Origin of the sequence: Tumebacillus algifaecis, from assembly GCF_002243515.1 — a bacterium.
In the GTDB taxonomy this organism is placed as follows: domain Bacteria; phylum Bacillota; class Bacilli; order Tumebacillales; family Tumebacillaceae; genus Tumebacillus_A; species Tumebacillus_A algifaecis.
In genome coordinates, this window is record NZ_CP022657.1 from 3,515,172 (window position 1) to 3,570,765 (window position 55,594).

At 53.2% G+C, this 55,594-nt stretch carries 65 protein-coding genes and 1 riboswitch (2 of these 66 only partly in view); of the genes, 27 read left to right on the forward strand and 38 right to left on the reverse strand.

The annotated features are described in order from the left end of the window. From CIG75_RS15345 to CIG75_RS15365, 5 genes are all read left to right on the forward strand, one after another. Positions 1-254: the 3' portion of a hypothetical protein gene (locus tag CIG75_RS15345; RefSeq protein WP_094237411.1), read on the forward strand. Its footprint begins 169 nt before the window's first position; 254 of the gene's 423 nt are visible here — the last part of the coding sequence; its start codon lies beyond the left edge, outside the window; the stop codon is at positions 252-254. A 15-nt stretch (positions 255-269) separates the two neighbouring features. After that, a complete protein-coding gene (gene bcp / locus CIG75_RS15350) occupies positions 270-740 on the forward strand; it encodes a thioredoxin-dependent thiol peroxidase (protein ID WP_094237412.1) in 471 nt (156 codons plus the stop codon). A 127-nt stretch (positions 741-867) separates the two neighbouring features. Continuing rightward, on the forward strand, positions 868-1,962 hold the full coding sequence (gene ytvI, locus CIG75_RS15355) for a sporulation integral membrane protein YtvI (RefSeq protein ID WP_094237413.1): 1,095 nt from the start codon (positions 868-870) through the stop codon (positions 1,960-1,962). A 43-nt stretch (positions 1,963-2,005) separates the two neighbouring features. Beyond that, positions 2,006-3,040, forward strand: a complete 1,035-nt coding sequence (gene ytvI / locus CIG75_RS15360) for a sporulation integral membrane protein YtvI (protein WP_094237414.1) — start codon at positions 2,006-2,008, stop codon at positions 3,038-3,040. A gap of 79 nt (positions 3,041-3,119) precedes the next feature. Beyond that, the gene (locus CIG75_RS15365; RefSeq protein WP_094237415.1) at positions 3,120-3,656 is read left to right on the forward strand and encodes a hypothetical protein; all 537 of its coding nucleotides are present in this window, start codon (positions 3,120-3,122) and stop codon (positions 3,654-3,656) included. Between the two features lie 52 nt (positions 3,657-3,708). Here the strand turns inward: CIG75_RS15365 and CIG75_RS15370 are convergent, their stop codons facing one another. Next, a complete protein-coding gene (locus tag CIG75_RS15370; protein ID WP_227874249.1) occupies positions 3,709-4,914 on the reverse strand; it encodes an MDR family MFS transporter in 1,206 nt (401 codons plus the stop codon). A 118-nt stretch (positions 4,915-5,032) separates the two neighbouring features. Between CIG75_RS15370 and CIG75_RS15375 the strand changes: the two genes are divergently transcribed. The 3 genes from CIG75_RS15375 to CIG75_RS15385 all read left to right on the forward strand — a co-directional run bounded on the left by CIG75_RS15375 (position 5,033) and on the right by CIG75_RS15385 (position 7,459). Then, on the forward strand, positions 5,033-5,905 hold the full coding sequence (locus CIG75_RS15375) for a LysR family transcriptional regulator (protein ID WP_094237417.1): 873 nt from the start codon (positions 5,033-5,035) through the stop codon (positions 5,903-5,905). Between the two features lie 210 nt (positions 5,906-6,115). After that, positions 6,116-6,697 (forward strand): cysteine peptidase family C39 domain-containing protein, encoded by a 582-nt coding sequence (locus CIG75_RS15380; protein WP_094237418.1) that lies wholly within the window; start codon positions 6,116-6,118, stop codon positions 6,695-6,697. Between the two features lie 183 nt (positions 6,698-6,880). Further along, on the forward strand, positions 6,881-7,459 hold the full coding sequence (locus tag CIG75_RS15385) for a C39 family peptidase (protein WP_157729582.1): 579 nt from the start codon (positions 6,881-6,883) through the stop codon (positions 7,457-7,459). Between the two features lie 63 nt (positions 7,460-7,522). Here the strand turns inward: CIG75_RS15385 and CIG75_RS15390 are convergent, their stop codons facing one another. The 7 genes from CIG75_RS15390 to CIG75_RS15420 all read right to left on the reverse strand — a co-directional run bounded on the left by CIG75_RS15390 (position 7,523) and on the right by CIG75_RS15420 (position 16,854). Then, on the reverse strand, positions 7,523-8,383 hold the full coding sequence (locus CIG75_RS15390) for a 2-oxoacid:ferredoxin oxidoreductase subunit beta (RefSeq protein ID WP_094237420.1): 861 nt from the start codon (positions 8,381-8,383) through the stop codon (positions 7,523-7,525). 7 nt (positions 8,384-8,390) lie between these two features. Beyond that, on the reverse strand, positions 8,391-10,121 hold the full coding sequence (locus CIG75_RS15395) for a 2-oxoacid:acceptor oxidoreductase subunit alpha (RefSeq protein WP_094238462.1): 1,731 nt from the start codon (positions 10,119-10,121) through the stop codon (positions 8,391-8,393). 5 nt (positions 10,122-10,126) lie between these two features. Then, positions 10,127-12,301, reverse strand: coding sequence for a hypothetical protein (locus CIG75_RS15400; RefSeq protein WP_094237421.1), 2,175 nt, complete (start codon positions 12,299-12,301; stop codon positions 10,127-10,129). Beyond that, a complete protein-coding gene (locus CIG75_RS15405; protein ID WP_094237422.1) occupies positions 12,298-13,434 on the reverse strand; it encodes a glycosyltransferase family 4 protein in 1,137 nt (378 codons plus the stop codon). The genes CIG75_RS15400 and CIG75_RS15405 overlap by 4 nt, the downstream gene beginning before the upstream one ends. Positions 13,435-13,542: 108 nt before the next feature. Then, positions 13,543-14,427, reverse strand: coding sequence for a LysM peptidoglycan-binding domain-containing protein (locus CIG75_RS21550; protein WP_094237423.1), 885 nt, complete (start codon positions 14,425-14,427; stop codon positions 13,543-13,545). 7 nt (positions 14,428-14,434) lie between these two features. Continuing rightward, positions 14,435-14,568: riboswitch (cyclic di-AMP (ydaO/yuaA leader) on the reverse strand. 192 nt (positions 14,569-14,760) lie between these two features. Further along, positions 14,761-16,215: an aminotransferase class I/II-fold pyridoxal phosphate-dependent enzyme gene (locus tag CIG75_RS15415; protein WP_094237424.1), complete on the reverse strand. Its 1,455-nt coding sequence runs from the start codon at positions 16,213-16,215 to the stop codon at positions 14,761-14,763. A gap of 177 nt (positions 16,216-16,392) precedes the next feature. Further along, positions 16,393-16,854, reverse strand: a complete 462-nt coding sequence (locus CIG75_RS15420; protein WP_094237425.1) for a YwhD family protein — start codon at positions 16,852-16,854, stop codon at positions 16,393-16,395. Between the two features lie 324 nt (positions 16,855-17,178). Between CIG75_RS15420 and CIG75_RS15425 the strand changes: the two genes are divergently transcribed. Beyond that, positions 17,179-17,430, forward strand: coding sequence for a hypothetical protein (locus CIG75_RS15425; RefSeq protein ID WP_094237426.1), 252 nt, complete (start codon positions 17,179-17,181; stop codon positions 17,428-17,430). Between the two features lie 68 nt (positions 17,431-17,498). Then, positions 17,499-17,927 carry a hypothetical protein gene (locus CIG75_RS15430; RefSeq protein ID WP_094237427.1) on the forward strand — a complete coding sequence of 143 codons (429 nt, stop codon included), beginning with the start codon at positions 17,499-17,501 and terminating at the stop codon, positions 17,925-17,927. A 211-nt stretch (positions 17,928-18,138) separates the two neighbouring features. On the opposite strand, the gene CIG75_RS15435 is transcribed toward CIG75_RS15430, so the two are convergent. From CIG75_RS15435 to CIG75_RS15450, 4 genes are all read right to left on the reverse strand, one after another. Beyond that, a complete protein-coding gene (locus tag CIG75_RS15435; protein WP_227874250.1) occupies positions 18,139-19,344 on the reverse strand; it encodes an MFS transporter in 1,206 nt (401 codons plus the stop codon). Positions 19,345-19,913: 569 nt separating this feature from the next. Continuing rightward, positions 19,914-20,636: an amino acid ABC transporter ATP-binding protein gene (locus CIG75_RS15440; protein ID WP_094237428.1), complete on the reverse strand. Its 723-nt coding sequence runs from the start codon at positions 20,634-20,636 to the stop codon at positions 19,914-19,916. Beyond that, positions 20,629-21,288, reverse strand: coding sequence for an amino acid ABC transporter permease (locus CIG75_RS15445; protein ID WP_094237429.1), 660 nt, complete (start codon positions 21,286-21,288; stop codon positions 20,629-20,631). The genes CIG75_RS15440 and CIG75_RS15445 overlap by 8 nt, the downstream gene beginning before the upstream one ends. 20 nt (positions 21,289-21,308) lie before the next feature. Next, positions 21,309-22,088 carry a transporter substrate-binding domain-containing protein gene (locus CIG75_RS15450; protein ID WP_094237430.1) on the reverse strand — a complete coding sequence of 260 codons (780 nt, stop codon included), beginning with the start codon at positions 22,086-22,088 and terminating at the stop codon, positions 21,309-21,311. 188 nt (positions 22,089-22,276) lie between these two features. Here CIG75_RS15450 and CIG75_RS15455 point away from each other — a divergent pair, with 188 nt between their 5' ends. Continuing rightward, a complete protein-coding gene (locus CIG75_RS15455; RefSeq protein WP_094237431.1) occupies positions 22,277-23,407 on the forward strand; it encodes a M20 family metallopeptidase in 1,131 nt (376 codons plus the stop codon). A gap of 58 nt (positions 23,408-23,465) precedes the next feature. Here CIG75_RS15455 and CIG75_RS15460 read toward each other — a convergent pair whose 3' ends face one another. The 4 genes from CIG75_RS15460 to CIG75_RS15475 all read right to left on the reverse strand — a co-directional run bounded on the left by CIG75_RS15460 (position 23,466) and on the right by CIG75_RS15475 (position 28,015). Then, the gene (locus CIG75_RS15460; protein WP_157729583.1) at positions 23,466-25,280 is read right to left on the reverse strand and encodes an LTA synthase family protein; all 1,815 of its coding nucleotides are present in this window, start codon (positions 25,278-25,280) and stop codon (positions 23,466-23,468) included. Positions 25,281-25,317: 37 nt separating this feature from the next. Then, positions 25,318-26,256, reverse strand: coding sequence for a DMT family transporter (locus CIG75_RS15465; protein ID WP_172844466.1), 939 nt, complete (start codon positions 26,254-26,256; stop codon positions 25,318-25,320). A 163-nt stretch (positions 26,257-26,419) separates the two neighbouring features. Next, a complete protein-coding gene (locus tag CIG75_RS15470; RefSeq protein WP_094237434.1) occupies positions 26,420-27,646 on the reverse strand; it encodes a M16 family metallopeptidase in 1,227 nt (408 codons plus the stop codon). 9 nt (positions 27,647-27,655) lie between these two features. After that, positions 27,656-28,015: an arsenate reductase family protein gene (locus tag CIG75_RS15475; RefSeq protein WP_094237435.1), complete on the reverse strand. Its 360-nt coding sequence runs from the start codon at positions 28,013-28,015 to the stop codon at positions 27,656-27,658. Between the two features lie 158 nt (positions 28,016-28,173). Here CIG75_RS15475 and CIG75_RS15480 point away from each other — a divergent pair, with 158 nt between their 5' ends. From CIG75_RS15480 to CIG75_RS15490, 3 genes are all read left to right on the forward strand, one after another. Continuing rightward, on the forward strand, positions 28,174-28,596 hold the full coding sequence (locus CIG75_RS15480) for a CoA-binding protein (RefSeq protein ID WP_094237436.1): 423 nt from the start codon (positions 28,174-28,176) through the stop codon (positions 28,594-28,596). Next, positions 28,596-29,174 (forward strand): DsbA family oxidoreductase, encoded by a 579-nt coding sequence (locus CIG75_RS15485; protein WP_157729584.1) that lies wholly within the window; start codon positions 28,596-28,598, stop codon positions 29,172-29,174. The genes CIG75_RS15480 and CIG75_RS15485 overlap by 1 nt, the downstream gene beginning before the upstream one ends. A 185-nt stretch (positions 29,175-29,359) precedes the next feature. Beyond that, positions 29,360-30,091, forward strand: coding sequence for a S1 domain-containing protein (locus CIG75_RS15490; protein WP_094237438.1), 732 nt, complete (start codon positions 29,360-29,362; stop codon positions 30,089-30,091). A gap of 97 nt (positions 30,092-30,188) precedes the next feature. Here CIG75_RS15490 and CIG75_RS15495 read toward each other — a convergent pair whose 3' ends face one another. Next, positions 30,189-31,034, reverse strand: coding sequence for a GTP pyrophosphokinase (locus tag CIG75_RS15495; RefSeq protein WP_227874251.1), 846 nt, complete (start codon positions 31,032-31,034; stop codon positions 30,189-30,191). A gap of 161 nt (positions 31,035-31,195) precedes the next feature. Here CIG75_RS15495 and CIG75_RS15500 point away from each other — a divergent pair, with 161 nt between their 5' ends. After that, positions 31,196-31,981, forward strand: coding sequence for an alpha/beta fold hydrolase (locus CIG75_RS15500; protein ID WP_094237439.1), 786 nt, complete (start codon positions 31,196-31,198; stop codon positions 31,979-31,981). Positions 31,982-32,052: 71 nt separating this feature from the next. On the opposite strand, the gene CIG75_RS15505 is transcribed toward CIG75_RS15500, so the two are convergent. Next, the gene (locus CIG75_RS15505) at positions 32,053-33,153 is read right to left on the reverse strand and encodes a M24 family metallopeptidase (protein WP_094237440.1); all 1,101 of its coding nucleotides are present in this window, start codon (positions 33,151-33,153) and stop codon (positions 32,053-32,055) included. A gap of 107 nt (positions 33,154-33,260) precedes the next feature. On the opposite strand from CIG75_RS15505, the gene CIG75_RS15510 reads away from it, so the two are divergent. Beyond that, positions 33,261-34,253 carry a metallophosphoesterase family protein gene (locus CIG75_RS15510; RefSeq protein ID WP_094237441.1) on the forward strand — a complete coding sequence of 331 codons (993 nt, stop codon included), beginning with the start codon at positions 33,261-33,263 and terminating at the stop codon, positions 34,251-34,253. A 93-nt stretch (positions 34,254-34,346) separates the two neighbouring features. On the opposite strand, the gene CIG75_RS15515 is transcribed toward CIG75_RS15510, so the two are convergent. From CIG75_RS15515 to CIG75_RS20810, 3 genes are all read right to left on the reverse strand, one after another. After that, positions 34,347-35,303 (reverse strand): MBL fold metallo-hydrolase, encoded by a 957-nt coding sequence (locus CIG75_RS15515; RefSeq protein WP_094237442.1) that lies wholly within the window; start codon positions 35,301-35,303, stop codon positions 34,347-34,349. 104 nt (positions 35,304-35,407) lie between these two features. Continuing rightward, positions 35,408-35,749: a DUF4064 domain-containing protein gene (locus tag CIG75_RS15520; RefSeq protein WP_094237443.1), complete on the reverse strand. Its 342-nt coding sequence runs from the start codon at positions 35,747-35,749 to the stop codon at positions 35,408-35,410. An 83-nt stretch (positions 35,750-35,832) separates the two neighbouring features. Then, entirely contained in the window at positions 35,833-35,985 is a 153-nt protein-coding gene (locus CIG75_RS20810; protein ID WP_157729585.1) for a hypothetical protein, read from the reverse strand. A gap of 124 nt (positions 35,986-36,109) precedes the next feature. Between CIG75_RS20810 and CIG75_RS15525 the strand changes: the two genes are divergently transcribed. Together CIG75_RS15525 and CIG75_RS15530 are read left to right on the forward strand one after the other, a co-directional pair. After that, complete coding sequence (locus tag CIG75_RS15525; RefSeq protein WP_094237444.1) at positions 36,110-36,475, forward strand: group I truncated hemoglobin; 366 nt, start codon at positions 36,110-36,112, stop codon at positions 36,473-36,475. Positions 36,476-36,551: 76 nt separating this feature from the next. Then, positions 36,552-36,734 (forward strand): hypothetical protein, encoded by a 183-nt coding sequence (locus CIG75_RS15530; RefSeq protein ID WP_094237445.1) that lies wholly within the window; start codon positions 36,552-36,554, stop codon positions 36,732-36,734. A gap of 63 nt (positions 36,735-36,797) precedes the next feature. Here CIG75_RS15530 and CIG75_RS15535 read toward each other — a convergent pair whose 3' ends face one another. Further along, the gene (locus CIG75_RS15535; protein ID WP_094237446.1) at positions 36,798-37,001 is read right to left on the reverse strand and encodes a hypothetical protein; all 204 of its coding nucleotides are present in this window, start codon (positions 36,999-37,001) and stop codon (positions 36,798-36,800) included. A 104-nt stretch (positions 37,002-37,105) separates the two neighbouring features. On the opposite strand from CIG75_RS15535, the gene CIG75_RS15540 reads away from it, so the two are divergent. Both CIG75_RS15540 and CIG75_RS15545 read left to right on the forward strand, forming a co-directional pair. Beyond that, positions 37,106-38,893, forward strand: coding sequence for an AMP-dependent synthetase/ligase (locus tag CIG75_RS15540; protein WP_094237447.1), 1,788 nt, complete (start codon positions 37,106-37,108; stop codon positions 38,891-38,893). 56 nt (positions 38,894-38,949) lie between these two features. After that, positions 38,950-40,170 carry an MFS transporter gene (locus CIG75_RS15545; protein ID WP_094237448.1) on the forward strand — a complete coding sequence of 407 codons (1,221 nt, stop codon included), beginning with the start codon at positions 38,950-38,952 and terminating at the stop codon, positions 40,168-40,170. Positions 40,171-40,268: 98 nt separating this feature from the next. On the opposite strand, the gene pepF is transcribed toward CIG75_RS15545, so the two are convergent. From pepF to greA, 8 genes are all read right to left on the reverse strand, one after another. Further along, entirely contained in the window at positions 40,269-42,077 is a 1,809-nt protein-coding gene (gene pepF, locus CIG75_RS15550; RefSeq protein ID WP_227874252.1) for an oligoendopeptidase F, read from the reverse strand. 26 nt (positions 42,078-42,103) lie between these two features. Beyond that, a complete protein-coding gene (locus CIG75_RS15555; RefSeq protein ID WP_094237449.1) occupies positions 42,104-42,262 on the reverse strand; it encodes a DUF3906 family protein in 159 nt (52 codons plus the stop codon). Between the two features lie 122 nt (positions 42,263-42,384). Beyond that, positions 42,385-42,552, reverse strand: a complete 168-nt coding sequence (locus CIG75_RS20815) for a hypothetical protein (protein WP_157729586.1) — start codon at positions 42,550-42,552, stop codon at positions 42,385-42,387. Positions 42,553-42,558: 6 nt separating this feature from the next. After that, positions 42,559-42,993 (reverse strand): DUF6232 family protein, encoded by a 435-nt coding sequence (locus CIG75_RS15560; RefSeq protein ID WP_094237450.1) that lies wholly within the window; start codon positions 42,991-42,993, stop codon positions 42,559-42,561. 86 nt (positions 42,994-43,079) lie between these two features. Beyond that, complete coding sequence (gene plsY, locus CIG75_RS15565) at positions 43,080-43,661, reverse strand: glycerol-3-phosphate 1-O-acyltransferase PlsY (RefSeq protein WP_456119755.1); 582 nt, start codon at positions 43,659-43,661, stop codon at positions 43,080-43,082. 116 nt (positions 43,662-43,777) lie between these two features. Continuing rightward, a complete protein-coding gene (locus CIG75_RS15570) occupies positions 43,778-44,668 on the reverse strand; it encodes a C40 family peptidase (RefSeq protein WP_094237452.1) in 891 nt (296 codons plus the stop codon). A 143-nt stretch (positions 44,669-44,811) separates the two neighbouring features. Continuing rightward, the gene (locus CIG75_RS15575) at positions 44,812-45,261 is read right to left on the reverse strand and encodes a GNAT family N-acetyltransferase (RefSeq protein WP_094237453.1); all 450 of its coding nucleotides are present in this window, start codon (positions 45,259-45,261) and stop codon (positions 44,812-44,814) included. Between the two features lie 12 nt (positions 45,262-45,273). Continuing rightward, positions 45,274-45,747, reverse strand: coding sequence for a transcription elongation factor GreA (gene greA / locus CIG75_RS15580; RefSeq protein ID WP_094237454.1), 474 nt, complete (start codon positions 45,745-45,747; stop codon positions 45,274-45,276). Between the two features lie 362 nt (positions 45,748-46,109). On the opposite strand from greA, the gene CIG75_RS15585 reads away from it, so the two are divergent. The 5 genes from CIG75_RS15585 to CIG75_RS15605 all read left to right on the forward strand — a co-directional run bounded on the left by CIG75_RS15585 (position 46,110) and on the right by CIG75_RS15605 (position 48,145). Next, positions 46,110-46,448, forward strand: a complete 339-nt coding sequence (locus CIG75_RS15585) for a DUF4064 domain-containing protein (protein WP_227874253.1) — start codon at positions 46,110-46,112, stop codon at positions 46,446-46,448. 245 nt (positions 46,449-46,693) lie between these two features. Continuing rightward, positions 46,694-46,954, forward strand: coding sequence for a hypothetical protein (locus CIG75_RS15590; RefSeq protein ID WP_094237455.1), 261 nt, complete (start codon positions 46,694-46,696; stop codon positions 46,952-46,954). A gap of 118 nt (positions 46,955-47,072) precedes the next feature. Further along, the gene (locus CIG75_RS15595) at positions 47,073-47,300 is read left to right on the forward strand and encodes a spore coat associated protein CotJA (RefSeq protein WP_094237456.1); all 228 of its coding nucleotides are present in this window, start codon (positions 47,073-47,075) and stop codon (positions 47,298-47,300) included. Further along, positions 47,297-47,560, forward strand: coding sequence for a spore coat protein CotJB (locus tag CIG75_RS15600; protein ID WP_094237457.1), 264 nt, complete (start codon positions 47,297-47,299; stop codon positions 47,558-47,560). The genes CIG75_RS15595 and CIG75_RS15600 overlap by 4 nt, the downstream gene beginning before the upstream one ends. Before the next feature lie 15 nt (positions 47,561-47,575). Continuing rightward, a complete protein-coding gene (locus CIG75_RS15605; protein ID WP_094237458.1) occupies positions 47,576-48,145 on the forward strand; it encodes a manganese catalase family protein in 570 nt (189 codons plus the stop codon). Between the two features lie 23 nt (positions 48,146-48,168). Here the strand turns inward: CIG75_RS15605 and CIG75_RS15610 are convergent, their stop codons facing one another. Then, the gene (locus tag CIG75_RS15610) at positions 48,169-48,639 is read right to left on the reverse strand and encodes a MauE/DoxX family redox-associated membrane protein (protein WP_157729587.1); all 471 of its coding nucleotides are present in this window, start codon (positions 48,637-48,639) and stop codon (positions 48,169-48,171) included. Then, positions 48,590-49,078 carry a thioredoxin family protein gene (locus CIG75_RS15615; protein WP_157729588.1) on the reverse strand — a complete coding sequence of 163 codons (489 nt, stop codon included), beginning with the start codon at positions 49,076-49,078 and terminating at the stop codon, positions 48,590-48,592. The genes CIG75_RS15610 and CIG75_RS15615 overlap by 50 nt, the downstream gene beginning before the upstream one ends. Before the next feature lie 388 nt (positions 49,079-49,466). Between CIG75_RS15615 and CIG75_RS15620 the strand changes: the two genes are divergently transcribed. Further along, positions 49,467-50,345, forward strand: a complete 879-nt coding sequence (locus CIG75_RS15620; RefSeq protein ID WP_094237461.1) for a bifunctional 5,10-methylenetetrahydrofolate dehydrogenase/5,10-methenyltetrahydrofolate cyclohydrolase — start codon at positions 49,467-49,469, stop codon at positions 50,343-50,345. Further along, positions 50,332-50,958, forward strand: coding sequence for a cyclodeaminase/cyclohydrolase family protein (locus tag CIG75_RS15625; protein ID WP_094237462.1), 627 nt, complete (start codon positions 50,332-50,334; stop codon positions 50,956-50,958). The genes CIG75_RS15620 and CIG75_RS15625 overlap by 14 nt, the downstream gene beginning before the upstream one ends. Before the next feature lie 72 nt (positions 50,959-51,030). Here CIG75_RS15625 and CIG75_RS15630 read toward each other — a convergent pair whose 3' ends face one another. From CIG75_RS15630 to CIG75_RS15655, 6 genes are all read right to left on the reverse strand, one after another. Further along, on the reverse strand, positions 51,031-51,834 hold the full coding sequence (locus CIG75_RS15630; protein ID WP_094237463.1) for a hypothetical protein: 804 nt from the start codon (positions 51,832-51,834) through the stop codon (positions 51,031-51,033). Positions 51,835-51,958: 124 nt separating this feature from the next. Continuing rightward, entirely contained in the window at positions 51,959-52,123 is a 165-nt protein-coding gene (locus tag CIG75_RS15635; RefSeq protein WP_227874254.1) for a hypothetical protein, read from the reverse strand. A gap of 179 nt (positions 52,124-52,302) precedes the next feature. Then, positions 52,303-52,515 (reverse strand): hypothetical protein, encoded by a 213-nt coding sequence (locus CIG75_RS15640; protein ID WP_094237464.1) that lies wholly within the window; start codon positions 52,513-52,515, stop codon positions 52,303-52,305. 44 nt (positions 52,516-52,559) lie between these two features. Then, a complete protein-coding gene (locus CIG75_RS15645; RefSeq protein ID WP_227874255.1) occupies positions 52,560-52,877 on the reverse strand; it encodes a DUF4870 domain-containing protein in 318 nt (105 codons plus the stop codon). Between the two features lie 70 nt (positions 52,878-52,947). Then, a complete protein-coding gene (locus tag CIG75_RS15650; protein WP_094237466.1) occupies positions 52,948-54,345 on the reverse strand; it encodes a tryptophanase in 1,398 nt (465 codons plus the stop codon). Positions 54,346-54,457: 112 nt separating this feature from the next. Next, positions 54,458-55,594: the 3' portion of a sigma-54 interaction domain-containing protein gene (locus CIG75_RS15655; protein WP_172844467.1), read on the reverse strand. 240 nt of this gene lie beyond the right edge of the window; the window shows 1,137 of its 1,377 coding nt (coding positions 241-1,377); its start codon lies beyond the right edge, outside the window — the gene reads right to left on this strand; the stop codon is at positions 54,458-54,460.

Below are 55,594 nucleotides of genomic sequence, written 5' to 3' on the forward strand. Positions count from 1 at the left end.
TGTGCCTAAACGCTTTAAAAAGAGTGGTATCCACACACTTCTTGCCGCGTCTTGAACTCGGCTACGTCGCGTTCCATCCGCACCTCGACTCTGTCTCCAACGCCAAGACGCGCCAAGCGGCAGAAAAAATGTATACGCTCGAAGCCGCCTACGAACTGAAGCGCATCATGGAGGACGAGCCCGACTCAGACCTGTTGCAAGGTGAAGTGGCCGACATGCTTCACTCCCTGCTCCATCAAGAAAGAGAACTGTAGACTGGAGGAATCCTCATGGCAGAGATCACAGCAGGCAATCAAGCACCCGACTTCACGCTCCCGGCGAGCAATGGCGAAGCGGTCGCCTTGAGCGACCTGCGCGGTAAAAATGTTGTGCTTTACTTCTATCCAAAAGACATGACTCCAGGGTGTACAACTCAAGCGTGTGACTTCCGTGATGCGCACGCCGCGTTTGAAGCGGCCGACACGGTGATCGTCGGCATTTCGCCCGACCCGGTCAAACGCCACCTGAAATTCGTTGAAAAAGAAGGCCTGCCCTTCCTCCTGCTCGCCGACGAAACACACGAAATCAGCGAACTGTACGGCGTATGGAAAGAAAAAAGCATGTACGGCAAAAAATTCTGGGGCATCGAACGCACCACTTTCCTGATCGACAAGGATGGCAACATTGCCAAAATCTATCCAAAAGTGAAAGTAAAAGGACATATCGAAGCAGTGCTTGCCGATGTACAAGCCCTCACCTAAAAAGAGGCCCCCGCGTGGGGTCTCTTTTGTTGATCAACCCGCCGAAAAGCCTGTAACGCCATAGCAGGAGACTACATTTTTTGGTATCCTTTACCTAGTGAGATTTTTCAAGAAAAGGAGCAGGTGTATGCTTTCCTTTGTGCTGAAACACCGTTATTCCCTGATCAACCTCGGGCTTTGGGTACTGTTTGGTTGGCTGGTCTGGGCTGCGCTGCGCTTTGCGTTGCCATTTTTCCTGCCACTGCTGTTCGGTCTGCTCATCGCCGTGCTGATCGAACCTGTTGTCAAACTGCTGCTAAAAACCAAAATGCCGCGTTGGGTCTCCTCCTTCGCCAGCTTACTCCTGCTGTTCGGTGGCGGCGCCGCAGTGCTCATCCTGCTCGCAGCCAAGCTGACAATCGAGCTGGCTCAGTTCTCAGAGCGCGTGCCCAGCATGGCGTCCGGCTTGGTCAGCAAAGGCTCGGACCTGCTGCATTCAGCGGTCGCCTTCTACACCACGCTATCACCTGAGATGAGCGAGAAAGTGCGCGAGAATCTGAGCCAGCTCGGATCTGTGCTCGCCAACATCGGCAAAGGAGCGTCAGAAAACGTCCTACACTGGCTTGGCCAAGTGCCGAGCGCCGTCACCATCTTCCTGCTCTCGCTTCTGATCGCCTACTTCCTTTCCAAAGACTTTCCGCTCTGGCAGCGCCGTCTGTTTCGCTTGATCCACCCGAGCATCCGCGAAAAAGGGGACCAGGTGCTCGAAGACCTAGGCAAAGCAACTTTTGGTTATGTGCGAGCCCAAGCGATCTTGATCGGTATCACCTTCTGCCAAGTGTTGATCGGCTTGCTGATCCTCGGCGTCGATTACGCTTTCTCCCTTTCGCTGTTGGCAGCATTTCTCGACATCCTGCCGCTCCTTGGGACAGGTGCCCTGTTCGTACCGTGGGCGATCTATATGTTTATGACCGGAAACGTACAGCTTGGCATCGGCCTGCTCATCGTCTATGGGCTGATCGTCGCAGTCCGCCAACTGCTAGAGCCGAGAATTCTTGCGCAGTCGATCGGGCTCGATCCGCTGGTTACGCTCGTCATGATGTACGCGGGCTACCAAGCGCTCGGCTTTGTCGGCGTGCTGCTCGCTCCGTTTTTGATCATCACCTTCACTTCCCTGTTAAAAGTGCGAGCATTCGACTTCCTCATCGAAGACAAAATATCGGACAAGAACCAGAACGAATAAGCATATCCTAAGAGATCTATGCATCTAAGAAAAGGAGACCGCGATGAATCCTTACTTGAAAGCTCTCTGGATCGTGCTTGTGATCGTTGCAGGTTTTTTCATCTTGCCGCACAGTTTCCCGATTTTGCTGGCCTTGGTCAGCGCCATCGTGCTGGAGCCGATCGTCAAACTGCTCCAACGCAGTCTGAAATTCCATCGCATCTACGCGGTGATCATCGCGTTTACCAGCTTTTTGCTGGTGTTTGGCGGTCTGTTGTTCTTCATCACGACGCGGATCGTCATCGAAGTGGTCGAGCTGTCGCAGTGGCTACCCCGTTTTGTGCTGGACATGGCCGACCCGGTGCGCGAATGGGTCGCCGAGATCCAAGACTATTTTGCCACCCTGCCTCCAGGGTCAGCGCAAAACTTGCAAGCGGCACTGAACAAAACGTTCGCTTCGCTGAACGATTTGACGATCACCTTGCTCAATGGATTGGTCGGTCTGATCTCTGCGCTGCCCAACCTGATGGTGGTCAGCGTTGTTTACATCGTCGCCTTGTTCCTTTTTTCGCTGGACCTGCCCGCGCTGGTCAAAAAGTTTCTCGCACTGTTTGATGAAACCACACAACCTAAAGTGCTAGTGGTGCTAAAAAATCTCAATCGCGCGATCATCGGCTTCTTGCAGGCGCAGATCTTGATCTCGTTTTTGACCTACGACCTCGTGCTGATCGGGCTGTGGATTCTCGGTGTCAAATACGCGCTCGCCGTCGCCCTGATCATCGTGATCGTCGATGTGTTGCCCGTGCTTGGCACCGGTGCGGTCATCGTGCCGTGGGCCGCCTATGTCTTTGTGACTGGCAACAATTCGCTGGCGGTCGGACTGATGATCCTCTATATGGCGATCGTCATCTTCCGGCGGATCATCGAGCCGAAAATCCTTGGCAATTCGCTTGGCATCTCGGCACTGGCAACGCTTGTCTCGATGTACCTCGGCTTTATGGTGTTCGGTGTTATCGGACTGATCGCAGGCCCTGCGCTGATCATCCTCTACCAAGCGTTGCGAGATGCTGGATTTTTCCACATCCGCATCAAACTGTAAGCCTTCTCTAATCGTGCGTTCGCTTGCTCTTCCCATGCAAATTATGATAACTTGGACAAGGGAAGGAGCAGATGAAAACATGAAAAAAACACTCTCTACACTTCTGGTCACCGCACTTTGCATCAGTGCCCTCACTGGCTGTGGTGACAAGCCTGACGATACAAACAATGAAACGAAAGATAAACCGAAAGTGGAAACGCCAAACTTGAACAACGGAGGTCAATCTGGCACCGGGCAACCGAACAACGGCACGAACACGCCGAGCGAAGAAATGCCAGAATCGACCGAAGCCTCGCACCTCGAGATCAAAGAAGCGTTCGGACTCCAAGGCTACCGCGTCATCTCGCCTTTGCACCTGAGCGCGATCGCGCTTGGCAAATTTGAATTGCCGATCGATGAGCCGCAGCGCATAGCGCTTGCTTCTTCGATCTCCACAGGCATCTCAGCTATCGATTGGCAAAATGGCGATCTGCCGCCGGGCATTTTCCTGGGCGGCGATGCATCCGAATTTGCCATCGGTGCCAAACGCAAAAATGGTGAGCTCGTCCTCGACCGCTACAAGATGGCTGGAGATACCTATAAGAAGGTCGGTACTGAGACGAAACAAGGCAAATAAGCGTTCCACACAAAACACCCCCTCAAGCACAGGGGGTGTTTTCTTGTTTTGATCAATTTTTGAGCAATGATCCGGCTTGCCGCTGTCCCAGCCAGTAGAACAGTGTGCCGATCTGGGCTACCACTGCGACGATCAAAAACAGCGTGCTCGCGCCCGCCCCGACCAGGACCAGACCACCCAGCCACGGACCGATCGATGTGCCAAAATATTTGAAGTTCTGCGTGCCAAAATAGGTCCCGCGCATCTCTGCTGGTGCAAGGCGATCCAACAGGATGCTCCCCGCTGGAAAACACAGCACTTCCCCCAGCGTAAAAATCACCATCGCGGCGATCATCATCCCGACACCTTGTGCAAAAGCAAATCCGATATTGCCCGCCGCATAGAGCAGATTCCCGATCCAGATCGTCTCGAGCGGCGTGCGTTTTTCCGCCCAAGCGGAGAGCGGCAGTTGCACGAGTACGACGACAACCGCATTGACGGTCAAGAGCATCGCAAACAGGGTCACACCTTCTGCAAACTGCATGTTGACATGGTGGGCCAAATTGGTTGTGATCTGTGAGTAGCACAGCGTCCCCATGATGCTCCCCATAATGAAAAGCAAGAGCGCCCGATCGCTCAACACCGTCTGCGCCGCTTTGCGAAACGTGACCACTTCTTTGCGCTCGCCTTGCAGGTTGGTGATGTCAAAGCGTTTGAAGAGCCGTTGCATCACAAGCGCATAGCCGAGGTACACCATGCCTGTGACCAAAAAGGCCATCGCTCCAGCCGACATGCCGAGCACCGCTCCGATCACCGGCCCGATCGCCCACCCTAGGTTGTTGTAGGTGTAGCGCAACGTAAACACGCGATACCGCTGCTCCGGTGTGGTCATGTCGCTCAACACAGCCTGCCCAACCGGTTCATAAAACGAGCGACACAAGCCCTGCAAAGCAGTCAGCAGCAGGAACATCCAAGTTGCGGTGGCAAATGCATAGCAGGAGAAGACCAGCGCCCACAGATACAAGGCGGTCATCATGATCTTTTGGCGTCCGAAACGGTCGGACAGCGTGCCCCCGATGAAGCCTCCGATCATCTCGCAAAACATGCCAATCCCGATCGTAATCCCGATCATCGCCGGGCTCATCGCAAATTCCCGTGCCAGATACAGCGCCAAAAAGGGCATGCTCATGCCCGATGCAACCCGCGCCATCATCGTGCCAAACAAAATCGAATGCACGATCGGATGATACGCTTGAAAATAAGTTCGAATCCGCCACATCACGATTCCCTCCCCACTTGCCCTATGTATCGAATCGTACTCCACTTTTTAAGTTTTGTGTTATAGAATACTGATAACAAGCAATGCAAAATTTCGATAAGCATAAGGTGAACCCACGATGAATCTTGATAATCTGGAAATGTTTTTGATGATCGCCCGCTTCAGTTCGATCAACAAGACGGCAGAGACGCTGTTCCTAGCGCAATCGACCGTAACCCACCGCTTAAAACAGGTGGAAAAACAGCTCGGCGTCACTCTGTTCATCCGCACGGCCAGTGGGGTTTCGCTCACGCCGGAGGGCAGAAGTTTTGTTCCCGTCGCCACCGGAATCGTCGAACAGATCCGCGCCTTTACCCAAGACACCGGGACACGCAAACTGCTGACCATCGCGGCTGGCAAAGCGTTTGCTTCCTATGAACTTCCTCGTCTGCTCGGCAAATACCGCAACAAACACCCTGACCTGCGCTGCTATGTTAAATCGACACTCTTCGAGGAATCGATCACCGCCCTGCTAACCGGAACGGCCGATCTAGCCTTGCTCGGAAGTGAAGTCTATCATCCGCAACTACTGCAGCTCGATCTGCCCAGCGACCGCATCGTGTTGATCGTAGCACCAGAACATCGTTGGGCACGAGGTTTTGGCGGTTTTGCCGATTGGGGCGCACAGGAGATGATCATGTTCGGTGACGCTTCCGCCCCATTTCGCCAGCGGGTAGACCGCTTTTTGCTAGAGCGCGGTGTTTTTCCCAATGTGATTATGGAGCTGGATTCCTTTAGTGCCGTCAAGCAGATGGTGATCCAAAATCTCGGAGTAGCCCTCTTGCCGGAGCGGGTGATCCGCGAAGAACTGGCAACCGGACAGTTGATCGCCCACGACATCGCAGAAGGCACACTGATACGCCCCACTTTGATCGCCTATCCCAAGCACAAAGCAAAAGACCGTGACTTCCAGCAATTCCTGAATTGGATTGTTGAGAATTATGAAACCTGAGACCCACTCCTAGACGGAGTCGGTTTCAGGTTTTATTTTTGTGAAACTAAAATTATTTCAAAATTACGGAAAATTCAGGTGAATAAAATCCAAAAATGTAAAACTATAATAAATTTCAAGGAAATTCATTGACATCAAAACATTTTTTATGATATTCTCGGGTTAAGATATGAATCTATTATCTTACTAATTTATTGGGGGGTTAAAAAAATGTTCAAAAAGATGATCACCACGATCGCTCTGTCTGCTGCTGTTATGACTGCTGCTGTTGTTACTCCGGCTCTGGTTGCTCCGCAAACTGCTGAAGCTGCTTTCAATGCTCCGCTGTTCAAGCAATCCAACTCTACTTGGGGCAGTGACCTGATGGGCGGCGGCGACACCCTGTCGAAATCGGGTTGCACCGTTTCTTCCGTAGCAATGGCTCTGAAACACAAAGGCATCACCGTTAGCGGCTCCGCTGCTGACCCGGGTAAACTCAACACCTGGTTGAAAGCGAACAGCGGTTACTCCGGCAACCTGCTCGTTTGGGGCTCCGTTGCGAACCTGAACTCCTCTAAAATTTCCTTCACAGGTCGCTACACTTCGGGCAGCTCCCTGTCCGCAGCTACCCTGCGCAGCTACCTCGACGCAGGTAACAAAGCGATCATCGCAAACGTACGCTCCGGCGCTCACTGGGTACTGTTGACCGACCACAACGGTGGCACCGTGTTCAACGTAAATGACCCGGGCTACACCACCACCACTCACAACTACTCCGACTTCGTTGGCTACGGCGTTTACACCATCAACTAATACCAGCTGTTGCCACGTTAAATGCAGGCTTCTTCGGAAGCCTGCATTTTTAATTATACGACAGAATAATAATTTCAAATTTACATATTTCACAATAATATTATTGACCTTACTAGTCAGATCATGCTAATCTATCAACGGAACGTTCCGAATTTGATATTTTTTTTAGGAGGATACTATCTAATGTTTAAAAAAATGCTCACTTCGATCGCTTTGTCCGCAGCAGTGATGACCGCTGCTGTAGTTACACCGGCTCTGGTTGCTCCGCAAACTGCTGAAGCTGCATTCAACGCTCCGCTGTTCAGACAATATGACGCTGCATGGGGCAGCAACCTGATGGGCGGTGGCGATACTCTGACTCAATCCGGCTGCACCGTGACTTCTGTCGCGATGGCTCTGAAACATAAAGGCATCACCGTTAGCGGCTCCGCTGCTGACCCGGGCAAACTCAACACTTGGCTGAAAGCGAACGGCGGTTACTCCGGCAACCTGCTCGTTTGGGGCGCGGTTCCGAAGCTCTCTTCCAAAATCTCCTTCCAAGGCCGTTACACCGGCGGTACTTCCGTAACTGCGGCGAACCTGCGCAGCTACTTGGATGCAGGCAACAAAGCGGTTATCGCACAAGTTCGCTCCGGCTCGCACTGGGTACTGCTGACTGGCCACAACGGCGGCACCACGTTCTACGCGAACGACCCGGGCTACAGCACGACTTCTTACACTTACTCCACGATGACCGGCTACGGCATCTACACGATCAACTAGTTTTTGATCGAAACAGGAAAAAGACCGCCCTTTTGGGACGGTCTTTTTCTTGTTTCACGCTTCTTAGCGTCTGAATTGATCGAGCAGGGCGGACATTTGCTCGTGACTCAGTTCCAAATTTTCCTTGACGGTGCCATGCGGGGTAGCGCCGAGCACCACTTCGTGAAAGGCCGGACGATCTTCTTGATAAATAATTCCTGTGCAAACACCTTCCGCTTCGTGCACACGACGCATCGCTTCGTATTTATCGGAACGGTCATACTCCATCTCGTCAAAATTGACAATATGTTCTTTGAACCACTCATAGGTGTTGACACGGTTGAACGTGACACATGGAGAAAAGATGTTGACCAGCGAAAAGCCTTTGTGTTGGATCGCTGCGGTGAGGATGTTCGTCATCTGCTTCAAATCGCCGGAGAACGCTTGTGCAACAAATGAAGCGCCTGCCGTCATCGCCAGTTCCAGCGGCTTGACAGGCTCTTCGGCGACACCAGCCGGCGTCGTTTTCGTCTTGAACCCTTTTTTCGAGGTTGGTGACGACTGCCCGGTGGTCAGGCCGTAGATATGGTTGTCCATCACGACATAGGTGATGTCCACATTGCGACGGCAAGCATGAATAAAATGACCCATGCCGATGCCGTAGCCGTCCCCATCACCGCCGGCTGCGATGACGGTCAGTTCTTGGTTGCCCATCTTGATCCCTTGCGCGGTCGGAAGCGAGCGACCATGCAGAGAATGGAAGCCATAGGAACCGAAATGCTGCGAAATTTTCCCTGAACAGCCGATGCCAGATACGCAACAGACCCCTTCCGGCTCCAACCCCATTTTCACGCAAGCCTGTTGCAGGGATGCGAGCACCGTGAAGTCACCGCAGCCTGGGCACCAAGTCGCCTTTTCATACCTGAAATCTGCTAAAGTTGCCATGGTTCGCTCACCCCTTCACAAACGATAGAATATCGCCGACAGTAAACGGATTGCCGTCATACTTAGTCAACGTCTCCGTTTTGTCATGGTAGCCGATCTCACGGTGAATCAGTCCTGTCAACTGCCCAGTAAAGTTGTTGTCCAGCACGATCACACGCTTTGCTGCATCGATGCGCCGTTTCACCGCATCGGACGGGAATGGCATCATCGCGCGAAGCTGTAGATGGCCGACCACCATGCCGTCCAGATTTTTGACCGCTTCGGCAATCTGCGCCTTCGTCGATCCATAGCCGATCAAAAGCAGTTCAGGCGACTCCGCACCTTGATAGTCCACGCCCCACTCATTGACTTCTCGCGCCAAGGTCTCCATTTTCCGAAAGCGCTTGTTCATCTGTGCCTTGCGCATCGGAACATCTTCAATCTCCAGACCGGTCTCTTCATGCTCGTTGGTCAGCGCACAGAAACGACCATTTTTCATACCGGGAATCGAGCGCGGAGAGATGCCCGATTCGGTCAGTGCAAAGCGTTTAAAAGCGCCCTTTTCCAGCGCATCTAACTGCTCTTGCGTAACCATTTCACCGCGATCGATCGAATAGCGATTCAAGTCGATCGTATCCAGCGTCATCTTGTTCATGCCGATCAGCAGGTCGCTGAGCACGATGACGACACATTGATATCTCTCGGCGAGGTTGAATGCGTGAAAGGTCTGGTAGTAGCAGTCTTCAATTGAGGTCGGCGCCAATACGACCCGCGGGATTTCCCCGTGCGAACCGTACAGAGCACCGTTCAGATCGGACTGCTCCGTTTTCGTCGGCAATCCCGTGGATGGACCGCCGCGTTGCACGTCGATGATGACAAGCGGCGTCTCGGAGATCCCCGCCATGCCGATCGCCTCCATCATCAGCGAGAGGCCCGGGCCTGAGGTCGAGGTCATCGCGCGCACACCCGAATAGTTGGCGCCGATCGCCATGATGCACGCGGCGATCTCATCTTCTGCCTGCAACACTTTGCCGCCGACGTCTTTCATGTTCCCAAGCAACCAGTACATAATTTCTGTCGCCGGGGTGATCGGGTAAGCGGCCAGGATGCGACAACCTGCCATCAAAGCGCCGACACCGATACTCTCGTTGCCCGTCATCAGCAGACGCGGCGTGGCCGGCTTGGTCGCAGCAGGCACGGGACGCTGAACGTCGGCGTAGTTTTCTTTCACATAATCATAGCCCTTGTTGAAAGCGGTCTTGTTCAACTCGACCAGCTCGGCCCCTTTCTTGCCAAACTGCGCTTCGATCTGCTCATAGAAATTGTTCGGGTCGATGCCGAGCACATAGGAAGAAGCGCCCGCGGCGACCATGTTTTTGATGATCACGTTGCCGAGATCTTTGGCCATCTGCGACATCGGAACCGAGCAGATTTTCAAACTGTCGCGCTTGGAGGTGCCTGCAAATTTCGCATCGTGCAGGATTACGCCGTCTGTGATCAATTCGTCTTCATTCTCGTCGATCGTCGTCTGGTCAAACGCGATCAGGATATCGAGCGTGTCGCCATGATAATCGACCTGCTCCTCATTGTTCGCTCTGATTTTGTAGTTGGTGTGACCGCCTTTGACCAGCGACATGAAGTGGCGGTAGGCGAATATGTAATACCCCATACGGGTGAGGACCGTCGCCAGAATCTCGCCTGTCGAGTCGATCCCTTCGCCTTGAGCTCCGCCCACTTTCCAGGTGAATTCGTTCGTCATGTATGTCACCTCGTAGTCCATTCTTGTGGAGCCTGCTGTTCTGTCGGTAGTATGTCCAGATTTTGTTCCCTAATGCTAAGCAACGGCACCACAGCAAAAAGCAGGATGATCGCAGCTGCCACCACTCCCGAGTCGTTCACCAGAAAGGCCGCCCCTGCCGTGACGATCTGTGTCTTAAAGTTGTGTAGCAAAAAAGGAGTCTTCGCACCGCGCATGCGCCAAACGAGCAAGATGGCGGAGAACAGAATCAGCAGTTTTCCCCACGCCGAGACGCGGAGCAGATGCAGATTGAGTTCCATTTTCCGCACGGCGATCTGCAACACTTCGCCGTAGTGACCGCCGATGAGCAGTTCTGCCGCCCGACCGATGTGCGTCTGCTCACCGCCCAGATTCAACGCGAACAGAAGCCCGACACCGGAAAGTGCACCACAAGCGAGCCACAGCCAACGGCGCAACGTCATCTTGACGGGGCTCAATTGTAAAAAGGTGTACACACCGCCGACCGCTGCAGCGATCGCGCCCCCGGCGTTGGTGCCAAAAGAGGGGGCGGCAAACAGCCACACGATCGCGAAAAAAAGCAACAACGTGTACAGCTTCATGTGTCGAGGGCGCACAGCGAGCAAAACATTCAACAACAACAACGCCGCACCGAGCAACAAGCCCATATATTCATTGCCGATGCCATAGTAACGGGCGCCGACGACCGGATCGTAGGAAAACACCGACTCTTTCATCAGCGGTGCTCCGAGCAACATATCACCAAGCAGCGTGAGGACGACCAAGCTGGCCAAAAGCCCACAGCGCAGCAACGGTTGCGCGATCAAACGCATGCCTCCCCATGCTGTCAGCGCCAGTACGACCGAATACAGCATGATGTCCTGTCGCGTTGCGGGGTTGAACAACGGCACATACAGCCAGACCAGCGGAAACAACAGCAACAGTTCGGCAAGCGGTGTCAGCAAATGTAGCCATGTTTGGCGAAAGATCGTACCGAGCAAGATCACGCCCGCCACCCCGATCCACACGTTCAACCACGGTTTGATCAGCAAACTGCGCACCCCGCTGGGCAATAGCATGTCGGCCACGATTTGGTCGAGTTGCGCCATTGCCTCCCCTGGCGCCATCTCTATGGCTGTGATCGGTTGCCCTAAAAAGTGGTATTCCAAGGGATCGCCGCCCAGCATCTGCACAAAAGTCGGGGCCAGATCGTAATTGGCGATCAGACCTGCGCGCTTCGTGGTGCCGGATGTGAGCAGGCTGCCCGGTGCGATGTCCCCTCCTGCGATCAGCACCGGGGAGAGTGTAGCTGCATCGGGCAGTTGATTTTTGAGCGGCGAAATCACAGCAAGCATCAGATCAGCTCCTACGTGCGGCAACAGGTCACCGATCAAGCGATCCGCATCTTGCAGAGCCGCTTGGTAGGCTCGCTCCATCTGCTCTGTGGTGATCACATCTTTCACAGCGTGCAACCGACTTGTATCGCCAATATCCAGTACAATCAGTTCGGCCTGCTTTTGCACCTTCAAAAATTCCTGATACAACGCCTGCATATCGGTTCGTACCCCATAAGGGCGCGTCTCGTCCTGCACCTGTGCGGTGCGAAACGACCCGCTGTCCACTATCCCTGTCCCATCCATGGCGATCAGTGCGGCTGGACGGTGCGGGTTGCGACCCTGGTCACTGTTGCCGAGCACCGCCGTCCTGCCGTCTAGATCATGCACCGCATCACCGAGCAGTCCCGGCTGGAGACGATAGTTCGCTTGCTCCGCCGCTCGCTTCATCTGCGGCATCTGGGGCACGACGAGCGCCCCCTGCGGTTCCACGCCAAAATGACGGACATAGAGGTCACGCCCTGTCGCCTGCTGCAGGTCCTCCCCGAACGCCTCATCGATTTCGAAGGCGCGCACGCGGGTAAAAGGCGCACTGGCTTTCGACCCGGCACCGATCGTCAAGTAAGCGTTGACCTCAGTCTTTGCGCCGAGGCTGTTGTGGTTCATCACTCCGACCGCACCTAGCGCCTGCAGACGAGTGAGATTAGGCGCCAGTTCCGGCGTGATGCCGCCTTGCCAGAGCCCGTCGATGATGACCACGACCACTTTTTTATCAGGTGTGGCCCCGGCAGTTCCAGATAGTGCCCACGAGAACAGCAAAAACACGATCAGCATCAGGCTCCGTCTCATAACATGACCCCTTGTCGTTTCGCGACCACTGCACGGTATTCACGCAAGGTCGCCTCGATCATCGCCTGTCTTGTGAAAAGCTCTTCGGCCCGGCGCTGCCCGGCAAGTCCGAGCCCCATGCGCCAGTCCGCTTTTTGCAACAGCAACTGCAACGCATCGGCCAGCGCCACCGCCTGCTGCGGTGGCACCAGCAACCCCGTCTTGCCGTGGATCACCACTTCTGGCAGACCTCCGACAGCGCTTGCGATCACGGGACGCGCCGCAAGCATCGCTTCGATTGGCACAAGTCCGAGCCCTTCAGCGTGTGAAGGCTGCACTACGATGTCCAGCCCCGAGAGCAGGCGCCGCGCCTGTGGAACTTCACCCAAAAAGCGCACCCGAGCCGGCCCGATCTTTCCGGCCACCTGCTGATAGTCTGACAAAAGCGGACCATCTCCGATCAGCACCAATTCAGCATCCACCCGTCTGGCCAACAGAATCGTGAACGCTTCGAGCAACGTAGAAAATCCTTTTTCCTCCACCATCCGGCCAATCGCGCCGATCACCAGTCGATCACTGTCCTCACAGCCCAAGATCTGACGAGCATGATCTCTTGGCAGCAATGTCGCCTGCTCGACCCCATTGTGGATCGTCACCGTCCGCCACGGCGGTACACCATGCGTGGCGACCACATCCTGTTCCAGACGATGCGAAACGGTGATCACACGGTCTGTTTCCGGAGCGAGTCGGCGCTCCAGCGTGTTCAGCACGCGCTTGACCAGCCCACCACGGGGCAACACTTGATTATGTACGGTATACACGCAAGGCGGCGGGACAGGTAAACTTCGCCGCGCCATGCGACCGACCAGACCCGCTTTTGCACCGTGCAAATGCACCAGATCGAACGACTGCTCGCGAAGCAGTTTGGCCAGTTGCCGCACGGCGCGCATGTCTTTCATCAGGTGGACCCCATCGACCAGTTCGAGCGGCAAGCAGGGGATGCCGTCGAGTTCTCGCTCCCTGTGCAGTTCGGACGGACATGCGACCGTCACCTCGAGCCCGCCCTTTTGCAGTCCTGCGATCAAATCCAACACATGCCGGCGCATGCCACCCTGCATTGGGCGCACCACCTGCAACACGCGAATCACATCCACACACGGTCACCTCTTTTCTTCTCTTTCCATGCTGTCCATTTTGAAAAACAAAAAAACCACCTGCCGCCATCGGCAAGTGGTTCTTTGATCCTTTTGCAAGGGTAGCGTTTATTTCAAGAGGTACAATTTCACACCTTGCATACCAAACTGTTTCAATTGCGATTGGGTACCGTCGATGTAGATATCGATGCGGTTGCCTTTGATCGCTCCGCCTGTGTCTTCTGCGGTCGCAACAAATCCACCCGCCGGAAGCAGCGGAGACTTGTAGCCTGTCACATAGACTTTGCTACCAAGCGGAATTACTTTCGGATCGACTGCGATCACGCCTTCGCGGACTTGGGTTCCGGTGAACGTCTTGCCGCCCCATTGCCACATGATGTTGCCTGGGCCATAAGCGGACGCGGTCATATTTAGCGCTTTGCTGTATTCCTTCCCTGCGATGGTCGGCACCGCAGGCTTCACAGCAGCTACCGGTTGGACAACCGGAGTCGGAGCGACGCGGGCCGGAACGACCGGCTGTTTAATCGGTGGCTGTTCCTGAACTTGCTCCGCTGGAATTGCATCCTGCGCAGACTGAACAGGTACGCTAGGAGTGGCTGCCTTGTAGTAGCCGTTCGTACCAGCCGGGATGATGATCGTGCTGCCTGCGATCAGGCGATCGGACTGCATCCCATTGATCGCTTGAATCTCCGCCACAGTGGTTTCATAGCGGTTGGCGATGTATGCCAGTTGGTCGCCTTGATTCACATGGTACGGGAATACGATGTGCAGTTTTTGCCCTGCATAGATCAGGTCGGAACTCAGATGGTTGACCTGTTTCCAATCCTGAACAGAAGTGCCGTATTGAGCGGCCAAATGAGACAGGGTTTGCCCCTGCTTGACGATGATCGGATCGGCGAGGCCTGCTGCCTCCGCCTGTACATGTGTAATCGTTAGCATGCCTGCTGCAACGATTGCTGCACAAGCCCATTTTTTCAAGTTGATTTTTTTCATCGTGTAACACTCTCCTTCTAATCGCCGCCGGAGTTAGCTGACGGGTTCGGGTGAAGGATACCCGCTCGCACGTTGGCGAGTTCACCCCAGATGTGGTTCCTCCGTTCCTCATCAGATTTGAGGATTAGGCGAGTCATGTGGTCGAGTGCTAGAATAACGCGAATCATGCTGACGTTGCACTAGACGATTACTGGAAATCAACTGGAAAAATCTCCGCGATGCTTCCCGATCCTGCGCGGAGACTACGATCACGGCAGGTTCGTTCTGACAACAAGAAAAAGTTCCCTTCCGCAGAAGAGAACTTTTTTGCAGTGCGTATGATCAGGCTGTGATTTATTTTAACACTTTGATAAACTCGATGTTCGGATCATCCGGACCTTGCACCGGCAGTCCTGCTTTGACGTTTTCCGCGATGTAATCGATGTTGTCTTGGGTGATCACTTCGCCTGGCATGATGATCGGAATCCCCGGCGGGTAGACCATGACCGACTCGGCCATGATGCGTCCAGCCGCCTCTTTGAGCGGAACGACTTCCGTTTGTTTATTGTAGAACGCATCGCGTGGAGAAACGGCCAAGAGCGGCATCGACGGATTTTGCACTTGTGGCAGATCTTTTTTCTCCTGCACACCAAAGCGTGCGGAGATCTCGCGCAGAGCATGCAACAAAGCGCCAAGCGTCTCTTCGGTGTCGCCAAACGTGACGATGCACAAAATGTTGTACAGGTCGGACATCTCCACTTCGATGTTAAAATCGCTGCGGAGAATTTTTTCCACTTCCCAACCGGTGAGTCCTAGTTCTTTGACTGCGATACTCAGCTTCAGCGGGTCGTGGGCGAACGTTGCCGACGATTTCAAGATCTCCTCGCCAAAGCAGTACATTCCGGGGATCTCTTCATTGATCGTCTTGCGAGCATCGCGGGAGAGACGGAGCACGTTTTCGATCAATTTATGCCCGTGAACGGCCATGTTCTTGCGCGCCACATCGAGCGACGCCAACAGCAGATAGGAGGTCGATGTGGTGTGCAGCATCGACAGCACCGCCTGCACGTGCGCCGGAGAGACCAGCCCTTCTCGAACGTTAAGCACCGAGCTTTGCGTCATCGATCCGCCGAGCTTATGCACCGACGTTGCCGCCATATCAGCCCCCGCCTCCATCGCCGAGAGCGGCAGGTCTTCGTGGAACTTGAACAGCACGCCGTGCGCTTCGTCAACCACCACCGGAATGCCTCGCGCATGGCTGAGCTCGACAATCGACTTCAAGTCGCAAGAGACGCCGAAGTAGGTCGGGTTGATCAGCAGAACGCCTTTTGCATCAGGATGCGCATCCAGCGTGACGCGGACGGTGTCTACCGAGATGCCGTGCATGATCCCGATCTCCGCATCCACTTCCGGGTGCATAAACACAGGATGTGCACCGGAGAGGATGATCGCCGCCATGATCGATTTGTGCGCGTTGCGCGGAACGAGAATCTTCTCGCCGGGGCCGACGACCGACATGATCATCGTCATGATCGCACCGGAAGTGCCTTGCACCGAGAAAAACGTATGATCCGCACCAAACGCTTGGGCGGCGAGTTCTTGCGCTTCTTTGATGATGCCTTTTGGTGAATGCAGATCGTCCAAAGGTGCGATGTTGATCAAATCTATGGACAAAGCGTTCGGGCCGATGAACTCGCTGAATTCGGTCGGCATCCCGAAGCCTTTTTTGTGTGCAGGAATGTGGAACTGAATCGGGTTCCGGCTCGCGTGCTCGACGAGCTTCGTGAACAGAGGAGTTTGGTTTTGCATCGCGTTCAATTCCTTTCATCAAGAGCATAACGAAAACATAACGAATGCAATTATAGCACGCTTCTCCTGTATGAGAAACAAATTTTTTGGATAAGTATACTGTCAGCTTTTCCAGCATAGTTTGTTCGATTTTGCATGCAAAAAACCCACCAAAAAGGTGGGTTTTCCAAGGGTGTTTTAGGCCAATTGCGCCTTCACTTCATCCGGGGTGTTCGCCCACAGATCGGCGCGCAGTTGTTGCAGAAAATCGGCAAGCTTTGCCTTTTGTTCGGAAGTCAGGTTCGACACGTCAACACGGCCTTTCACAGCGCGATCCATCTGGTTGACCAGCGGACCCATCGCCTTGTAGCCGATGCCGTGTGGGAAGTCGATCACAAGTTCTGCCGACGCGATGCCGCTGAAGCCGCGCCCGGCTTCGTACGTTTTCAGCGTCACCCAGATCACAGCGATCTTCTCCCCGTTCGGCACATCCTCCGGCCCCTTGGCAGCGCGAAAATCAATCCCGCGCTCCAAGCGGCTTTTTCCGTGAATGGCACCTTGATCGACAAAAATGTCATCGCCGTGGATCATCACGGCAGAGAGGTTTTGCAGTTCATCTGGCGTGCTGTGTTTATCGCGTCCGGTCAGGTTCAATTCCATTTTACGCTCATCCCTTCCATCGGTTGGTCTTTGGCACCATTGTAACCGCTTTCCAGCTAAAAGTCACCTTGGCTATATTACAAACGATACTCTTTCATTGGTCACAATACGCTCGATCAAAAGCCAATAAGATGCAAGATCCTTGCGCTTTCCTATTAAACGCAATGCCCATATCCACATCAGGTTTTATCTTGGATTACAACTCCTCTTTTCGATCTCCTCGAAGCCCAGTAATTTATCGAAGAGCACCAGCTGCTCGCCATCGTTACAATCAGAAAAGTCGTCCCAATCCGCTTCGTTCCCTACGGACCAGCGTACCTGCTGGTGACAGGCAAGGACAGCGCCAGAGATGACAAAGCGGTCTGGCTCGTCCGCGAACAGTCATCAGGCAACGTGAAGCTTGTCGACTCCGTGCTGCTCAAAGAAGGCTTCCCCGAAGTCATCTTCCGGGAAAAAGTCACCCCGCTCGAACTCCCGCAATTTCCCGAAGAACGTATCGGGTGGTACGTGACGTTCTCCAATGACACGACGATGATCCTCGGTTTTAAATCAGGCGAGATCCTGACAGGAAAGTGATTGACCTCTATAATGATTTCATTTATTATTTAAATGTATTGTAAATCAAATAACGGGAGGTAACACAGATGAAACTGTGCAACAAAGCACTGCTTGCTCTCGCAGCAGCAGCGGTCCTCGCGACCGGCGCACAGACGGCAAGCGCTGCCAGCTTCGAAGGGGAAGCGAGCAACGCCTCGGGCGCCAATGACACCTACGCAACGGCGGAAGCATACGCCATCGGCAACGATATGTCTGGCTACATCGGCACTTATACGGATGTGGACGTATTCGCCTTCACGGCACAGAACTCTTTATATGCAGAACTGTTCCTCGAAACAGCTGGCAACTACAGCTTCACCGTCACCAACCCGTCGACTGGCGAGCATTACACCGACAACGGAACCGGCCTGATCGACATGCCGCTCACCTACGGCGAGACCTACTATGTGCGAGTCTTTGGCCTCAACGACAAAGGCAAAGAATATCGCCTCTCTTCCTTCCATTACTTTTTATAGCCAAAAAGACGACCGCTTGATGGCGGTCGTCTTTCATAATTCAATTTAGAATCATACGTTCGATCGTTTTGAGTTGCACCATCTTTTCAGAAAACGGACTTAAGCAGCGCTGAATTTCCGCAATTCCAGTAGATGGTAATCATCCTAACTCATCATATCGCAGTAAAAATGTAAAAAGACCCGATCAAATAATCAGGCCTTCTGCTAACCCCTATGCCCCCGGCTCGACCACCTTCATCCGCACCCAGATCATATTCAATAGATAGAGTACACAGGTCAGACCGAGCATCACACGAATTCCAAAATACGCCGAGCCGAGGCCACCCAACAACGGCCCTGCAAAGGAGCCTAGTAGCATCGCAGAGGCGGAGAACCCATAGACTTTGCCGCGGTGCTCTTTGGGCGCGAGGCGGCCAACCAGGGCGTTTGCGGTCGGCATGATCCCGCCGATGAACAGGCCGAGTCCAAACCGCGCGGCGATAAACACCCACACGTTCGGCGCGAACGCTTGTGGAAGGTACATCAGAGCCGCACCGGTCATGCAGATCGTCAGGACTTTGCGATAGCCGATCTTGTCGCTCTTCTTGCCGAGAAATGGCGAGGCGATCAGGTCGGCAAGCCCGGTCGCCGCCGTCGCGAAGCCTGCGAGGAGGCCCAGATACTCAAGCCCGGTCAACTCCTTCATATAAACGGGTAGCACCGGCAAGACGCTCATCACCGAAAATTGGGCCAGAAACAGCACGACAAACATCGTCCGCACGCCTTTCATCTCTTTCACCGCTCGGAACTGCTCGAGGATCGAAGCTTTCTTTTTCGCTTCCTGCGCCGGCGGTTCAAAACGCTCTTTCACCAGGAACAGCGTGACCAGAAAGCCCAACATCGCAAATCCTCCCGTCAGGAAGAAGGCGATCCGGTAGCTGTGCACCAAGTCGACCAACACCCCGCCCAAAAGCGGCCCGATCAGCGTGCCGAACATACCTGCCGAGGCCAGCCAACCGAGCGCATAGCCGAGACGCTCTTCTGGGATCACCGTCGCCACCAGCGCGTTGGCCGAAGCTGTGAAGCCGCTGAAGATCCCTTGGATCGTGCGTGTGATCAGCAGGTGCCACACGCTCTGCGCCAATCCCATCAGCACCATAAAAAACGAGATCGCAAACGTCGTGCGCAACACCATCAGCTTGCGTCCTTTGCGATCGCCGAGCGATCCCCACAGCGGCGAGACGATAGCCGCCAACAAGAAGTTGCACGACGAGACGATTCCAGCCCAGATCGCCACCTGTCCCCAGTCTTCAATCCCCAACTCATGGATGTACAATGCCAAAAACGGTCCGCTTGAGGTGAATGCCATCATCATGATGCACTGCACCGCCGCCATCACCCATAAGGTTCGTTTCCACGATGACCCTTCCTGCTCCATGACTTTTCACCTCTCTCTGAAAATACAGAAATTATAGCTGACAAATTCGGGAATGGCAAAAATATTTTTCGCCACTCGAAAGATTCCAGCTTCGTAAGGGGGGGGAGTGCGCAACACATACCAACTGAGCATGGCGATCTAAATGATCACCTTACTCTAGAAAATTCCAGTCATCCGGCGCTCTCCGTTCTGGATCTGCATAAAAAGCACATACTCATAATTTTAAAAAGTTAATACTTGATAATAAAATATTGACCTTGTGTGAAATATTATATAATATGTAAATACAACAATGAGATCACTTCAAAAAATGAGAGAGACATGGGAGCCATCCAGAATGTAACGGGATGCAACAAGCTGTACTCAGTTTCTTCGCCACACCAGACTTGTCTGGCCTACACCACGATCCACCTGTAAAAACGCTGCCTTGTCCGCTTGAAATGCAGCGCCTGACAGCATGAACTTACGCATATGAAAATACCCCCAAGTCCGTTCAGAAAGACTGCTGAGTCTTTCTGAACGGTTCTTGAGGGTGTGCACACAGCGAGCGCATCAACAGAGAGCGTTTGCTACAGCATTTTTTGCAAAAACTGTTTCGCGCGATCACTTTCTGGATGGTTGAAAAACTCATCTGGCGTCCGGTCTTCCAACAAACGCCCTTCATCGAGGAACAGAATGCGGTCGGCCACTTCGCGGGCGAATCCCATCTCATGCGTGACGATCGCCATCGTGATCCCGGTGGTTGCGAGCGACTTCATGACATCGAGCACCTCTTTGACCATCTCCGGGTCGAGTGCCGAAGTCGGCTCGTCAAACAGTAACGCTTCCGGCTCCATCGCCAGCGACCGCGCAATCGCCACGCGCTGCTTTTGTCCACCAGAGAGCTTGGTCGGATAAACATCCGCTTTGCCTTCCAGACCGACGCGCTTGAGCAATTCCAGACCTTTTGCCCGCGCAGTCTCCTTCGACATGCCTTTGACCTTGATCGGCGCATACGTCATATTTTCCAAAACGGTCATGTGTGGGAAGAGGTGAAAATGCTGAAACACCATGCCGACATTTTGGCGGATTTTTGAAATGTCTGCCTTGCCAGCCGTGATGTCGGTGCCATCGATATAAATCTGACCAGAGGTTGGCATCTCCAGCAGGTTCATGCAACGCAGGAACGTCGATTTTCCCGAGCCGGAAGGACCGATGATCGCGACGACCTCCCCTTTTTGGATCTCGGTGGAGATGTCCTTTAACACGTCCAATTTGCCAAACGATTTGTAAAGCTTCTCCACTTTAATCACTGCGCCGCAACCTCCTCTCCAACAGGCGCGCGCCAAAGGTGAGCGCCATAACCATCACATAGTAGATGATCCCCGCCACGATCAGCGGTTCGAAATAGATATACTTTTCCGCCCCGACGATGGTCGCGCGGCGCAACACGTCGGCCGCTCCGATCGTCGAGACGAGCGCCGACTCTTTGAGCAGCGCAATGCTCTCATTGACCAGCGCAGGCAGGATGTTCTTCAGCGCTTGTGGCATGATGATGTCGAGCATCATCCGCCGATACGGAACGCCCAGCGCCATCGCCGCCTCCCGTTGCCCCTTGTCCACCGCCAAGATGCCTGCGCGGATCGTCTCCGAAATGTACGCAGCCGAGTTCAGCGAGAAGGCGAGCACGCCCGCTTCCAGCGCCGAGATCTGATATCCGGTCAACTGCGGCGTGGCAAAGTACACGATCGTCAGCTGCAAGATCAGCGGTGTCCCCCGAAAAATCGAGGTATAGCCGACGGCAAACCAGCGCAACGGTTTGATCGTTGAGATTTTGAATAAAGATAAGACCGTCCCCCAGAGAAAACCGAGCACCGCTGAGAGAAGAGTGAATTGCAGCGTGACCTTTATCCCTTCCAACATATAAGGGATAGAGGGCACGATGCGTTCAAAATTGAGATCCATGCCCTGTCACCGCCCGAAGGTTATTTCGCTTCAAACCAATTCTTGACCATCGATTCGATCTGACCGCTGTCTTTCATCGCTTTCAGCGCTTTGTTAAAATCGGCAGTCTTGTCGGAGTTCTTCGGGAAGGCGATCGCCGACCCGGCTTCTTCAGTTTTCGGGATCATGTTGAATTCAAGGTCTTTGTTCGCTTCGATAAACCCTTTTGCCACCGTGTCTTCGATGATCGCAGCATCAACGCGACCCGCCTTAATCTCTTGGATGATCTCACCCGTTTTATTCAACGGCACGATGTTCAAGCCCGGCATGTCTTTGGCTGCGCTCTCTTGGATCGAACCGAGTTGAACGGCAACTTTTTTGCCAGACAACGATTCGGGAGTGGCCAGCTTGCTGCCCTTCTTCGCAACGATCGTGTTTTTAGCTTCGAAATAGATGTCGGAGAAATCGACGCTCTGTTTCCGCTCTTCGGTAGGCGTCATGCCCGCCATTACAAAATCGACGGTGCCCGCCTGCAAAGCCGGGATCAATCCGTTGAAATCCATATCTTTAACTTCTAGCGTGTAGCCGAGTTGATCGGCGATGCTTTTCGCGATATCGACGTCAAAGCCGACCACTTCGCCACCTTTAGAGGTATCGTGATATTCGTAGGGCGGATAGTCGGCCGATGTGCCCATCACGATTTTCTTTTTGCCCGCTTCGCTTCCGGTGTTCCCGCTTGGGTTATCCGTTCCGCAAGCGACGACGCCGAGTGCGAGCACGGTCGTCAATGCGATGGTGCAGAGTGATTTGAATTTTTTCATCCTGAGTACCTCCCAGAGTTGTGTTGTATTTTAATATGCGATAGAGACGTCCAAATCATGATCAATGATATGTATCATACACCCAAGCTGAATAAATATGCAACCATCTTGATATATATAACACTTTTCTGATAGTTTGCGAGGGAGTATGATAGGACTAACCATAGGGATGAAAGAAGGGTATTGCGATGGAAGGCACTTGGACTCGCTATTTTGAAGGGCATTTGCAAGAGGTGCTTGCGGAACTGCAAACATACGTGGAGATGGAGACCCCGTCCCATGAGAAAGCGCGCATCGACCTGCTCGGCGCTGTGATTGCTGAGCGTTTCGCAGCGCTTGGCTGTACGGTGGAAAAAATTGCGCAGCCCGCGCAAGGCGACCAGTTGCGCATCAGCTATGGAACGGGCGACGAGCAGATCCTCGTGCTCGGTCATTTTGATACGGTCAAAGATGTCGGCACGCTCGCGACAGAGCCATGGCGCATCGAAGACGGCAAAGCGTACGGGCCTGGGACGTATGATATGAAATCGGGCATCGTGTTTTCCTATTTCGCACTCAAGGCGATGATCGAACATGGCATCGAGCCACAGAAAAAGCTGGTGTTCTTTTGGAACACCGACGAGGAGATCGGCAGCCCCTCCGGGTCGGCACCAATCGTCGAGGAAGCGAAGAAAAGTGCGTTGGCGCTGGTGATCGAGCCTTGCTACGGCGATGGGTATCTGAAAACTTCGCGCAAAGGAGGCGGCGTGTTCACCGTCCGTGCCAAAGGCCGGGCTGCTCATGCTGGCAATGAGCACCAGAGCGGCATCAATGCCGTTTGGGAACTGGCCCATCAAATTTTGACCATCCAAGGCTGGACCGACTATGAAGCAGGCACCACACTTTCGGTCGGTAAAATCATCGGGGGCACCACGTTCAATGTGGTGCCGGAACACGCGGAGATGGTCGTCGATGTCCGCGTGCAGACAGCAGCCGAATCGGAGCGAGTGACCAAGCTGTTTGCCGAGTTGAAACCGGTGCTGCCCGGCGCTGAGCTTCATGTCAGCGGCGAGATTGACAAGTTCCCGATGGAACGCACCAGCGGCACGGAGCGCTTGTACCTGCATGCTCAAGAGCAAGCGAAGTTGGAAGGCTTTGCGCTCAAGGAGATCGGCGTGGGCGGTGTCAGCGATGGCAACGTGGCCGCGCTGGCCGGCATTCCGATCCTCGATGGTCTCGGCCCGGTCGGCGATGGCGCGCACGCGCCACACGAACATATCACCGTCGCTGAGATTCCGCGCCGCATCGCCCTGTTGCTACGCCTGTTTAGCACTTTGTAACACATCGAGCGCACGAAAAAGAGCAGCCGCTAAGGCTGCTCTTTTTTGACTACGTTGACTACGGTTGACGCACGGGCAGCGAACGGACATATCCATCGCTGAGCTTCAGCAGTTCCAACGCTCTTGTGAACTGCTCCGCATACTCTTCTACCTTTTCTGCTTCCTCCTGCGTAGCGAGCGTGACAGCTGTGCCATCATGATAGCTCAGGCCCGGTCGGAACAGAATTTCGTTGTTGATAAACGATCCTGTCGGCAGATAAAACCGCTCTGGCAACACATTTTTGCTATAGTTGAGCAAATCCTGCCCGAAGTAGATCTGATCGTCCATCTTCACCCCGAGCAAGTTCACAATCGTCGGCAACAGGTCGATCTGTCCGCCCACCGTTGGCAGAACCTGCGCCTTTTTGCCCGGCACTTTCATCAGCAACGGCACGTTAAACGACTCCAGCGCCGAATAGTCTGTGCCGAGCCAATCGGACATGTACGCAGCTTCCGTCTCATTGAGCGCGTTGGCTCCAAGCGCAACGTGGTCTCCATAAAACACGAGCAACGTGTCTTTGTACAGCCCGTTCGCTTTGAGCAGTTCGACCAGATGGCCGACCTGGCTATCCACGTAGGCGGTCGATTCGATGTACCCGCCAAGCGGTGTGCCTTTCAGCTCTTCTGGAATCTCAAACACGTTCAGTTCCTCCGGTAGCTTAAACGGATGATGGCTGGACATCGCGATCAAGTTGGCGTAAATATGCTTGCCGCTCTGCTTGATTTTCTTCAGCTCCGGCACCGTCTTTTCATACAAAATTCGGTCGGACGCGCCAAACGATATTGTCTCCTCTTCCCCGAAAAACGACTTGTCGAACGTCTTCTCGAAACCCAGCGCCTGATACATCTGATTCCGATTCCAAAATTCCAGTTCGTTCGTGTGGAACGTGGCGCTTTCGTAGTTGTATGGTTTCAAAAGTTTGGCCAAACTAGGAATGTCCCGGTTGCCAAACTTCTGCGACATCGCATAATCACCGAGCGGATAGATCGAAGTATTCAGCATAAATTCCGCATCGGACGTATTGCCTTTGCCGACCTGCTGATAAAAGTTCGGGAAATACAGGCTTTCTTTCAACAGCTTGTTTAGATTCGGAGTCACTTCTTTGCCGTCGATCTTCAGACCGATCAAGAAGTTTTGAAAAGACTCCAATTGCACGACGATCACATCTTTGTGCTTGGCCAGACCGAAGTCCTGCGGTTTTGCAACTGGTGTGGTTCCTTTTAACTCCTGTATGCGGGCCTGTGTGATGTCTTCCAACTCCGGTTCTTGGCTGTGGACAGCTCCGCCGACAGCTAACGCGAACTGGTAGTTAAACATCCCCATCTGTTCCGCTTTTTTCATTTCATTGATAATGTCCTTCTGCTCGACCTGCCAGACCGAAACAAGTATCGCGCCCGCACAGACAGCAGAGACGACTGCGTAGTTTGCTTTTCTGATCTTCAAGTTCTGCGGTTTAAACTTTTTGTACACGACCAACAGGACAAGATCAACAAAGAACAGCAGATACCACGGATTGAAGATCTCCACGATGCTCTCGGTCAGCTCACCGATTTGACCAGCCTGTGCCAGCGCCTGATAGGTCAACAGCGACCCGTAAAAATCATGGTAGACCGCAATGCTTAAAAGCGCCAGCGAAAAGACTGCGCTCGTCAAAAAATAAAACGGTAGCCTGCGTTTCCCCGCCAACAGTTCGATCAGGAAATGCAACAGCAAAATAAAGGGCAGTTCTCGCAACAGGAGAACTTTTACATCATTTTCACCAAACACCAAATTCTGAAAAAACACGACTTTGGCCATCAAGACCACTGTGAACAGAAGAATAGGATTCATCATGAGCATCCCCCCAAAAACAAAATTGGAAAAGAGCAACCTATACGGGTTGCCCTTTCGCAATCTCCTCTTGTCGTTTGATGTTCACGCGCGCTTGTGATGTTCCGAGGTAGATCGCAAAAAACGCTAACAAAAATCCGATGCCATGCACCCAGGTGATCGTCTCACCGAGCAGCACGACAGAAAATAGCAGACTCATCATCGGCATGCCGTTCAAAAACATCGCAGTGCGCCCCGCACCGATCAGCCGGATGCCCGAGTTCCACCAAATCGCCCCGAGTGCCGTCGCCACCCAGCCGGAGAACAGCAACACTCCCCACACCAACCATTCGGATGGCAGGTCTGCCATCTGTCCGTTGACCGCATTTTGAGTACCGGTGGTCAACAGCAACAGCACGGTCGCAAGCACATGGCTGTAGCCAGTCACAACGAGCACGGGCGCTGTCTGGGTCGCTTTTTTAATGAACATGCCGGAGATCACATAGACCACCATCGCCACGAGGACGAGCAGTTCACCCGTTCCCAAGGAAAGGGAAGCGGTCTGCTCCCATGAGTCACCGAAAATGACCAGCGCTACGCCGAGGAAGCCGAGCACGACTCCGCCAATTTTACGCACAGTCAGTGGCTCACGAAAAATCGCATAGGCGAGCAACGAAGTTGCCAGCGGATTCAGACCCAAGATCAACGAAGAGGTTGACGCATCGGTCGTTCGAATTCCTGCACTGAGCGCGATCTGATGCAAATAGATCCCGGTCAGCGCAGCACCTGCGATGTACAGCCATTCTTTAACTGACAATTTTACAAAACCGTACATTTTCCATACTACCACACCTAGCAACAATGCGGCCGCCCCAATTCGATAGGTGGCCAATTCGAGCGGAGGAAAATAGCCGGATAGGTACTTGACCATCACGACGTTCAGGCCCCAAATGATGACAACAAACAACAATAGTGACTTGGCCTTTTTTTCCTCATTCACCGACTTCCCACTCCCAACCATTTGCTTCGTGTACCGAAATAGTCCAACATCAGACCATATTATACACGTCATACAGGCAAACGCAACAGCTTTTTCATAGGAAGAACGGCATGAAAAACCCCCACCTGTACAAGCAAGGTGAGGGTAATGAGGATGAAGAAATCTACGATTGCGGTTGATGCGGGCCGACCGTTACTTGGGTCATCTTGTCCGGGTCGAGCACCTCATTGGCGAGGCGCAACGCTTCCTCGACGGTGACAGCGTCTAACTCTGCGATGTCCTGCTCATATGCGCGGTACGTGCCGAACAGCAGTTCATCGTCGATCAGCTTGTGTACTTTGTTGCCAAGTTGGTCACTGCTCATCAGCAGGCTCGATTTGAGCATCGCTTTGGAGCGGAACAACTCATCTTGCGTGATGCCTTGACGCAGTTTGCCAAGCTCCGAGCGAATCTCCGCGATCACGCGGTCAGTCTCAGCCGGCTGGCAACCGGCATAGATCATATAGCTGCCGACATGCGGCCAGCCCGAATAACTGCCATCCACTTGGTAGACCAGACCGAGCTCATTGCGCAGGCGCTGGAACAATCTCGACCACGAGTCGCCACCCAAGATCGTCATCGCCACATCAAAGGCGGGCAGGTCACGGCGCGTCACTTCCGGCGCCCGAAACCCGAGGAACACCTGCTCCTGTTCGCAGTCCTCCTCCTCATGGCGCACGCTGATCTGCGACAGCGGCACATCGGGCAGTTCCACGCGGGTGCGAGTCAACTCGCCAAAATGTTTGGCGATCACTTCGACCACTTGTTCATGCTCGACATTTCCGACCACGCCGACGATCATGTTGTCCGGCGTGTAGTGCTCTTTGGCAAACTGGAGCACCATGCTGCGGGTCAAGCCATCGATCGAATCGGGCGTCCCGATCGTGGGATGAGCAAACTCACCAAGCAGCGCATGGTAGGCAAGGTCTTCTCCCCAAGAGGACGGGTCGTCCTGAATCATCTTATATTCTTCTTGAATCACATCTTTTTCCTTGTCAAACTCCTCCGCTGGCACGTGAAACGAGGCGATGACCCCCGCAAACACGTCGAGCCCCTTCAGCACCGTCTCCGCCGGGCCGTCCAACTCATACGTGGTCGATTCAAAACCAGTCGAAGCGTTGGTCGAGCAGCCGAGTCTGGCGATTTCGTTGCCGAACGCCACCTGATCGAGAGTTGGCGTTCCTTTGAACACCATATGCTCAAGGACGTGAGCAATCCCGTGGAGTTTTAAGGGTTCAAGGCCTGAGCCGATCCCAAAGCGCAGATGCGCCACCGCACCGCGCAGGTACGGGGTGCGCTCCGTCAAGATTTTCAGCCCGTTCGGTAATACCGTCTTCCGAATCAATCTCACACCACGCTCCTAACTGAGCACTCTCTCAAATTCTGCTTCTTTAAATCCGACCGTCGCTTTCCCGCCATGCACGAAGATCGGCCGTTTGACCAGCATGCCGTCCGATGACAGCAGGTCGAGCATTTCCTCTTCGCTCATCGTTTTCAGCTTGTCCTTCAAGCCTAATTCGCGGTACTTCTGACCGCTTGTATTAAACAGTTTCTTAATGTCCAAACCGCTCTTGTTCAGCACGTCGCGCAATTCCTCTTTGGTCGGCGGCTGCAAGGCGATGTTGCGGTCTTCAAACTCTGCACCCTGCGCTTCCAACCATTTTTTCGCATTGCGGCAGGTGCTGCATTTCGGATATTGAAGAAAAAGGGACTCTGCCATTTTTCGTCTCCTCCTTATGTATAGGACTGACAATGCCCCCAATGTATCACGTTTGTCCCGATTTGTCTAAATGAACGTAAGGCACACGACAGATTTTTAGTGTCAATCAGGGTATGCTGAAAGCATGAACCATTCTATGGAAAAGAGGATGATATACCATGTACCAAGAACCGACACATGACGAGTTGCGCCAATGGTTGACCGAAACGAAAATTATCGCCGTCGTCGGCCTGTCCGACAAGCCAGAACGCACCTCGTACCTGATTGCAGATACGATGCAACAGCGCGGTTATCGGATCATTCCGGTCAATCCAATGGTCGAAGAGGTATTGGGCGAGACTTCTTATCCCACACTGGAAGATGTACCGGAAGGAATCGATCTGGTCAACGTCTTCCGCCGCAGCGAAGAACTGTACAGCGTGGTGGAAGCGGCGATCAAAGCAGGGGCCAAGCGGATCTGGGCGCAGTCGGGCGTCTATGATGAAAAAGCGGCCGAACTCGCGAAAGCAAACGGTGTCGAAATCGTGATGGACCAATGCATCGCGGTGGCCCATACACAACTGGTAGGAGGGAAGTTCTAATGGCCAAACTCGATTTTTACTTCGATTACAGCTGTCCGTGGTGCTATCTCGCAACGAAAACGGTACGCGAACTGGCGCAAGAAGGTGTCGCGATTCGCTACCATGTCTGGAAAATGCCAAAAGACGCCACCCCGCCGCCAAAGCCAGAAGGATATATGGAAGCTGCGACCGCCAAGCTGCGCGAACTGCGCGTCCAGTTGAACATGCCTTTGTCGAGCCCGATCCAAAGTGATACCGTGCCCGCTCTGATCGCAACCAAAGTTGCGGACGATCTGGGACGTGGAGAAGCGTTTGTCGAAGCTGCTTTCCTCGCGCACTGGGCCAACAAACAGGACATTTCCGATCGCAACGTCTTGGTGAAAATCGCGGAGAGCATCGGTCTTGACGCGACCAACTTCCAAACCGCATTGGAGGATGGCGCAGGACAGGCCGCTTTTGAAGCAGACTTGCAACAAGCACAAGCGCTGAACATCGACACAATCCCGTCCTATTTAAATGAAGAAGCGCGACTGCTAATCCACCATTTTGAAGATATGCCGACTCTGGAGCAACTGCGCCATATTGCACAAACTAAATAAGTTTACATGTGGAGACGTTCGCAACCGATACGTCTCCTTGTTGTAAAAAGTTATAAATATTTAAATTCGTTTGAATGCTTGACATTATTCTGGCAAGTTGTAAACTTGAATTATGAACAATATTGGATAACTAAAATTTTCCAATTACATATTCGGCATACAGAAAGAAAGGGATCACAAACTATATGGATACTTTGCGTTATGTTCAGCAGTTTGGCCGCTCGAAAAAAGACAACTTAAAGCCTAGCCTATTAAGCAAGTATCATGTGGGTACTATTATTGAAGTCTTTCCATTTCGCATCATGGATTTCGGCTGCTTCGCCTCCACATCGGACGGTCTGAGCGGTTTGATTCACAACAGCGAAATGTCATCGGTGATGCAAAACAATTTGCAAGAAATGATCGACAAGCAAGTGCCGATCACCGCTCGCATCAATAAATTTGATCGTCGCACTGGGGAAATTGCCTTCTCTTTGGAGAACAAAGCGAAATCATCTTTACATATCGAATCCGCTTTGCAGCACGAAACCCCTGTGAGCGAAACGGAAGTTCCCACCGTCAGCGCCGAACCGGAGATCGAACTTACAGCCGAAGCCCTGCCGGAAGTAGCAGACGAATTGCAACCTTACCAATTTAAAATTAATCAGCCCGTCCATCCTGAACCCGTACAAAAGTCGATCGCATCCGACCTGTCTGCGCGTTTGGATCAGGAGACGTCCGACATTCAAAAATTTCTCGAAGGCGTGTTGAAACAGGATTTGTCTCCTGTGGCTCGTAAAATGTTGCGCGACCTGTTACAAGAGACTTCCACCTTCCGCTTTACCTATGCGATGCAGACAGCGGTCGATGCATTCGAGCCAGATGTCGGTGTGCAACTGATGACCTCGATTGAACGCATCCTGCGCACGAAAGCGTAACCATACCATAAAAAAGAGACCCGCGTATGAACATTTCCCATCGGCTACTTGATCGGAAAATGTTCAGCATCAGGTCTCTTTTTCATGAACAGGAAGGTCAGCGAATTTCTTTCATCATCTTCAAACGCGAACCGAGCAGATCGTCGATCATCTTCAGCTTCGGATCATGTGTAAAATCGTGCCCGTCGCCAAAATAGTGACGGTACAATTCTTGCGCGCGCTTGTAGTCTTTTTTCACATAGAGCGAGAAGATCTCTTCGAGCTTCACTTCATTGGACATCGCATACTGCAAGTTCAACTCATGCGCATCGCGAATCTCGCGGCGGAACTCGCCCATCTGCATGTCCAGTTCATGCGCCGTATCGGCTGCACGGCGCAAGGCGGCGCGCATGTCGTCGGGCAATTTCTGATCATATTTGTAGCGCAGTTCATGCTCGTTGGTCGCCCAAAAGTTCATCGCCAGCGTCCGCAGTTGAATCTCGCAGAACGCATCCTTTTTTACAGCGCCGTGATAGGTTGGGTAGCGGACGATCACATGGATCGAGCGATACCCGGAGTCTTTGGGAATCGCGATGTAGTCTTTGACCTCTTCGATCACAAAGTCCTCGCGCGAGGTGAGAATCTCCAACACTTCGCGGATATCTTCGACATAGCGGGAGACCAGCCGAAGTCCGGCAATGTCCTTGACCGCCTGCTCTACCTCTTCAATCCAGTTGCCGACACCGATCTGCACGCCTTTGAGTTCCGCTTTTTGCAGCATCGATTCGGTCGATTTGACACGGCCGACTACATATTCGATCGGGGAGTAGCTTTTTTCTTGCAGACATCCGTATTTTATGCCTTTCAGCTTGACTTTCAATTCATCTATCGTTTGCTGGTACGGTGCTTTCATCCGCGCCAGTTTCTCTAAATCGCCTTTGCTCGGCGTGTAATTCTTGATCATTGTTTCCTCCAACTGTATTCAAAATCTTGACTTACTAGAGATTCCATCCTTTCTACCAAATTCCTCCCTGTATTGGTGCATTTGTCACGAAATGTTTGGTATTGTGAAAGCAGGAATTATGCTAGACTTTAATTACCTTTTTAGGGAGGTAAAAAACGAGCATGCACCACTATGTAAGAGAACATGGAACCGGTATTCCGGTCGTTTTTATACACGGTTTCGCCGGCAACTCGCGCACCTGGCTGCCACAAGTGCGGATGTTTCAAAAAAAGTTTCGCGTCTTGCTCTACGATTTGCGCGGACACGGCAAGACCGGCGGTTCGAAAGTAGCTTCCTATGATGCGGAGTTATATGCGGACGACCTCGCCGCCATGCTGAAAGCAAAAGGGATCACCTCCGCTCACATCTGTTCCCTGTCGATGGGCGCCTTGGTGGCACAAGCGTTTGCGAGCAAATATCCGGAGATGGTGCGGACGTTGACGCTCGCTGGCGGCTTCTATCGCCTGCCGTGGTATTTCCGCGCAGTGGTCTCACCGCTCAACCGTACCTTGACGCGCATTCTGCCGCCGAGCATGATCGTGCGCATCGGCTCAAAAGTCCTGATGCCACGCCGCCGCGAGCAGGTCGGACGCCAAGCGTTCATCAAAGCCAGCCAAGATTTGTGCCCACGCGAATTTGAGAAGATCATCTCCTTTTTGACCAGTGCGAACGGGAGCGGGCTTTGTCGCAAGCTAAAAGTGCCGACACACCTGATCTCCGGAGATGCCGACTATTGGTTTGTCGGACAAGTCAAAAAGATGAAAGATTGGATTCATGGTGCCAAGCTTCACCTGTTGAAAGGTTGCGCACACGTCGTGACGATCGAACGGTTTGCCGAGTTTAACGCGCTGTACTTAGAAATCTTGGAGCGCTTCGAGCAACAACAGCTTAAACTGGCCAATTCGTAATGAAAAGCCATCCTGTAGTTTGTCTACAGGATGGCTTTTTCCATCATGGTCAAGCGCGTTGTTCGATACGATTAGACCGGGATGATCTGCAAGTCTTTCGGATAGGAAGTCAGGATTTCCACACCGTCCGCGGTGACGATCACATCGTCTTCGATCCGCACGCCGCCCACTTCCGGCACGTAGACACCCGGCTCGATCGTGAACACCATGCCCGGCACCATTTCCTGTTCATTGTTCCCATGCATCGATGGGAACTCATGCACCTCGATCCCGAGTCCGTGCCCTACGCGGTGCGTGAAATATTCACCGTAGCCTGCCGCTTCGATCACGTCGCGCGCGGCGCGGTCCACCTCTTTCGCCGGGCGACCCGGCTTGGTCGCAGCGATGCCCGCGAGATTGGCCGCCAGCACCGTCTCATAGATCTCGCGCTGCTGCGCCGTCGCTTCCCCGACGATGACGGTGCGGGTGATGTCGGAGCAATAGCCCTCATAGACAGCCCCGAGGTCGAACAGCACAAAATCCCCTTTTTGGATGGTGCGACTGCCCGGCGAGCCATGCGGCAACGCGCTCTTTTCACCGGCGAGCACGATGGTCGAGAACGAGGTACCCGATGCGCCAAGTCCGATCATCGTGGACTCGACAACCGCAACCAACTCCTGCTCCGTCTTGCCGATGGCGATCGCATTGATGCCTGCTTCCACTGCGCGGTCCGCGATCTCGGCCGCTTTTTTCATGATGGCCGCTTCTTCCTGATCCTTGCTCAGACGCATGCCGAGCAACAGGTCTTCCGCCGCCACCGCTTTGTCCTCGCCAAACACCGTCTGCAGTTGCTCATAGCGAGCCACCGTCATGTGCAATTTCTCCACCGCCAGCGTCCCATACGGTCCGTCGCCGATCACATCACGCAGCTTTTGCATCGGGTCATCGGTGTCGGACACGGTGACGATGTTCGCAAATCCGGTCTTCTCCGCTTCTTCCTTCTCCAGCGTCGGCACAAACAGCGCGCGCTCCCCTGAAGCTGTCACGCAAAGTGCCATGAACCGCTCATGCGGATGGCAGTCAAAGCCAGTCAAATAATAAACGTTCGGCGGCGAAGTCACCAACAGCACGCCCACGCTTTGCTCCGTCATCCACTCCTGAATTCGCTCTAATCGCACTTCATAAATCGACATTCGAAAAACCCCCATTTCAAGAATTGCTTTTGCTATGAGTGTAACATACTCCCTGCCAAATCGTGGCATACTAGCGGAAACTTTTTTGCTGATAAGGAGGAGGACGAATGCGGAGGAGATCGTATTGGACAGCTCTGCTCGGCGCACTGCTGTTCGTCGCCCTGCTGTTCCCTGTACGCGGATTGGCAGTGACCCCTGAAGGCGAGGTGCCGCTGCTAACATTTGCAGCATTCTCAGATGTGCATGTGGTGGATGCGCGGAACATCGACCACTACAGGAGCACCCACAAGTTCCGACATGCCTTGCGCGACCTCGTCCCGTCCAAGCCTGACTTTCTCGTCATCAACGGCGACCTGAGCAATGGCCGGGAACAGGATCTGTTGCTGGTACGATCGCTCGTCAAGGAGAACGGCAATTTCAAACTGTTCCCTAGCATGGGCAACCACGAATATTATTACCAATGGCAAAATCCAAAGTGGAACGACGAGCGGGCCAAAAAGCAGTTTCAACAGATCTTTGGCCTCGAACAACTCTACTACGACCATTTTGAAAAAGGGGCACATTTCATCCATCTCTCGCCCGAGCAGTACATGGCCAAACAAAAGGAGATCGGCGAAGCAGCTTGGCTGTCCGACCAGCAGATCGCTTGGTTTAAAAAAACGCTACTCAGCTCGAAAGCGCCGACCTTCGTCTTCCTCCATCAACCGCTCGACAACACGGTCGGCAAAACGGATGTCGGCATCTCCGCCGTGCAGACCGCACAACTGCTCGCCATCGCTAAACTTCATCCGCAAGTGGTCTGGTTCTCCGGTCACTCCCACGTTTCCATCACCGCAAACAGCGAATATGTGCAACAGGATGGCATCACCTTCGTCGGTCTCGGCTCCATCTTTCAGCCGGTTGAAGTCTCAAGCACGGCGTTCGAAGGCAGCATAAAAGAGGGGGGCTACCACTTGCGCGTCGATCCGTTGAAAAGCGAATCGCGCTTTGTCGAACTCTACCGCGACCGCATCGTCATCCGCGACCGCGATCACCAGAAAAACGCATGGGGAAACAAACATGTGATTCAAATCGACAGCAAAAGCCTCCTCACTCGTTGAGAAGGCTTCCTCGCAATCTAAACAACTGCTCAACTGCTCAACTGCTCAACTGCTCAACTGCTCAACTGCTCAACTGCTCAACTGCTCAACTGCTCAACTGAACATCCACACGCCGTCTTCGGTCGTCTCTCGCGCGATCCTGCCCTCTGCCGTCATCCAGTCGAGATGGCCGAGCGTCTCCGACATCACCAGCGGCAAGTAGTTCATCGCTTTCGGGAACAGCGCTTCGCACACCTCAAGCCCTGTGCGCTTGCCCGCTTTCACCTGTTCGACCACCATGCGCGCCCGCTTTTCCTGCGACCGAAAGCGCTTTTCGATCAACTCGCGGTAGTTTCGAATCTCCTCAAAATGCCCAGGATACCCGACTTGCCACTCGAGGTCATAAATTTTGCGCAACGCTTGGCGGTAGATCATCAGCGTTTTCGGACGCTCCTCCCCTTCACGAGCGGCAGGCTCGATAAATGCGTTGGAAGCGATGTTTTGCAAAAGATGATCGCCGAGCAGCATCACACCGTTTGTGTCGTCGAACAAAGAGAGGTGATCCTGCGAATGGCCCGGCGTGTAAATCACCCGCCATTGCTCATGACCGGGCAAACGGTCGCCTTCCTGCAACACCACATCGACGCCCGCTCGTCCCATGTCATCCTGATAACTGGACACCTGCTGGACGATCGACTGGCGCCGCGTCTCCTCTACCATTCCCATGCCCAGATACACGTGATCAAAAAACGCCACGCGCTTCGCCAAGCTCGTTGCTGTCGGCATGATCAAATCGTGAGTCAGCGGATGGGCGTACACGGTCGCACCACTTCGGGCAACCAGCCGTTCCAACAGCCCGGCATGGTCGGCATGATAATGGGTCAACACGATCTGCTGCAAATCCTCAACGCGAACGCCAACTTCGGCCAACTTCCGCTCCAGCACGCGTTCCCCTTCCCGACTGCTCGTCCCCGTATCGACCAGTGTCAACCGATCACCGTCACGCAACAAATACACGTTCACGTCCCCGATCTGAAAAGGAGTCGGAAGTGCTATTTTATGAACCTTCATCAATTTCTCGCTCCCTTTGCACTCATGGGTCAGTTTAGTTCTCTTAAAATCGTAAGATATTTCAGCTCAAAAATAAAGCCCTATACTGAAAAAGGCCCCGGAAACTACTCCGGGAGCCCTTTATCCTTTCGTACCAGCCCCATGATCCCCGCGATGATCAGCAAGATCCCCGGCAAGATGTAGAAAAATGAGATGCAGACAAAACCGCCGATCGCTGCCACAAGCATGAGGATGCTGGCGAGCACCGTTTTCTTGCGCACCAGCACCGCTCCGATGATTCCTAAAACGGAGAAGAGCAGCGCAATCCATGACAATCCTGCCACCAAACCGCCTTCTTCCACAGCCAATGACTGCGCCACTTCGCCAAAAAAGACTCCGGCAAGCGCAAACAAAATCCCCAAGATACCTCCGGCAAGACCCAATCCAAACTCGGCTGTGCGTTTCATGAATCGATTCCCCTCTCCATGAGATGCGACGCAAGCAGACGCTCACCCCATGGATATGAAGAGACTGCGGTCAGCATGACAGCTTACCGTTTGCCTGAACTGGTGTTTGTACCGATGTCGGACAACTGAAAGAGTGTCATGATCGATTTCCAGACCAATCCTCTGCGTGAAGCAAAACCGAACATCAGCGTGATAAACAGCACGATCAGGATGATGATAAAGATTAGATTTTTCATCCAGGTACACCTCCGCACCTATTAGCATGCCCCGAGTGTGTGACATTTCGCACGGTCGATTTGCCGAATATCGGGTACCATAAGACTTGTAAACAATCCCATGAAGTAACGGAGGATGATCCTTATGTCAGAAAACACATCGCTGTATGCCAAACTGGGTGGCCAAGAGGCGATTGCAGCCGTTGTTGATAACTTCTACGACCGCTTGCTCCAAGATGACACCGTCAATGAATTTTTCAAACATACCGACATGGAAAAACAGCGCCGTCACCAAGCGATGTTTATCTCCTTTGCACTGGGCGGCCCCAACCAATACACTGGTAAAAGCATGGCCCATGCACACGCAGGCATGAATCTGCAAATGTCACACTTCATGGCGGTGGCCAACCATCTGTCCGCAGCTCTGCGCGATTTTCACGTTTCCGAAGAGGACATTCAAACGGTGATCAACCACTTGCTGACCCTAAAAGATGATATCTTGGGCAAGTAAGTTCCGAAATAGGACACAGTAAAACCTAGACCCATTTTTCTCGCGGTCTGGGTTTTATTTTTGGGAGGTGGATGGTATGAGTGTAGACGTGGAAGAGTTGGACAGCATGGGAGTCAAAGAAATCCAAGCGCTCGCCAAACAACTGCGAATTCATCCGTCCTACAAAGTCGGCGGGCTGCGCGTTCGCAAGAATAAAGCCGAACTGCTGCGCGACATCAGGCGTCAAGTCGTCAGCAATGGCAGCACGGACGCGCAGTAACCTTCCCTTACAACAGGAAAGACGGCGCGATTGCGCCGTCTTCCTTCCCATCCTAGCCAACGATCAGAGCTGTACCCGATACACGCCCGGTTCTGTTTCCTCCAAGCGCCGCGTCTGCAACAGCGCGCGCTGCTGTTCCTCGCTAAGCCCCGCTTGGGACAGCTCTTCTTGTGTCAACACATCTCCCTTTGCTCCGTGCAGTCTGACCAACGTCCGCAAGACGTGCGGCGTGATGATCTCGATCAATTCCGCGCGTGAAAATCGCATCGTTCCCGTCCTCCTTTTGCCAATAGTTTTATCATACGTACAAACCTGTGCGGCGTAAACATAAATCACCACACCTGCACTCGGAAAAAGGAGGACATCAGCGTATGGCCAGTCTGCCCGCCTTGCTCTATGAAACCGTTTCTTCCTTTCACAACCGCGACGCTCTGATCTGGAAAGACGAAGGAAGCTGGCATCGCATGACGTACGGCGTGTTCTGGCAGCGCATCCAATCGCTGGCGTACGGCCTGCAACAGCTCGGTATAAAGCCGCAATGCAAAGTCGCCTTGCTCTCCGAAAACCGTCCCGCATGGACGATCGCCGACTTTGCCATCCTCTCCTGCGGCGCCATCACCGTGCCGATCTACCCGACGCTCACCGCCGCGCAGATCGGCTACATCCTCGACAACGGCGATGTGGAGATCGTCTTGGTGGAAAACGCCGAACTCGCCGCCAAAGTCCGCGCTTTTGCGACCGACAAACTGCGTTACATCATCCTCATCGACGAGACTGCGATCGAGAACAATTCGAACATCCTTTCCTACAGCGATGTGATGGAAACAGGCTATGAAATGCTACAAAGCCAAGGTCCGCTCAGCACCTGGGAGCAGGTCGATGGCGAGGCGATCGCCACGATCTGCTACACCTCCGGCACGACCGGCCCTCCGAAAGGTGTGATGCTGACTCATCAAAATTTGCTGTCCAACATCGTCCAGACCAGCCGATACATCCCGATTGAACCGAGCGATGTCACGCTGTCCCACCTGCCGCTCTCCCACATCTTCGAACGCACCTGCGGCCAATTTTTGATCTTGCTGACTGGAGCCGCGATCAGTTACGCAGAAGAGATCGGCACCGTGGCGCAAAACATCGTGGAAGTCCAACCGACCTTGCTCCTCTCCGTGCCCCGTTTTTATGAAAAAGTGTACACAAACGTGATGAAAACGGTACAGGAGTCCTCCCCCTTCAAACGCTGGCTGTTCGGCATCGCCCTCCGCTCAGGCATCAAACATGCAGAACGACCTACCTTCCTCACCTCCCTGCTCCATCCGCTGTACGACCGACTCGTCTACACCAAAATCCGCGACAAAATGGGCGGCAAGCTGCGTCTGCTCGTCTCAGGCGGTGCTGCCCTCTCCCCTTATCTTGCTGAATTTCTCCACGCGATCGGTGTGCCCGTCTCCGAAGGCTATGGATTGACCGAAACGTCCCCCGTCATTTCAACCAACCCTGTCTCCGACATCCGCATCGGTACCGTCGGGCGACCCATTCCCGGTCTGGACCTCAAACTGGCGGCAGATGGTGAAATTTTGGTCAAAGGTGCGGGCATCATGTCCGGCTACTACAAGGACCCAAATGCCACAGCAGCAGCTTTTGACGAAGACGGCTGGTTTTGCACAGGCGACATTGGCCACCTGCAAGACGGTTATCTGAAGATCGTCGAGCGCAAGAAAAACATCCTCGTCCTCACCACAGGCAAAAATGTCGCACCGTTCCCGGTCGAATCGGCGATGTCGCGCAGTCCCTACATCGCGCAGGCCGTCCTGTTTGGCGATCGCCGCAAATATGTGACAACATTGCTCGTCCCCGACTTTGTCGCCTTGCAGGCGTGGGCTGCTCAACACGATCTGCCGTCGGGCATGCCCAAGCTCTTGTCGTCACAGGCGGTGATCGACCTGTACCAAAACGAGATCGAGCGCACCCTGCGAGAGTTCGCCCCTTTTGAGATCCCGAAGAAATTCGTCCTGCTCCCCCGCGATCTGACACTGGAAGAAGGAGAACTCACACCGTCCTTAAAAGTCCGCATCCATGTGCTCCAACAAAAGTATCAAGCCGAGATCGATTCGATGTATGAAGAATCGGAAAAAATAGCTGACAACCTCGCCACCATGTAGTAAGATAGCCTGAAATCGTGAGACACAATCGGTAGGTTTCAGGAGGTATACCGTTCATGCTCGGCTATCTGCGCTCCCTTGTTAAGCTCCCACCTGCTGTCCAGTTCTACTTGTTGTCCGAAATGCTTTTTGGGGTCGGCATCGGCATGGCGGTCATTTTGAATTTTCACTATTTAGAATTAGGCTTTGACACGTCCGATATCGGTCTTGCCGTCTCGGTTTACACACTGACCGTCGCCCTGCTTTCGTACCCGGCCGGGATGATCACCGACCGTTTCGGTTCGAAATTAACGATGATTTTCGGTTCCCTGTTCGTCGTGCTCGGCTATGTGCTGCTCGCCTTTATCGAAACGCCTCTGCAACTGATCCTCGCTCAGATCGTCTCCGGGTTTGGCTTCTCGTTCGTCATCGCCTGCGAATTCCCGTACATCATGAATCTATGTGAGAAACAGGAGGACGAGACGACCGCCTACAACCTGCTCGTCTCCGCTTTCACCTTGGCGTTGGCGTTAGGCAACATCTTGGGCACCAAGCTTCCGGCCATCATGCCAGCAGGCAACACCACCTATCAGAGCACGATCTATCTGATCGCTGGCTCCTTTCTCATCATGCTGATCATGCGCTGTTTTTTACCAGCCAAAAGCAAGCGGGTCGCGATCGCCGAATCGAGCCGTCCGAAAAAGACGAGCTGGAAAGTCATTCCGAGCAAACAGGTGATGATCTACGTCCTGTTCGCCACCACCAACGGTTTGATTTTCTCGATGCTAGGTCCGTTTGAAAATGTCATCCTCCGCGAGCGATTTGCGTTGACCGACGATACGATCGGCTACATGCTGGCGTTCAACTCGTTCCTGCTCTTCCTCGCGTCCTTGTTCACGCCGTACATCATGAAGAAGTCTTGGCGTCTGATCGCCTTGTACAGCGCTTATGCGCTCTATCTGGTGTCGATGCTAATGATGGGCTTTAATGTGATCGTCTACGCCTTCTACCTGTTCCTGCTCGGCAAAGGATTCAGCGCCACGCTGTTCAACTCGTTTATCGATTCCTCGATGATGAAAGCGACGCATGACGATGAGCGCGGACTGCATTCCGGCTTGCGCAACCTGTTTCGCTCGGGGGCAGGCGCGATCGCTTCCGCGTTTGCCGGCTACTTGCTCTTGGGCGGTGACTACAACTCGATCTACTTCATCACCTTCCTGATCATCGTCGCACAAGCCTTGCTCTATGTATTCGTGGTACGTCATCAACTTCGTCAGGATTTGAACGAAAAATTTTGATAACGTGTCTCGCACGGGACAGTTGTTAGATCAGAAAACACACGAAAAGCACCCTCATCGGGTGCTTTTCGCATTTGATCAAGCGGTTCCAGCCGCTATTATTGTTCGTTGATCAGCGCTTCCAACTCATCAAGACGCTCAACAAACACTTTGAACGCATCGTGGATCGGTTGCGGCGAGGACATATCGACACCTGCACCTTTCAACAGATCGATCGGGTCTTCGGACGAACCTTTTTTGAGGAAGTCGAGGTAGCGTTCGATCGCCGGAGCGCCTTCCGTTTCGATCTGACGCGCCAGTGCAGCCGCTGCTGCAAACCCGGTCGCATACTTGTACACGTAGAACGCATCGTAGAAGTGCGGGATGCGACCCCACTCGTGTTTCAGTTCATCGTCGATCACCAATTCTGTGCCGTAGTACTTGATGTTCAGCTTGAGGTACTCTTCGGACAGCAGGTCGGCGTTAAGCGGATGACCTGCCTCGACCAGCTCGTGCACGATCTTCTCGAACTCGCCAAACATCGTCTGACGGAACATCGTCGAACGATATTGATCAAGCGAATGGGTGAGCAAGTACATGCGCTTCTTCTTGTCCGTTTCCTCACGCAGCATTTTCGAGAGCAGGAGGTTTTCGTTCAAGGTGGATGCCACTTCTGCAACAAAGATGGTGTAGTTGCCGTAGGTGAACGGCTGCTCCTTCATCGTGTAGTAGGAGTGCAGGGAATGACCAAGTTCATGCACGGTGGTGAATACATCATCAAGCGTTTCGGTGTAGTTCAGGAACAGGTACGGGCTGGACGTGTAAGTCCCCCACGAATAAGCACCGGTGCGCTTGCCTTCGTTCGGGTATACATCGACCCAGCGCTCATCGAACGCACGCTGTACGGTCGCGACATACTCTTCGCCAAGCGGCTGAAGCGCGTCGAGCGACATCTGTTTCGCCTGCTCCCACGGAATCTTCATCTCGATCGATTCCACCATCGGAACGAAGAAGTCGTAGTAGTGCAGTTCCTCGAGACCGAGCACCTTTTTGCGCAAGGTCAAGTAGCGTTGCAGGTGTTTCGCGTTGTCATGGTTCGCTGCGATCAGGTTGTTGTACACTTCAACCGGAATGTTCTCACCAGACAGTGCCGCTTCCAGCGTCGAGTTATACTTTCTCGCCTTGGCGAAGAAAACATTTTTCTTGACGTTATTGTTGTAGGTAGCACCAAGCGTGTTGCGGAATTTGCCATAGGTGCCGAATAGCGCTTTCATGGCGCGCTCGCGCAGCACACGGTCTTTCGATTCCAGCAGGTTGCGATAACGGCCTTCGTTGACCTCGTACTCTTTGCCTTCCGAGTCTTGTACGGACGGCATTTTCAGGTCAGCATTTGCAAACATCGAGAAGATCGTAGCCGGCGCGTCCGCAATCTCGCTGACTTTAGCCAGCAACTCTTCCACTTCAGGGGACAGCACATGCTCTTTTTCGCGGAGCAGGCGTTCAAAGACCAATTTGTAAAGGCGCAGTTCTTCCTTTTCTTCCATGTAGCGCTCCAGCGTGCCGTCCGGCAAGCCAAGCAGCTCCGGATTGACAAAAGACATTTCGCTTTGTACTTCCGCGCCCAGCATCGAAGCACGGTCCGAAAGCCCTTGGTAGAAGGAATCACCTGTGTTTTGATGGTAGCGCATGTGCGCGTATACAAAAACGTTATCAAACGTCAAAGCGATCTTCTCACTCAGGCGCATCCACTCGAGCAAGATGTCCGCTCCTTCATGTAAACGACCGCGGTATGTAGCAATGCTTGGCAAAAGTTCCTGTACTTTTTTATAGTCCGCTTCCCATGCCTCCGCAGTCGGATACATGGCTTCCAGATCCCATTTTTCATGTTCCGCAACTTGGTCGCGGGTCAACAATTTCTCAGTAGACAAGAAGATTTCCCCCTTCGGTTATTCGATCAGTCTGTTCCTTCCACAACAAAACCGGAGCCTGAATTTGTCCGCTTCTTTTCCAAGAGGGCAATCTCGTCGATCTCGATCAGTCCAATTGCCTGCCGCTGGAGCAAATCTTCTGCCGATGCGAACGCTTTTTCCTCATCTTCGGCGATCACGATCACCTGAGAGGGAGGGAATCCTTTCCCTTGGCTTCAACAAGGTACAAGAACATGTAGACTCCCCCTTATATCTTCAATTATACCCAAATCTCTTAGTTTTTCCATCTGATAAGAAGTCGAACGCTTCAGGCGGTGTCAAAAAGCATCAGGTTGTTGTCGATCGCACCGTTTGTCACCGCCGACGTCGCAGCGCTATCGCCTCCGTGCTGTTCTTTGTTCTGATCGGCAGGTAGTTGATGCGCCAAGTACCTGACGGGTCGAAATAGGTCGAAACGGGCCACATCAGGCAGCAAAGCCCTTCACTCGAGGGTCTTTTCTTGTTCTCTGCTGGCCAGCGCCGCGTTGATCCGCTCAAGCAACAACATCGCTGTGTGCGACTCATTTGACCTAAACACATCCTCCACGCCGGATGCGGAACCGATCCGCAACGTGAAATGCGTCTGTTTCCGTCCCGTCAGCCAGATCAGCACCAGGCTGACCAAGGCCACGCCAAAGCCCGCTTGACGCACAACATCGGAGAGGACAAAGGTGAAAATGCTCGTTTGCAGGGCGATGTACGATCCGAAACAGACCAGCAAGAAATAGAAAAGCACGTTCTTTCGGGTCACGCTCTTCTTCACTTCAACGGTCGTAATCTGGTCGCTGACAAACGTCTTCTGCCCGATGCGCAACACCTTGTCCGAAATCATCACCTCTGTGCCGCTCACTTGCTCATGAAAATAGATCTGCTCCATGGCCTGTCCCCCTCTCCTGATAGATATTGGGCCAGCCCACAAAAAATGACCCTCACCAAAGGGTCATTTCTCTGTTTCGATTCTGCTTACATCCAGGAAATCTTGCGCTCGGTGCCATTCAAAATTCGCTCGATGTTGGAGCGATGGCGCCAGAGCAGAAAGACGACGAGCGCAAAGGTGACGATCGAGAGGACCTTATCACCAAAAAAGATCGCATAGGTATGTGCGATGATCGCGGCGATGATCGAGGCCAGCGATACATATTTGGAAAGATACATCGTGATAAAAAAGGTGGAAGCTGCCGCAATGAAGCAGAACGGGCTGTACAGCAGCAATACACCGGCCGAAGTCGCTACCGCCTTGCCGCCGCGGAAGCCTGCGAAAATCGGATAGCAATGCCCGAGCACCGCCGGGAGACCGGCCAGCATCGGATTGATGTCAACGCCCATCGTATAGGGGAGCGCTGCCGCAATACTCCCCTTCAGCACGTCGATCACCGTCACGATCAGCCCGGCTGTAAACCCGAGCGAGCGAAACGTGTTCGTGCCCCCCAAATTGCCGCTGCCAAGTGTGCGGATGTCCACGCCGTAGCCGAGCTTGCCGACGATCAGCGCGGTTGGGATCGACCCGAGGAGATAACTTATGATCAATAACCATATCAAAGTCAAGATTCTTTGTGCCCCTTTCATCTCTTGCAGGCCTGTCCACGCAAGGAAACTCTTTCCGTTTATTGTAGCACAAAACCGACTGGGAACTCACCCAGTCGGTTGAACTGCCAAAAGTTCTATCGCGTTCTAATCCGCACCGCCATCTGGTACACGCCCGCCCAGTATGAATGGTCGAGCGGTGCCACCATGATCCCGCGGTCCGCATCGGCATGGATAAATTGTCCATTTCCAACATAGATCCCCGCATGTGACGAAGCAATGCCGCCACAGGCGAAAAAGATCAGATCACCCGGTTGCAGACTCGATTGTGCAATCTGTACGCCCGCGCTGAGTTGCCCATGCGTAGTGCGCGGAAGCTCCACCCCTACCTGCTGATAGATGAATTGAATAAAGCCGGAACAATCAAATCCTGACGGGGTGGTGCCTCCGTACTGGTACGGCACCCCTCGATACTGCATCGCTACCGACACCGCTTGGCTGCCCAGCGGTGCGGTCGCCCCCGAGTCACGCAGCAAGGTTGGTGCCGGATTGCTCACCGCTCGTTGCCCTTGTGGATGCTGTTGCTGGTCGGGAGCGGCTGATGTCTGCTCTGCTTCAAGTTGCGGCCTCGAAACTGGAGCGATCGGCAGATTCATGCCGCTGCGGCTGGCTACCAACAAGTGTAGCGGCTGCCCTTGCTCGGAGTCCGCTCGCGTTGGAAGCCGAACGATTTCAAGTTCATCGAGAATCAAGCGACTGGCGACCCCTGCGGTCCAATCCGCTTCCGAGTCGAGCAAGAGCGGCTGAACGATCCGTCTACCTTGCTTCTGCTCGCGATTCTGCATCGCGGTGAACGCTGCAGAATCTGGCTGGATCGCTCGACTGAGCGCGAGCGGACCTGGCAAGCCAAACCGATGCGACAGCGCCACATCCGCCCGTTGCAAACCGACCGATACCGCCACAGCTTGCTGCTCAAACAACATGGACGAGAACAGACCGACCATCAGACTTTTTTTCCACTTCTTCATTCTCGACCTCCCCAGGTGCCAAATGTTGAACTACCAGAAGCATTCGTAACAAGATATTCAGCTGTTGTGAGGGGACAAGCCTATTAATTTTCGGAACCCAACAAAAAACGACTCGACCTGCAAACAGGTCGAGTCGTTTTTGATCAAACATGAGGTGTTTCCATCGCTCGCAAAGTCTTCCTGAACGCACGAGAGACTATGCCGTCATAGCCCTGCGCGGCAAAAAAGCGCTGGGCGTCCTGAAGGTGAGGATGGCTCACGAGCATCACCTTCGTCGCGCGTTGCTCACGGGCGAGGTTCTCCACTTGGTCCATCAAGCGCCGACCAATGCCGTTTCTGCGCCGCTTCGGATCGACGATCAAATTCTCGACCACCGCATAGGGCAGTGTGCCAAACATCGGGTCGGGGCAAAAATTTACAAACACGCTGCCATCCACTCGGCCTTCCGTTTCGTGCACCAAAAGAAAATGATGCGGGTCTTCAAAGATCGCTTCAATGCGCGAAGCGATCACATGCACCGATTGATCTGGACAAAGCTGTTCGTAGAGACGCTGGACGGCCGCTCTGTCTTCGGCAGTTGCTTCTCTGATCAAAGCCGGGCTCCCTTAGACGATCTCAACAACTTCAAATTCGATCTGACCGCTCGGCGTGTTGACGGTGATCTTATCGCCAACGGTGCGCCCAATCACCGCCGACCCGATCGGGGATTCGTTCGAAATTTTGCCGTCAAACGGATCTGACTCGGTGGAGCCGACGATCGTATACGTTTCGAAATCACCGTTTGGCAGTTCTTTCAGCTTAACGGTCGAACCGATGGCCACCATCGATTTGTCATCGCCGCCCGGCTCGATGATCCGCACATTGCGCATCATTTTCTCAAGCTGTACGATACGAGATTCTACAAAAGCCTGCTCATCTTTTGCCGCATCATATTCTGCGTTTTCACTCAAGTCGCCATAAGAAACTGCAATTTTAATCCGTTCAGCAACTTCTTTGCGCTTGGAGCTTTTCAAAAAGTCCAGTTCTTCTTCCAATTTCATGAGCCCTTCACGGGTCAGAAATACTTCTTTGTCGCTCATTTCGTTCCTCCTCAGGAAAAGATTACTCCCCATAGAGTGTTACAGGAGACGATTCCTAATACATTATAGCTTGCTCGTTACATCAAGACAAACATTGTTTCATTCACCATATTTTTGCGGCATCCCATCACGTTATCATGTAAGATTCTCATCTGTTATGTGACAAGAATTTTGGTCTTATGTTTGCAATGCTGTTTGCAGGCATGTTTGCCTGTAAAGATCCCGCACAAACGTACAATGTCACTTGTAGGATTTTGAAAACTACTTCTATTCAAAAAAAGATATGATACAACACTAGCACAAAAACTAACAAATATGGTATATTTTTTTCGATTGGAATAATATATAAGGAGTGAATATTTTTGGTATCTCTAGTGCTCGGCATTATCGGTTCCATTATCGGCATGATATCAGCCATCTTGGCAATGTTCATTGGTGGTATCGGTCAAGCATTTGAAGCGGACGGCGCAGGTACAGTGACAGGCTTGGGCTGGGCAGCTCTCTTCCTGTCGATCTTGGGTCTCGTTGGCTCGATTCTCGTAAAAAACAAGCCAAAAGCAGGCGGGGTCCTCATGTTGATCGCAGGTATCGGTGGTATTATCAGCATCTCCTTCTTCTACATCCTCGCTGGAGCTTTGCTGATCATTCCGGGCCTCATCAGCTTGTTCTCGAAGCAAAAATCAACTTCTATAAATGCATAACTCCTCCCCCCTCTCGATCAAGTAGATTGAGGGGGGCTTTTTATTTTTCCCTATCATCGAGTGGGCGTGGAACTAGTGGTGATATAGGAACATTCGCTCACGCTCTCCTCGCCTCCAGATGCGCGCGTCACAATGTCTACTTGCCAGCCTACTCCCAGGTAGCAGCCGTCTGGTTATCCGCTGTGCCGCTACAAAATAAACGCGCGTAAACTGTTATATCCCTTTCGAATCGGAGGCATCAGCGCATGAAAAAGCAGAAAGAGACGACGCAAGAGCAATCGACCGAAGCCGGTTTGTTAGAGAAATTGGGCATCGAATTGGATGTTCTCGGCCTGCTCTTTATGGCGGCCAACATCTTTGCGACGGTCGCAAATATTCGGGCTACCGCGCTCAACACGAGAGCGATTAATCTGAACACAGAAGCGGCGCTCAAGAGCGGCTCGCAATCACATGTGATCAGCGCGAGGAAAAAGGGGAAACCGAAGCAGCGGCCCAAGAAGCTCTAACCTGCCCTGTCAAGAACTCGTTCATCTGCCAACGCGCCCAAATTGAGCGGGAGGGTGACCTGTGCGTTTGTCCCTGCATATGGTAGGAGTAACACGACAAACGGGAGGTTCTGTCCCCATGTTCACGCTTCGGAAAACGTACGTACCGTATGAATCGCCTTTTGACCCCTGCTGCCCGCTGACACCTAAAACGTATCAAACACCGCCCCAACTCTACATGCCGGTGCAGCCGCCCAATCTCCCGCAATTCGATCCGTTCACCGCACTTTCAAAAGGGACGCTGTGGCCTGCCTACTACGACCCCTATTTCGGGCGGGTGGAAGGAAAGCAGGTGGAGCACCGATGAACAAACAGATGCCAGAAGAATACTATAAGCTGCTGCTCGACCTTCAGACTGTCGATTTTGTGCTTGTCGAATTAAATCTGTATCTCGATACTCATCCAACCGATCGGAAATCGATTGAGCAATATAACTATTACGCGCATAAAAAAGAGTTGCTGAAAAAACAGTTCAATGAAAAATTCGGCCCCTTGCAAGGTTTTGGCAATTCCTATTCCAGAGACAGTTTCGAGTGGGGAGAGGCTCCGTGGCCTTGGCAAGTGTAGGGAGGAGATGCACACGTGTGGATTTATGAAAAGAAACTCCAATATCCGGTCCGCGTATCAAAATGCGATCCGCGCATGGCAAAGTTGCTGTTGGAACAATATGGCGGCGCCGACGGTGAGCTCGCCGCAGCCCTCCGCTACTTGAACCAACGCTACACGGTGCCTGATAAAGTGATCGGCGTACTCAACGACATCGGCACCGAAGAATTTGCCCATCTCGAAATGATCGCGACGATGGTCTACAAATTGACCAAAGACGCGACCCTCGACCAACTCAAAGCGGCCGGTCTGGATGACCATTACGCCGCACATGACCGCGCTTTGTTCTACTCCAACGCATCGGGCGTGCCGTTCTCCGTCCAGTATATTCAGGCCAAAGGCGATCCGATCGCCGACCTCTACGAAGACATCGCCGCCGAAGAAAAAGCGCGCGCCACCTACCAATGGCTGATCGACCTCACCGATGACCCCGACCTCAAAGACTCACTCGCCTTCCTGCGCGAACGTGAGATCATCCACTCCTTGCGCTTCCGTGAAGCAGTGGAAATCCTCAAAGAAGAGCGCGACCGCCAAAAAGTCTTCTGATCCAAACAAAAAGCCCCTGCAGTTTACGCAAGGGCTTTCTTCCGATTTAAGAATAGCAATACCGCCGCAGCGGCGATAAACAGAATGTCTTTCAACACATCGACAAATCCGACAGGTTTCGCTTCCGCAGGTCCGAAGCAGCCACAACCATAGGGCAACACTTCGCCGTAGTTGTACAACAGCCCCGCTGCAAACACAAGCGACAGCACGATCACGCCCCAGGATGCAGCGCGCACTGTGACGGGGATCAACAAGCAGATCGCGATCAGAAGTTCTGCGATCGGCAGCAAGATCGCCAGCGGCTTGATCAAGACGTCCGGCACAAGCTTGTACGAGCGCAAAATCTCGCCAAACGTGAAAATGTCGATAAACTTAGCCACCGCCGACCAGAGAAAGATCGCGGCGAGGGCCAGTTGCAAGACCAGTTTCAACCACGCCGGAAATCTACTGTTTGAGGAACTCTTCGAAGGTGCTTTCCGGTTGTTCGCCGACAATTCGCCCAACCTCCTTGCCTTCTTTGAAGTGGATCAAAGTCGGGGTGCCCGCCACGGTGTATTTTTCCCAGACATCGCTCTTGCCATAAATGTTGACCGGGAACAGCGGTTCATTCATTTTCTCAGCCAGCGGCATCAGCATCGGTGAGACCACTTTGCAATGCACGCAGTCCGGCTGATAGAAGTAGGCGAAAAAGTCTTCGTTGTTCGCAATTTTCTTTTCCATCTCGCCCGAAGCGATCTCGTTTTTGTACAAGGCCGCCTGTTCTTGACGAGATTCATCATACATGTTGGACAAGGCAAAGGCACCGATCAACACGATGATCCCCGCCAAGACCGCGCCGAAGATGATCGGCAGTCGTTTTTTCTTTTTGCGATCGCGCTCACGACGGAGTGCTTTTATATCGCGTTTTTCCTGGTTGCGATTCTTTTTACTCATCGAAATATGACCTCCTCGATTTAAAAAAGGACACACTAATACTTCGATGAACAGGGCCATTCGTCCTGCTACGATTATGTGACGAATTTCACAAAATCATGCAAGTTCGCTTTGCATGCGCTGTTGTTGCCGAACCTGACAGTCCTTTCATCTGCCGCCTCGATCAGCGTGCTAAACCTGTCCAAATGTCGGCGCTCGGCAAAAAACGACCCGACTTGGAAACGCTAAACGCAATCAGGTCTTCTTTCGTACGCTCAATTCACGATTCTTTCGTTTTTACAAAGGTCGACAAGCAGAAATAGGACGTGTATAATCGGTACCAACAGCAAATATCGAACATTGTTATGTACCATACTATAAATCGTTCGCATTTCAGGAGGATCGAAATATGGCACAAGCATTTAAAGGCAAGCCGGTGGCAGATGTCATCCGCGAACAGGTTGGACAGGATGTGGAAGCATGGAAAACGAAAGGGCACGCGCCAAAGATGGCGGTGTTGCTCGTTGAAGGCGATCCCGCTTCTTTTCACTATGCCCAAGCGAAAGGCAAAGCGGCCGAGAAGCTAGGCATCGACTATGAACTGCACACCTTCCCGCCCGATGTGACCGAAGCGGAGCTGCTCGCCACCATCGGGCAGTTGAACGATGACCGCACGGTGCACGGCATCATGTTGGAACTGCCCCTACCCAAGCACATCGACACGAAAAAGGCGACGGCAGCCATTGCGCCGTTCAAAGATGTAGATGGACTTACGCCGCACAATCTGCTAGCCACCGTGAACGGCTCAGCAGGGCTCTATCCGGCCACCCCGCAGGCGTGTATCGCTCTGCTCAAGCACTACGGTCACACGCTCGCTGGCAAACATGTTGTCCTCGTCGGGCGCGGCGAGACGGTCGGACTGCCCTTGATTCACCTGCTCCTGCGCGAGAACGCTACGGTCACCGTCTGCCATTCCCGCACGCCTGACATCGGCGCACACATCAGACAAGCAGATATCGCCTTTGTTGCGGTCGGTCGCAAGAATTTGGTCACGCCCGACATGGTGCATCCCAATCTTTTGCTCATCGACGCCGGAATCAATGAGACGGAAGATGGCGGGATCGTCGGTGATGTCGCCCCCGAGGTGATCGATCATGTGGCAGGTATGTCGCCGACTCCAGGCGGCGTGGGTTCGGTTACCACCGCGCTGCTCTTCTCCAACCTGATGCAGGCGATGGCACTGCAATCGCACAACTCACAGGAGGTGGAACTAAATGGCCACGTTTGATCAATCGCTTCACTCCTTCCTCACCCAAGCGGCTTCCAACTCCCCCACACCGGGCGGCGGGTCGGTGGCGGCACTGGTCGCGGCGCTTGGCGCATCGATGACCTCGATGGTCGGCAACCTGACCCAAGGCGATAAATTTGCCGACGTGCAAGCTGAGATGACCGCAGCTGCCGAACAAATGGCAGCGGCGATCCGTTCGTTTGAGCAGTTGCTCGAAGCGGACATGTCCTCTTTTGACCGCTACATGGCAGCGCTTAAACTGCCGAAAGACTCGGCTGAGCAAAAAGTGGCCCGTTCGCAAGCGCTGCAAGAGGCGTCGATCAAGGCTACCGAAGTGCCGCTGGACCTCGCCCGTCTCTGCCTCGACTCGTTACACCTGTCGGAAACGATTGCCGATACGGCAAACAAAAACGTGATCTCCGACCTCGGCATCGCAGCGCTGCTTCTCGAAGCGGCCGCCCAGTCGGCGCTGCTCACCGTCGATATGAACTTGCCCGGCCTCAAAGACTTGGCCCGCAAAGCAGACTTTGAATCGGAACGCAACCGCATCGCAAACGCGATCACCCCGCTCAAGGACAAGATCGTCGCCACCGTCCGTAAGCGCTTGGCATAGGAAAAGCCACCTCACTTCCCTGAGGTGGCTTTCCTTTTTCAAGCAGGGACATCCCGCCTGAACATCATTCTCTTACACCACGGGCAGCCCGGCTCCCGACGCACCGAACAGCGTGATGGTGAAGACGAACATGAGATACAAGGCCATGCCAATCACATAAACGATAAAATAGGTCAAGAAGGGGCCAAAAAACGCTTTGGCAATCGAGATGTTGTAGATCTTACGCAACGCGATGACACGGACGATGATCATGTAGATGTACAGACCCAAAGAAATCAGTTGGGTGATCGCGCCCCAGATGAAAAAGCCGAACAACAGCCTGGCAAGGTCTGCTCCCGTCCGATCATCCATGCCGCCCATCTCGTTGATTTCCAAGATCTCGATCATCGAATTCAAATCGAAGAACAGGGGAAGGAACGGAGTGGTGATCACCATCGACACCATATAGATCCACATCGTATACGGCTGAATCAGCTCGACCAGACGACCTTTCTCCCGACGTTCCGCCGGATCGGTCGGGTACTCTTTGGACGCGACGATGCGAATACCCAGAATCACCAGCCACTTAAAGAAAAAGCGGGACAAGATCGTGCTAATCAATACAGTAAGACCAGAGATGACAGCAAATATGCCCCAAAACAGCAGCAGAGCGGTCGTCGCAGTCGCCTCCATCAACGGTTCTCCCGTCGAATCTGTCAACTCCATAACGTCCATAAATTCAGCAGAAAACCAGATGCCGATCAGGAAGACCATCAACAGGTTGATCCCGACCAAAAACCAAGTCGCACCCCAGGACTGACCGAATTTGGGCTTGGCAAGCAGTCGATCGACAGTCTCTTGCGGACGGAATAGAATCATGAACAAGTTCTTAAACAATCAAAAATCCACCTTTCTTGATGACGAATCAGTTCATACCAAGATTTAGTATATCATGAATTTTCACTAACAAAGAAGTAAAAAATTGCCTCATCAACCAGTTCATTGATGAGGCGTCATTTCTTTACATTCGTTGTGCTGTTTTGATAAACAAAAGCTCCGTGCCATCAAGTCCGCAGATCGCACATTCCACCAATCGCGCTTCCCCTTTGTATGGATTGGCCATCCGATCGCTGGGATCGATGTGTTCGACGATCTCGCCCGTCTGCGGATTCAGCTTCACTGACACCGGATGTTGATCACAGATGTGAAACCTCATCTTGTTGCGACAATTTGGACATGCGTATGGTTCCAACCGCTTGCACCTCCCATTGCTGATTCGGTACAAGTAGTATTTTGCAGTTCCTGCCACGCTATGCGGTTGCTAGCAACAAGAAGGAGGGCCCAGAACAGCCCTCCTTTCCATTCCTAAGCACGGACGAGATGATCGACTTCAACCAACGCTTCATCATCCAAGCGGGTGGCGAGACCAAGAAACATCTTGCGCGCCTCCTGATCTTGGAGTTTGGCATACATCGATTTTGCCAAACCTAGCGAGGCGAACAGTTGGTTGAGTTTCATGCGTGGAAGCTCTTGCAGCGCCTGCCAGATCGAATCGAGCGTGTTCTGCCGATTTTCCATGCTGTAACACCTCTTTTCCGCACAGGATGCTAGTTAGCTTGCCCTTAGTTGAACCAATTACCCGCCACTGGATAGCGGTAGTATTCGCCTTCGATCGTGCGGATGATGGCGATGATCGTCACGACCAGACCGAAGATCCCGACGAGCGGCACCAACAGGAAGCCGATCAGCACGATGCACAAGATCCATGAGATAAAGGCAGCTACGACCAGTGCAGCATGTAAGACGAGCGCTTGTTTGGCATGATGTTTGACAAATGGATCGTCCGTCTTGAGCAGAAGCACGACCACTGGCACGAGGATCGGTAAGAAGAAGTACGAGACATGTGATAAGACCGCTAAAACTTTGCTTTCAGTAGACACGATTAACAACGCCCCTTTCTCATCTGCTTATGCATACGAGAGAGGGGCTAAAAAGTTTCACACTTTTGTCTTATTTCTTCTCTGTGTGCTGCTGATCAACCGGCTCCAGTCGAGCGGTGAAGTGACGCAGAATTTGCGGTTCATACGTGAAGCGCACACCGTTGATCTGTTCTTTGCGCTCCATGATTCGACTAAACGTGTCAACGATGAAGTCCATGTGATTGTTAGTATAGGTGCGGCGCGGGATGGTCAGCCGCAAAAACTCGACTGGCGAAACCAGTTCTTCGCGCGTTTCCGGATCGCGCCCGAGCAGGAAAGAGCCGACTTCCACACCACGGATCCCGCCTTCCAGATACAGTTCATTGGCCAACGCCTGTGCGGGGAACTGCAAATTCGGAATGTGCGGCAAGAATGCTTTCGCATCGACGAACACCGCGTGCCCCCCAGTCGGATACTGGATCGGCACGCCGAGTTCCCGCAGTTTGTCGCCGAGGTATTCGACCTGACCGATGCGGTGGGCCAGATAGTCCTCTTCCACACCTTCGCGCAACCCTTGAGCCAACGCTTCCATATCGCGGCCGGACAGTCCGCCATAGGTCGGGAACCCTTCGAACGGGACAACCATCGACTGGCATTGTTTGAACAAATCTTCATCGTCTTTGATCGCAATCATGCCGCCCATATTGACCAGACCGTCTTTTTTCGCCGACATGGTCAAACCATCTGCGTAGGAGAACATCTCGCGAACGATCTCCTGCACCGATTTGTTCGCATAGCCCGCTTCGCGCTGTTTGATGAAATACGCATTTTCCGCAAAACGTGCCGCGTCGAAGAACAGAGCGATGTTATGCTTGCGAGCGATGTCATGCACGCCGCGGATGTTTTCCATCGACACCGGTTGACCGCCTGCCGAATTGCAGGTCACGGTGATCAGAATGAAAGCGACGTTTTCTGCCGATTTCTCGGTGATGAATTGTTCCAGCTTCTCCAAATCGAAGTTGCCTTTGAACGGATGGTAGGTCGAAGAGTCATATGCGTCTTCGATGACAAAGTTCAAGGCACGTCCTTTGGCCAGTTCAATATGCGCTTTTGTGGTATCAAAGTGCATGTTGCCCAGCACATACTGGCCGGAGTGCTTGATGATCAGCGGGAACAGCACCTGCTCAGCGCCGCGCCCTTGATGAGTCGGGATCAAATACTGATAGCCCAACACGTCCTGAACCGATTTTTCCAAGCGATAAAAGCTGCGCGAGCCAGCATATGACTCATCGCCCACCATCATTGCGCCCCATTGCGCGTCGCTCATCGCCCCGGTGCCGGAGTCGGTGAGCAAATCGATATATACGTCCTCCGATCGTAGCAAAAACGGGTTGTAACCCGCCTCCTTCAGTCTCACCTTTCGCTCCTCTTGAGGGATTAAACGAATCGGTTCCACCATTTTAATACGATACGGCTCTGCAATACGCATTCTGTCATCCCCTTTTCCCCATTTTCATAGGATTAGTTTTGCAAAAATCATGCCAACTATTTTGCCTTGATTTCGGGGGGATGACCGCAAAGAACGTCTCATTATTATACAATCATGTCTCACTTTGAGATAAGATATCATGATTCATGTTATACTTTTCTAATTTTCGATACAAGGTAGCGCGCGACACGCCGAGTGCGGCTGCCGCTTCGCCCTTGGTGACAAACGTGCGCATCGCTTGACGGAGCAGTCTCTCTTCCACTTCCTCAAGGGTTGGAAAATCGTTGCCGCCTCTGTCGTATAACGATTCATGGCGGCCGGAGCGATCACCGAAACGCTTGGGCAGGTCGTTTAGTTCGATCACCCCGTCCTCATCGAGGATCGCCGCCTGTTCGAGCACGTTTTCTAGTTCACGAATGTTCCCCGGCCACGGGTAACGTCGAATGGCCTGCATGCCGCCATGACCGATTTTTAAGGTGGGCAGGCCAAGCTTTTTCGTGATCTTGCTCAAAGCGTGCAGCGCGAACACTGGGATGTCTTCGATCCGTTCGCGCAGTGGGGGCAGTTGAATGCTGACCACTTCCATCCGATAATACAGGTCTTCGCGGAAGGTGCCCACCGCAACGCTTTCGAGCAGGTTATGATGTGTCGCGAACAGAAAGCGCACATCGACCTGTTTTGTCTTCGTCCCGCCCACGCGCCGAATCTCTTGAAACTGAATGGCGCGCAGCAGTTTGGCCTGCAGGTGCATACTCATGTCACCCACCTCATCGAGGAACAGCGTCCCGCCGTCTGCCACTTCGAATAAGCCAGGACGTCCCCCTTTGCTCGATCCGGTGAAGGCGCCTTCCTCGTAGCCGAACAATTCACTCTCGAGCAAATTTTCCGGAATCGCCGCACAGTTGATCGGCACGAAAAGCTTCGCTTTGCGCGGACTTTGGTCATGGATGTAGCGGGCGAGCACCTCTTTCCCCGTGCCGCTCTCGCCTTGAATCAACACTGGCGAAGATACGCGGGCCGCCTTGGTCGCGAGGGAAAGCGCTTTGTGCATCGCTTCGCTCTCACCTGCGATCATGCCGCCACGCCCTTCAGGATCGACCAGACGAGCCAGTTGTTCGATCGTTTCGTTCGCTTGGGACAGTTGATGGGCCAGTCGGCGCAGCTCGGTCTCGTCTCGGAACACGGAGACCACGCCGACCAGTTTCCCGTCCTCCCACACCGGCACGATGTTCGAAACGACCTGATACTC

Coding starts and splice junctions, on each gene's coding strand:
- CIG75_RS15505 (WP_094237440.1), bottom strand. CDS start 33,153: ATGTCGATTTATGAAGTGCGATTAGAGCGAATTCAGGAGTGGATGACG.
- CIG75_RS15400 (WP_094237421.1), bottom strand. CDS start 12,301: ATGAGACGGAGCCTGATGCTGATCGTGTTTTTGCTGTTCTCGTGGGCA.
- CIG75_RS15625 (WP_094237462.1), top strand. CDS start 50,332: ATGGCCACGTTTGATCAATCGCTTCACTCCTTCCTCACCCAAGCGGCT.
- CIG75_RS15455 (WP_094237431.1), top strand. CDS start 22,277: ATGGAAGGCACTTGGACTCGCTATTTTGAAGGGCATTTGCAAGAGGTG.
- CIG75_RS15460 (WP_157729583.1), bottom strand. CDS start 25,280: ATGATGAATCCTATTCTTCTGTTCACAGTGGTCTTGATGGCCAAAGTC.
- CIG75_RS15590 (WP_094237455.1), top strand. CDS start 46,694: ATGAAAAAGCAGAAAGAGACGACGCAAGAGCAATCGACCGAAGCCGGT.
- CIG75_RS15490 (WP_094237438.1), top strand. CDS start 29,360: ATGGATACTTTGCGTTATGTTCAGCAGTTTGGCCGCTCGAAAAAAGAC.
- CIG75_RS15420 (WP_094237425.1), bottom strand. CDS start 16,854: ATGGAATTGAACCTGACCGGACGCGATAAACACAGCACGCCAGATGAA.
- CIG75_RS15525 (WP_094237444.1), top strand. CDS start 36,110: ATGTCAGAAAACACATCGCTGTATGCCAAACTGGGTGGCCAAGAGGCG.
- CIG75_RS15445 (WP_094237429.1), bottom strand. CDS start 21,288: ATGGATCTCAATTTTGAACGCATCGTGCCCTCTATCCCTTATATGTTG.
- CIG75_RS15485 (WP_157729584.1), top strand. CDS start 28,596: ATGGCCAAACTCGATTTTTACTTCGATTACAGCTGTCCGTGGTGCTAT.
- CIG75_RS15435 (WP_227874250.1), bottom strand. CDS start 19,344: ATGGAGCAGGAAGGGTCATCGTGGAAACGAACCTTATGGGTGATGGCG.
- CIG75_RS15510 (WP_094237441.1), top strand. CDS start 33,261: ATGCGGAGGAGATCGTATTGGACAGCTCTGCTCGGCGCACTGCTGTTC.
- CIG75_RS15450 (WP_094237430.1), bottom strand. CDS start 22,088: ATGAAAAAATTCAAATCACTCTGCACCATCGCATTGACGACCGTGCTC.
- CIG75_RS15495 (WP_227874251.1), bottom strand. CDS start 31,034: ATGATCAAGAATTACACGCCGAGCAAAGGCGATTTAGAGAAACTGGCG.
- ytvI (WP_094237413.1), top strand. CDS start 868: ATGCTTTCCTTTGTGCTGAAACACCGTTATTCCCTGATCAACCTCGGG.
- CIG75_RS15535 (WP_094237446.1), bottom strand. CDS start 37,001: ATGCGATTTTCACGCGCGGAATTGATCGAGATCATCACGCCGCACGTC.
- CIG75_RS15375 (WP_094237417.1), top strand. CDS start 5,033: ATGAATCTTGATAATCTGGAAATGTTTTTGATGATCGCCCGCTTCAGT.
- CIG75_RS15480 (WP_094237436.1), top strand. CDS start 28,174: ATGTACCAAGAACCGACACATGACGAGTTGCGCCAATGGTTGACCGAA.
- CIG75_RS15370 (WP_227874249.1), bottom strand. CDS start 4,914: ATGTGGCGGATTCGAACTTATTTTCAAGCGTATCATCCGATCGTGCAT.
- CIG75_RS15415 (WP_094237424.1), bottom strand. CDS start 16,215: ATGCAAAACCAAACTCCTCTGTTCACGAAGCTCGTCGAGCACGCGAGC.
- CIG75_RS15500 (WP_094237439.1), top strand. CDS start 31,196: ATGCACCACTATGTAAGAGAACATGGAACCGGTATTCCGGTCGTTTTT.
- CIG75_RS15600 (WP_094237457.1), top strand. CDS start 47,297: ATGAACAAACAGATGCCAGAAGAATACTATAAGCTGCTGCTCGACCTT.
- CIG75_RS15545 (WP_094237448.1), top strand. CDS start 38,950: ATGCTCGGCTATCTGCGCTCCCTTGTTAAGCTCCCACCTGCTGTCCAG.
- CIG75_RS15380 (WP_094237418.1), top strand. CDS start 6,116: ATGTTCAAAAAGATGATCACCACGATCGCTCTGTCTGCTGCTGTTATG.
- CIG75_RS15475 (WP_094237435.1), bottom strand. CDS start 28,015: ATGGCAGAGTCCCTTTTTCTTCAATATCCGAAATGCAGCACCTGCCGC.
- CIG75_RS15570 (WP_094237452.1), bottom strand. CDS start 44,668: ATGAAGAAGTGGAAAAAAAGTCTGATGGTCGGTCTGTTCTCGTCCATG.
- bcp (WP_094237412.1), top strand. CDS start 270: ATGGCAGAGATCACAGCAGGCAATCAAGCACCCGACTTCACGCTCCCG.
- CIG75_RS15595 (WP_094237456.1), top strand. CDS start 47,073: ATGTTCACGCTTCGGAAAACGTACGTACCGTATGAATCGCCTTTTGAC.
- CIG75_RS15530 (WP_094237445.1), top strand. CDS start 36,552: ATGAGTGTAGACGTGGAAGAGTTGGACAGCATGGGAGTCAAAGAAATC.
- CIG75_RS15615 (WP_157729588.1), bottom strand. CDS start 49,078: ATGAGTAAAAAGAATCGCAACCAGGAAAAACGCGATATAAAAGCACTC.
- CIG75_RS15520 (WP_094237443.1), bottom strand. CDS start 35,749: ATGAAACGCACAGCCGAGTTTGGATTGGGTCTTGCCGGAGGTATCTTG.
- CIG75_RS15385 (WP_157729582.1), top strand. CDS start 6,881: ATGTTTAAAAAAATGCTCACTTCGATCGCTTTGTCCGCAGCAGTGATG.
- CIG75_RS15650 (WP_094237466.1), bottom strand. CDS start 54,345: ATGCGTATTGCAGAGCCGTATCGTATTAAAATGGTGGAACCGATTCGT.
- ytvI (WP_094237414.1), top strand. CDS start 2,006: ATGAATCCTTACTTGAAAGCTCTCTGGATCGTGCTTGTGATCGTTGCA.
- CIG75_RS20810 (WP_157729585.1), bottom strand. CDS start 35,985: ATGAAAAATCTAATCTTTATCATCATCCTGATCGTGCTGTTTATCACG.
- CIG75_RS21550 (WP_094237423.1), bottom strand. CDS start 14,427: ATGAAAAAAATCAACTTGAAAAAATGGGCTTGTGCAGCAATCGTTGCA.
- CIG75_RS15620 (WP_094237461.1), top strand. CDS start 49,467: ATGGCACAAGCATTTAAAGGCAAGCCGGTGGCAGATGTCATCCGCGAA.
- CIG75_RS15390 (WP_094237420.1), bottom strand. CDS start 8,383: ATGGCAACTTTAGCAGATTTCAGGTATGAAAAGGCGACTTGGTGCCCA.
- CIG75_RS15640 (WP_094237464.1), bottom strand. CDS start 52,515: ATGGAAAATCGGCAGAACACGCTCGATTCGATCTGGCAGGCGCTGCAA.
- CIG75_RS15365 (WP_094237415.1), top strand. CDS start 3,120: ATGAAAAAAACACTCTCTACACTTCTGGTCACCGCACTTTGCATCAGT.
- CIG75_RS15430 (WP_094237427.1), top strand. CDS start 17,499: ATGAAACTGTGCAACAAAGCACTGCTTGCTCTCGCAGCAGCAGCGGTC.
- greA (WP_094237454.1), bottom strand. CDS start 45,747: ATGAGCGACAAAGAAGTATTTCTGACCCGTGAAGGGCTCATGAAATTG.
- CIG75_RS15540 (WP_094237447.1), top strand. CDS start 37,106: ATGGCCAGTCTGCCCGCCTTGCTCTATGAAACCGTTTCTTCCTTTCAC.
- CIG75_RS15515 (WP_094237442.1), bottom strand. CDS start 35,303: ATGAAGGTTCATAAAATAGCACTTCCGACTCCTTTTCAGATCGGGGAC.
- CIG75_RS15560 (WP_094237450.1), bottom strand. CDS start 42,993: ATGGAGCAGATCTATTTTCATGAGCAAGTGAGCGGCACAGAGGTGATG.
- CIG75_RS15395 (WP_094238462.1), bottom strand. CDS start 10,121: ATGACGAACGAATTCACCTGGAAAGTGGGCGGAGCTCAAGGCGAAGGG.